The sequence below is a fragment of the Vibrio sp. SCSIO 43135 genome, assembly GCF_023716665.1.
Lineage (GTDB): Bacteria > Pseudomonadota > Gammaproteobacteria > Enterobacterales > Vibrionaceae > Vibrio > Vibrio paucivorans.
The window spans coordinates 230,686-288,356 of the sequence record NZ_CP071859.1; the positions used below are offsets into that span (position 1 = coordinate 230,686).

Annotated in this window: 49 protein-coding genes and 1 pseudogene (2 of these 50 only partly in view); 36 read left to right on the forward strand and 14 right to left on the reverse strand. The window is 45.3% G+C overall.

Annotated features, from left to right (window positions below):
- Together ppc and argE are read right to left on the reverse strand one after the other, a co-directional pair.
- Nucleotides 1-1,884, reverse strand: partial view of a phosphoenolpyruvate carboxylase gene (gene ppc / locus J4N42_RS01060; RefSeq protein ID WP_252029089.1) — the 5' portion only. Its footprint begins 750 nt before the window's first position; only the first 1,884 of its 2,634 coding nucleotides appear in the window; it begins with the start codon at nucleotides 1,882-1,884; its stop codon lies beyond the left edge, outside the window.
- A 276-nt stretch (nucleotides 1,885-2,160) separates the two neighbouring features.
- Nucleotides 2,161-3,297, reverse strand: a complete 1,137-nt coding sequence (gene argE / locus J4N42_RS01065) for an acetylornithine deacetylase (protein ID WP_252029090.1) — start codon at nucleotides 3,295-3,297, stop codon at nucleotides 2,161-2,163.
- A 167-nt stretch (nucleotides 3,298-3,464) separates the two neighbouring features.
- Between argE and argC the strand changes: the two genes are divergently transcribed.
- From argC to argH, 4 genes are all read left to right on the forward strand, one after another.
- Entirely contained in the window at nucleotides 3,465-4,469 is a 1,005-nt protein-coding gene (gene argC, locus J4N42_RS01070) for an N-acetyl-gamma-glutamyl-phosphate reductase (protein ID WP_252030763.1), read from the forward strand.
- 66 nt (nucleotides 4,470-4,535) lie between these two features.
- Nucleotides 4,536-5,327, forward strand: a complete 792-nt coding sequence (gene argB / locus J4N42_RS01075; RefSeq protein ID WP_252029091.1) for an acetylglutamate kinase — start codon at nucleotides 4,536-4,538, stop codon at nucleotides 5,325-5,327.
- 116 nt (nucleotides 5,328-5,443) lie between these two features.
- On the forward strand, nucleotides 5,444-6,664 hold the full coding sequence (locus J4N42_RS01080; protein ID WP_252029092.1) for an argininosuccinate synthase: 1,221 nt from the start codon (nucleotides 5,444-5,446) through the stop codon (nucleotides 6,662-6,664).
- Between the two features lie 229 nt (nucleotides 6,665-6,893).
- Complete coding sequence (gene argH / locus J4N42_RS01085; RefSeq protein ID WP_252029093.1) at nucleotides 6,894-8,768, forward strand: argininosuccinate lyase; 1,875 nt, start codon at nucleotides 6,894-6,896, stop codon at nucleotides 8,766-8,768.
- A gap of 179 nt (nucleotides 8,769-8,947) precedes the next feature.
- Here argH and J4N42_RS01090 read toward each other — a convergent pair whose 3' ends face one another.
- Together J4N42_RS01090 and J4N42_RS01095 are read right to left on the reverse strand one after the other, a co-directional pair.
- Entirely contained in the window at nucleotides 8,948-10,123 is a 1,176-nt protein-coding gene (locus tag J4N42_RS01090) for an alkaline phosphatase PhoX (RefSeq protein WP_252029094.1), read from the reverse strand.
- A gap of 53 nt (nucleotides 10,124-10,176) precedes the next feature.
- Entirely contained in the window at nucleotides 10,177-10,437 is a 261-nt protein-coding gene (locus J4N42_RS01095) for a DUF3624 domain-containing protein (RefSeq protein WP_252029095.1), read from the reverse strand.
- A 66-nt stretch (nucleotides 10,438-10,503) separates the two neighbouring features.
- Here J4N42_RS01095 and J4N42_RS01100 point away from each other — a divergent pair, with 66 nt between their 5' ends.
- Nucleotides 10,504-10,851, forward strand: coding sequence for a RidA family protein (locus J4N42_RS01100; RefSeq protein WP_252029096.1), 348 nt, complete (start codon nucleotides 10,504-10,506; stop codon nucleotides 10,849-10,851).
- Nucleotides 10,852-10,907: 56 nt separating this feature from the next.
- On the opposite strand, the gene J4N42_RS01105 is transcribed toward J4N42_RS01100, so the two are convergent.
- Together J4N42_RS01105 and J4N42_RS01110 are read right to left on the reverse strand one after the other, a co-directional pair.
- Complete coding sequence (locus tag J4N42_RS01105; RefSeq protein ID WP_252029097.1) at nucleotides 10,908-12,365, reverse strand: dihydrolipoyl dehydrogenase; 1,458 nt, start codon at nucleotides 12,363-12,365, stop codon at nucleotides 10,908-10,910.
- 174 nt (nucleotides 12,366-12,539) lie between these two features.
- Nucleotides 12,540-13,268: a redoxin family protein gene (locus J4N42_RS01110; RefSeq protein WP_252029098.1), complete on the reverse strand. Its 729-nt coding sequence runs from the start codon at nucleotides 13,266-13,268 to the stop codon at nucleotides 12,540-12,542.
- A 199-nt stretch (nucleotides 13,269-13,467) separates the two neighbouring features.
- Here J4N42_RS01110 and oxyR point away from each other — a divergent pair, with 199 nt between their 5' ends.
- Entirely contained in the window at nucleotides 13,468-14,361 is an 894-nt protein-coding gene (gene oxyR / locus J4N42_RS01115; protein ID WP_252029099.1) for a DNA-binding transcriptional regulator OxyR, read from the forward strand.
- Between the two features lie 61 nt (nucleotides 14,362-14,422).
- Here the strand turns inward: oxyR and J4N42_RS01120 are convergent, their stop codons facing one another.
- Nucleotides 14,423-16,954 (reverse strand): penicillin-binding protein 1A, encoded by a 2,532-nt coding sequence (locus J4N42_RS01120; RefSeq protein ID WP_252029100.1) that lies wholly within the window; start codon nucleotides 16,952-16,954, stop codon nucleotides 14,423-14,425.
- A 147-nt stretch (nucleotides 16,955-17,101) separates the two neighbouring features.
- On the opposite strand from J4N42_RS01120, the gene pilM reads away from it, so the two are divergent.
- The 12 genes and pseudogenes from pilM to trpS all read left to right on the forward strand — a co-directional run bounded on the left by pilM (nucleotide 17,102) and on the right by trpS (nucleotide 28,574).
- Nucleotides 17,102-18,103 (forward strand): type IV pilus assembly protein PilM, encoded by a 1,002-nt coding sequence (gene pilM, locus J4N42_RS01125; protein ID WP_252029101.1) that lies wholly within the window; start codon nucleotides 17,102-17,104, stop codon nucleotides 18,101-18,103.
- On the forward strand, nucleotides 18,093-18,674 hold the full coding sequence (locus J4N42_RS01130; RefSeq protein ID WP_252029102.1) for a PilN domain-containing protein: 582 nt from the start codon (nucleotides 18,093-18,095) through the stop codon (nucleotides 18,672-18,674). The genes pilM and J4N42_RS01130 overlap by 11 nt, the downstream gene beginning before the upstream one ends.
- Nucleotides 18,667-19,257 (forward strand): type IV pilus inner membrane component PilO, encoded by a 591-nt coding sequence (locus J4N42_RS01135; protein ID WP_252029103.1) that lies wholly within the window; start codon nucleotides 18,667-18,669, stop codon nucleotides 19,255-19,257. Before J4N42_RS01130 ends, J4N42_RS01135 begins: the two co-directional genes overlap by 8 nt.
- The gene (locus J4N42_RS01140) at nucleotides 19,247-19,756 is read left to right on the forward strand and encodes a pilus assembly protein PilP (protein ID WP_252029104.1); all 510 of its coding nucleotides are present in this window, start codon (nucleotides 19,247-19,249) and stop codon (nucleotides 19,754-19,756) included. Before J4N42_RS01135 ends, J4N42_RS01140 begins: the two co-directional genes overlap by 11 nt.
- A gap of 123 nt (nucleotides 19,757-19,879) precedes the next feature.
- A pseudogene (locus J4N42_RS01145) lies at nucleotides 19,880-21,502 on the forward strand (type IV pilus secretin PilQ); the annotation flags it as partial.
- A gap of 210 nt (nucleotides 21,503-21,712) precedes the next feature.
- Entirely contained in the window at nucleotides 21,713-22,231 is a 519-nt protein-coding gene (aroK, locus tag J4N42_RS01150; RefSeq protein ID WP_252029106.1) for a shikimate kinase AroK, read from the forward strand.
- A 27-nt stretch (nucleotides 22,232-22,258) separates the two neighbouring features.
- Nucleotides 22,259-23,362 carry a 3-dehydroquinate synthase gene (gene aroB / locus J4N42_RS01155; RefSeq protein ID WP_252029107.1) on the forward strand — a complete coding sequence of 368 codons (1,104 nt, stop codon included), beginning with the start codon at nucleotides 22,259-22,261 and terminating at the stop codon, nucleotides 23,360-23,362.
- A gap of 87 nt (nucleotides 23,363-23,449) precedes the next feature.
- The gene (locus tag J4N42_RS01160; RefSeq protein ID WP_252029108.1) at nucleotides 23,450-24,943 is read left to right on the forward strand and encodes an SPOR domain-containing protein; all 1,494 of its coding nucleotides are present in this window, start codon (nucleotides 23,450-23,452) and stop codon (nucleotides 24,941-24,943) included.
- 69 nt (nucleotides 24,944-25,012) lie between these two features.
- Nucleotides 25,013-25,849: a Dam family site-specific DNA-(adenine-N6)-methyltransferase gene (locus tag J4N42_RS01165; RefSeq protein WP_252029109.1), complete on the forward strand. Its 837-nt coding sequence runs from the start codon at nucleotides 25,013-25,015 to the stop codon at nucleotides 25,847-25,849.
- A 115-nt stretch (nucleotides 25,850-25,964) separates the two neighbouring features.
- The gene (gene rpe / locus J4N42_RS01170; RefSeq protein ID WP_252029110.1) at nucleotides 25,965-26,639 is read left to right on the forward strand and encodes a ribulose-phosphate 3-epimerase; all 675 of its coding nucleotides are present in this window, start codon (nucleotides 25,965-25,967) and stop codon (nucleotides 26,637-26,639) included.
- 80 nt (nucleotides 26,640-26,719) lie between these two features.
- Entirely contained in the window at nucleotides 26,720-27,406 is a 687-nt protein-coding gene (locus J4N42_RS01175) for a phosphoglycolate phosphatase (protein ID WP_252029111.1), read from the forward strand.
- Between the two features lie 130 nt (nucleotides 27,407-27,536).
- The gene (gene trpS / locus J4N42_RS01180; RefSeq protein WP_126575787.1) at nucleotides 27,537-28,574 is read left to right on the forward strand and encodes a tryptophan--tRNA ligase; all 1,038 of its coding nucleotides are present in this window, start codon (nucleotides 27,537-27,539) and stop codon (nucleotides 28,572-28,574) included.
- Between the two features lie 163 nt (nucleotides 28,575-28,737).
- Here trpS and J4N42_RS01185 read toward each other — a convergent pair whose 3' ends face one another.
- The gene (locus tag J4N42_RS01185; protein ID WP_252029112.1) at nucleotides 28,738-30,630 is read right to left on the reverse strand and encodes an acyltransferase family protein; all 1,893 of its coding nucleotides are present in this window, start codon (nucleotides 30,628-30,630) and stop codon (nucleotides 28,738-28,740) included.
- Nucleotides 30,631-31,123: 493 nt separating this feature from the next.
- On the opposite strand from J4N42_RS01185, the gene J4N42_RS01190 reads away from it, so the two are divergent.
- The 6 genes from J4N42_RS01190 to J4N42_RS01215 all read left to right on the forward strand — a co-directional run bounded on the left by J4N42_RS01190 (nucleotide 31,124) and on the right by J4N42_RS01215 (nucleotide 39,809).
- A complete protein-coding gene (locus J4N42_RS01190) occupies nucleotides 31,124-33,736 on the forward strand; it encodes an ExeM/NucH family extracellular endonuclease (RefSeq protein WP_252029113.1) in 2,613 nt (870 codons plus the stop codon).
- Between the two features lie 144 nt (nucleotides 33,737-33,880).
- Nucleotides 33,881-34,459 (forward strand): aminodeoxychorismate/anthranilate synthase component II, encoded by a 579-nt coding sequence (locus J4N42_RS01195; protein WP_252029114.1) that lies wholly within the window; start codon nucleotides 33,881-33,883, stop codon nucleotides 34,457-34,459.
- 368 nt (nucleotides 34,460-34,827) lie between these two features.
- The gene (locus tag J4N42_RS01200; RefSeq protein ID WP_252029115.1) at nucleotides 34,828-36,060 is read left to right on the forward strand and encodes an aspartate aminotransferase family protein; all 1,233 of its coding nucleotides are present in this window, start codon (nucleotides 34,828-34,830) and stop codon (nucleotides 36,058-36,060) included.
- 235 nt (nucleotides 36,061-36,295) lie between these two features.
- Nucleotides 36,296-37,315 (forward strand): arginine N-succinyltransferase, encoded by a 1,020-nt coding sequence (gene astA, locus J4N42_RS01205; protein WP_252029116.1) that lies wholly within the window; start codon nucleotides 36,296-36,298, stop codon nucleotides 37,313-37,315.
- 51 nt (nucleotides 37,316-37,366) lie between these two features.
- Nucleotides 37,367-38,824 carry a succinylglutamate-semialdehyde dehydrogenase gene (gene astD / locus J4N42_RS01210; RefSeq protein WP_252029117.1) on the forward strand — a complete coding sequence of 486 codons (1,458 nt, stop codon included), beginning with the start codon at nucleotides 37,367-37,369 and terminating at the stop codon, nucleotides 38,822-38,824.
- A gap of 193 nt (nucleotides 38,825-39,017) precedes the next feature.
- Nucleotides 39,018-39,809, forward strand: coding sequence for a DUF1338 domain-containing protein (locus J4N42_RS01215; RefSeq protein WP_252029118.1), 792 nt, complete (start codon nucleotides 39,018-39,020; stop codon nucleotides 39,807-39,809).
- A gap of 122 nt (nucleotides 39,810-39,931) precedes the next feature.
- Here the strand turns inward: J4N42_RS01215 and crp are convergent, their stop codons facing one another.
- From crp to J4N42_RS01245, 6 genes are all read right to left on the reverse strand, one after another.
- Entirely contained in the window at nucleotides 39,932-40,564 is a 633-nt protein-coding gene (gene crp / locus J4N42_RS01220; RefSeq protein WP_004410522.1) for a cAMP-activated global transcriptional regulator CRP, read from the reverse strand.
- Between the two features lie 242 nt (nucleotides 40,565-40,806).
- A complete protein-coding gene (locus J4N42_RS01225) occupies nucleotides 40,807-41,676 on the reverse strand; it encodes a phosphoribulokinase (RefSeq protein WP_252029119.1) in 870 nt (289 codons plus the stop codon).
- A 99-nt stretch (nucleotides 41,677-41,775) separates the two neighbouring features.
- Complete coding sequence (locus tag J4N42_RS01230; RefSeq protein WP_252029120.1) at nucleotides 41,776-41,988, reverse strand: YheU family protein; 213 nt, start codon at nucleotides 41,986-41,988, stop codon at nucleotides 41,776-41,778.
- Between the two features lie 75 nt (nucleotides 41,989-42,063).
- Nucleotides 42,064-43,095: a hydrolase gene (locus J4N42_RS01235; protein WP_252029121.1), complete on the reverse strand. Its 1,032-nt coding sequence runs from the start codon at nucleotides 43,093-43,095 to the stop codon at nucleotides 42,064-42,066.
- A gap of 21 nt (nucleotides 43,096-43,116) precedes the next feature.
- On the reverse strand, nucleotides 43,117-43,596 hold the full coding sequence (locus tag J4N42_RS01240; protein ID WP_252029122.1) for a TIGR02444 family protein: 480 nt from the start codon (nucleotides 43,594-43,596) through the stop codon (nucleotides 43,117-43,119).
- On the reverse strand, nucleotides 43,593-45,515 hold the full coding sequence (locus tag J4N42_RS01245; protein WP_252029123.1) for an ABC transporter ATP-binding protein: 1,923 nt from the start codon (nucleotides 45,513-45,515) through the stop codon (nucleotides 43,593-43,595). The genes J4N42_RS01240 and J4N42_RS01245 overlap by 4 nt, the downstream gene beginning before the upstream one ends.
- A gap of 145 nt (nucleotides 45,516-45,660) precedes the next feature.
- Here J4N42_RS01245 and kefG point away from each other — a divergent pair, with 145 nt between their 5' ends.
- The 12 genes from kefG to rplD form a co-directional block, all read left to right on the forward strand.
- Nucleotides 45,661-46,257, forward strand: a complete 597-nt coding sequence (gene kefG, locus J4N42_RS01250; RefSeq protein WP_252029124.1) for a glutathione-regulated potassium-efflux system ancillary protein KefG — start codon at nucleotides 45,661-45,663, stop codon at nucleotides 46,255-46,257.
- On the forward strand, nucleotides 46,247-48,046 hold the full coding sequence (gene kefB, locus J4N42_RS01255) for a glutathione-regulated potassium-efflux system protein KefB (protein ID WP_252029125.1): 1,800 nt from the start codon (nucleotides 46,247-46,249) through the stop codon (nucleotides 48,044-48,046). The genes kefG and kefB overlap by 11 nt, the downstream gene beginning before the upstream one ends.
- Before the next feature lie 51 nt (nucleotides 48,047-48,097).
- Entirely contained in the window at nucleotides 48,098-48,313 is a 216-nt protein-coding gene (locus tag J4N42_RS01260; protein ID WP_252029126.1) for a YheV family putative zinc ribbon protein, read from the forward strand.
- A gap of 86 nt (nucleotides 48,314-48,399) precedes the next feature.
- Nucleotides 48,400-48,975 (forward strand): peptidylprolyl isomerase, encoded by a 576-nt coding sequence (gene slyD / locus J4N42_RS01265; RefSeq protein WP_252029127.1) that lies wholly within the window; start codon nucleotides 48,400-48,402, stop codon nucleotides 48,973-48,975.
- Nucleotides 48,976-49,114: 139 nt separating this feature from the next.
- Nucleotides 49,115-50,056, forward strand: coding sequence for an isoaspartyl peptidase/L-asparaginase family protein (locus tag J4N42_RS01270; RefSeq protein ID WP_252029128.1), 942 nt, complete (start codon nucleotides 49,115-49,117; stop codon nucleotides 50,054-50,056).
- A 137-nt stretch (nucleotides 50,057-50,193) separates the two neighbouring features.
- The gene (locus tag J4N42_RS01275) at nucleotides 50,194-51,510 is read left to right on the forward strand and encodes an adenylosuccinate synthase (protein ID WP_252029129.1); all 1,317 of its coding nucleotides are present in this window, start codon (nucleotides 50,194-50,196) and stop codon (nucleotides 51,508-51,510) included.
- A gap of 218 nt (nucleotides 51,511-51,728) precedes the next feature.
- Entirely contained in the window at nucleotides 51,729-52,364 is a 636-nt protein-coding gene (gene motX, locus J4N42_RS01280) for a flagellar protein MotX (RefSeq protein ID WP_252029130.1), read from the forward strand.
- Between the two features lie 148 nt (nucleotides 52,365-52,512).
- Nucleotides 52,513-54,981, forward strand: a complete 2,469-nt coding sequence (rnr, locus tag J4N42_RS01285) for a ribonuclease R (RefSeq protein WP_252029131.1) — start codon at nucleotides 52,513-52,515, stop codon at nucleotides 54,979-54,981.
- Between the two features lie 12 nt (nucleotides 54,982-54,993).
- Nucleotides 54,994-55,731, forward strand: coding sequence for a 23S rRNA (guanosine(2251)-2'-O)-methyltransferase RlmB (gene rlmB, locus J4N42_RS01290; protein ID WP_252029132.1), 738 nt, complete (start codon nucleotides 54,994-54,996; stop codon nucleotides 55,729-55,731).
- A 508-nt stretch (nucleotides 55,732-56,239) separates the two neighbouring features.
- Nucleotides 56,240-56,551 carry a 30S ribosomal protein S10 gene (rpsJ, locus tag J4N42_RS01295; protein ID WP_001181007.1) on the forward strand — a complete coding sequence of 104 codons (312 nt, stop codon included), beginning with the start codon at nucleotides 56,240-56,242 and terminating at the stop codon, nucleotides 56,549-56,551.
- A 14-nt stretch (nucleotides 56,552-56,565) separates the two neighbouring features.
- On the forward strand, nucleotides 56,566-57,195 hold the full coding sequence (gene rplC / locus J4N42_RS01300; protein ID WP_252029134.1) for a 50S ribosomal protein L3: 630 nt from the start codon (nucleotides 56,566-56,568) through the stop codon (nucleotides 57,193-57,195).
- Between the two features lie 17 nt (nucleotides 57,196-57,212).
- Nucleotides 57,213-57,671, forward strand: the 5' portion of a protein-coding gene (gene rplD / locus J4N42_RS01305; RefSeq protein ID WP_038209089.1) for a 50S ribosomal protein L4. Its footprint extends 144 nt past the window's final position; only the first 459 of its 603 coding nucleotides appear in the window; its start codon is at nucleotides 57,213-57,215; the stop codon falls past the right edge of the window.

A 57,671-nucleotide genomic window follows, 5' to 3' on the forward strand; every position in this document is an offset into this window, starting at 1 on the left:
GCTGTTGACTGCCACTTCTGGTAAGCCAAGCTTGAAGCGAATCATCTCACCTTGTTCAGTAACACGTAGGCCACCTTTCAAACTCTTTGGCGGTTGAGAAAGTAGTGCAGCATGAGCTGGCGCGCCACCGCGGCCAATTGTGCCGCCACGGCCATGGAATAGAGTCAGCTCTACCCCTTCTTCCTCAGCAACTTTAACTAAGGATTCCATCGCATGGTATTGAGCCCAACCTGCAGACATTACACCGGCATCTTTTGCTGAATCAGAGTAGCCAATCATGACCATTTGATGATTCTGAATAAAGCCACGGTATAGGTCGATACCCATTAGCTGTTTGACTACTGATTCAGCGTTGTTGAGGTCATCCAATGTTTCGAACAGAGGACATACATCCATGCGGTAAGGACATCCTGATTCTTGCAGGAGTAAGTGAACTGCAAGGACATCGGAAGCTGTGCGAGCCATCGAAATCACATAGGCACCAAAGGCTTCTCGTGGTTGAGCAGCTACGATCTTACACGTATCCAGTACTTCCTTAACAGCTTCAGAAGGTTCCCAGTCGCGCGGGAGCAGTGGGCGCTTGGAAGCCAGCTCGTTAGTTAGGAAGGCAACTTTGTCTTGCTCACTCCACTGATCGTAGTCGCCGATACCTAGGTAGCGAGTCAACTCTGACAGTACATCGGAGTGTCGGGTGCTTTCTTGACGGATATCGAGGCGAACCAGATGCACGCCAAACGCTTTAATGCGGCGTAGAGTATCGAGCAACGAGCCATCGGCAATGATGCCCATGCCACACTCATGCAGCGATTGGTAGCACGCATATAGAGGTTCCCAAAGCTGTTCAATTTTTTGTAGCGGCGCTTTCACTGCCAGTTTTTGGCCATGAATCTTCGCGTCTAGAATGTCTTTGGTTTCTGTGAGTAGGGCACGTAACTCTTTCAATACCGCACGGTAAGGTTCATGCTCATCTTCACCAGCAAGCGCGCGTACCGCGTCGTTGCATTGTGTCATCGACAGTTCGCTAACGAGCTCATTGATATCGTTTAGGTAAAGATCTGCCGCTTTCCATCTCGAAAGTAGCATGACTTCGCGTGTGATGGTGTGAGTGACAAATGGGTTACCGTCGCGATCGCCACCCATCCAAGATGAGAAGTGAACAGGTCGTGCGTCAATAGGTAGCCCTTCACCAAGGTAGCCTTCTAGGCGTTGGTCGAGTTCACGTAGGAAATCTGGAACCGCTTCCCACAGTGAATTCTCAACCACAGCAAATCCCCACTTCGCTTCATCAAGTGGTGTAGGGCGCTGTTTACGGATAGTGTCGGAGTGCCAGCTTTGAGCAATCAATTGTTCTAAGCGTCGCTCTGTTTTACGGCGTTCTTTTTCTGATAAGTCACCCAGCTCTAGTTTTGAAAGGCACTTATTAATCTTCACTAGTTTGTGAATCATTGTGCGACGAGTAATTTCAGTTGGGTGCGCAGTTAGTACCAACTCAATATTAAGGTCGCGAACGGCCTGAGCGGTGTCTAGTTTGCTGATGTCTTGCTGGCTAAGTTTGGAGAACAGCGTGTTTAGCGCATCGGGTTCACAAACGTTAGCATCACAGTGGCGAGAAATTGTGTGGTATTGCTCGGCCATGTTGGTCAGGTTGAGAAATTGGTTGAATGCATGAGCAACTGGGGTGAGCTGTTCATTCGGCAGGCTTTTGATTTCTTCAATCAAGCTGTCGCGATCTTGTTGATTGCCTGCGAGGGCGGACTTGGAAAGTTTACGAATGGTTTCTACTTTCTCTAGAAGTACGTCACCATGTGCATCCTTGATGGTGTTGCCAAGCAAGTGTCCTAGCATGCTCACATTGCTTCTAAGAGCGGAGTATTTCTCGTTCATTGTCATCCTGCCTTGTAAAAAAATTACATCCAATGTTCCTTGTTAAGTACACAATCTAGCGAAAAGTGTTGTATGGAGTCAAATAAAGCCGTCTAAGATTGCATTTATTATGCAAGTGAGTGTTGATAAGCTTTTGAAGCAGTTAGTTTTATTGATATTGAAATTTTATTACAAGGAGTAAAGGGCGTTTTTAGTTCAGGAGAAAAAGTTGAAGTGGCTCGAAATAAGTGTAGAGAAAGGATGAGGCTGACAGCAAAGCATCAGCCTCACTGAATTCTAGAAGCAATATTTATGCATCGCCTTGGAAAGAATATCTATGGTTGGGTCGATAAACTCAAATGATAAGAACTCATCAGGCTGGTGTGCTTGGTCAATGGAACCTGGACCTAAAACGAGAGTCGGGCAAAGTTGCTGTAAGAACGGTGCCTCCGTACAGTAGTTCACAGTTTCGGAAGGTGTTTGACAAATTTGTTCTACGCCGCCGATAAAGGGGTGGTCATGTTGACACTCATAACCTGGTATTGGTTCATGCAGTGGAGTAATAGAGAGTCGCCCCGGCCATTTTGCTTCGACTTCTTTGAGTGCTCCGCGCAGCATATTGTCTAATCCATCTAAGCTGATCCCTGGTAATGGACGTACATCGTAATGCAGTTCACAACAACCACAGATGCGATTAGCGCTATCACCACCATGAATGTGGCCAAGGTTGAGAGTTGGACTGGGAATGGCAAACCCAGGGTGGTGATACTCTTTAATTAACTTGTCTCTGAGCTGCATTAAGGCAAATAGGACTTCGTGCATGATCTCGATAGCATTAACACCTAGCGCTGGATCGGAAGAGTGTCCTGATTTCCCGGTGACGCGTACAGCATTCGCGACATGACCTTTGTGGCCACGAATAGGGACTAGGCTGGTCGGCTCACCGATGATGCAGTAGTCAGGTTGAAACGGTGCATTTTCGGTAAAGTGACGAGCTCCCAGCATAGTGGTTTCTTCGTCACACGTCGCGAGGATATATAAAGGCTTAGTTTGTTTGCTCCAATCGACTTTCTTCACCGCTTCTATAATAAAGGCAAAGAAGCCTTTCATGTCTGCTGTGCCTAAACCATAGAATTTGTTATCTGATTCAGTCAGTGCATGCGGATCGAAATTCCAGCGGCCTTCGTCGAATGGCACAGTATCACTGTGACCTGCTAACAGTAATCCACCTTCACCCGCGCCTTTTTTCGCAATTAAGTTGTGTTTTCCCGGTTCAACCTCAGTAACGGTTACCTCGAAGCCAAGGTCTTTCAGCCAAGTCGCTAACTTTTCAATGACCTGTGCATTGCCTTCATCCCAGCTTGGATCGGTAGAACTGATGGATGAGGTTGAAATTAGGCCTCTATAGACCTCAAGAAAACTTGGTAATTGCATATTATCTTCACTTCTACTGTTGACAGAAATACCTTAAGAAGGTAAAACACATATTAAATCATAATTAATGAATAAAAAATCAAAATAAAGCGGTTTTTTAAAATTAATAGTCATTTGATTAGTGTTGTTTACTTAAGATTTGGATGCCTTAAATGTTAAAAGCTGAGATGCTAAAAACCACAATTATCGGCGCTAGCGGCTACACCGGAGCTGAGCTAGCGGTAATGATACATAAACACCCGCAACTTACGCTATCAGGTTTATATGTGTCCGCCAATAGTGTTGACGCAGGAAAAAGTATTGCTCAGCTGCACGGCAAGCTATCGGGTGTCATCGATACTCCTGTCCAGCCTTTGATTGACGTGAAAAAAGCGGCGCAAGAATGCGATGTGGTTTTCCTCGCAACAGCCCATGAAGTCAGCCATGACCTCGCTCCCGTTTTTTTAGAGCAAGGTTGCCAAGTATTCGACCTGTCAGGTGCGTTCAGAGTTAAAAGCGACAATTTCTATCAAGAATTCTATGGTTTCGCGCACCAGCACGAAGCATGGTTGGATAACTCTGCTTATGGATTGGCGGAGTGGAATGCTGAAGCGATTAAACAGCACCAGCTGATAGCGGTCCCGGGTTGCTACCCAACGGCGTCGCAGCTTGCTATTAAGCCTCTAGTTGAAAAGGGTCTGCTAGACCTAAATCAGTGGCCTGTGATCAACGCGACCAGTGGAGTCTCCGGCGCAGGGCGCAAAGCTTCGATGACCAACAGCTTTTGCGAAGTAAGCCTGCAAGCTTATGGCGTATTCAATCATCGTCATCAGCCAGAAATTGCGACTCACTTAGGGTGTGATGTGATTTTCACGCCGCATTTAGGCAACTTTAAGCGTGGTATTTTGGCGACAACCACGATGAAGTTAGCGAAAGGCGTGACGGCAGAGCAAATTGCACAAGCATTTGAAAGCGCATACCAAGATAAGCCGGCAGTGCGTCTTATGCAGGGAACTCTGCCGACCATTCAAAATGTTGAGCAAACGCCATTTTGCGATATCGGCTGGAAAGTGCAGGGCGAGCACATCATTGTTGTCTCTGCGATTGATAATTTATTGAAAGGTGCGTCAAGCCAAGCAATGCAATGTTTAAACATTCATTACGGTTTTTCAGAGCTAACCGCTTTGCTGTAATCAATGCAGAAAATATTGTGAAAAGTAACGTTGTGATAAGTAATAAGCGACAGTAGGGATTAAGGAATGACAAGTAGTAAGCAGAATCCATTAGTGATCAAATTGGGCGGTGCTGCATTATCGTGCACCGATACACTTAGCCAAGTTTTTGGTGCTATCGCAACTTATCAACAACAAGCTCAACGACGAATTGTCATCGTGCACGGTGGTGGCTACTTGGTCGATGATTTAATGGCCAAGCTTCAGTTAGAAACTGTTAAAAAAGATGGTTTACGTGTGACACCGTACGATCAAATCCCAGTCATTGCAGGTGCCTTAGCGGGTACGGCTAACAAGCTACTTCAAGGTCAAGCGATCAAAGATGGCTTAAATGCAGTAGGCCTTAGCCTTGCAGACGGTGGATTGTGCCACGTAGAAGAGCTTGACCCAGAACTTGGTGCGGTAGGTAAAGCGACACCAGGTAATTCTCAGGTACTTCAGGCAATTTTGGCTAGCGGTGCACTACCGATTATTAGTTCAATCGGTTTAACGAATGAAGGCCAACTAATGAATGTGAACGCCGACCAAGCAGCAGTTGCCGTTGCAGGTGCTTTGGATGCTGAGTTGGTTTTACTGTCAGATGTGAGTGGGGTATTGGATGGTAAGGGCCACCTAATCACTAGCCTAGATGCACAGCAAGCAGAACAGCTGATTCAAGGCAAAGTCATTACTGATGGCATGATCGTAAAAGTTTATGCAGCGTTAGAAGCCGCTAACGATCTGGGCCGACCAATTGAAGTCGCGACATGGCGCTACCCTGAAAAGCTTACCCAGCTATTTGCAGGAGAAAGCATCGGTACTCAATTTGTACCCGCTTAAATTAGTGAAAACAATAGAGTTCGTTGGCAGTATGCCAGCGAGCAAATAAAGAATAGTAATGGAAGTAACCCGAGCACTGACCGCCAAGCGCAGCGCAGGGAATTTGGAGAAAGAAAATGAGTAAAGTTCAAGTTAATAAAGTAGTTGTCGCATATTCTGGCGGTCTGGATACCTCAGTAATTATCCCGTGGCTAAAAGAAAACTACGATTGTGAAGTTGTCGCATTCGTTGCGGATGTTGGCCAAGGTGCTGAGGAGCTAGAAGGCATTGAAGAAAAGGCGAAAGCATCTGGTGCATCTGAGTGTTACATCGCTGACCTTAAAGAAGAGATGGTGGCAGAGTACATTTATCCAACTCTAAAAACAGGTGCTTACTACGAAGGCAAATACCTACTAGGTACCTCAATGGCTCGTCCAATCATTGCTAAAGCACAGGTTGAAGTAGCGCGTAAAGTTGGCGCTGATGCATTGTGTCACGGTTGTACTGGTAAAGGTAACGACCAAGTGCGTTTTGAGGGTGCATTTGCAGCTCTGGCTCCTGACCTACATGTGATTGCCCCTTGGCGTGAATGGGATCTTGTTAGCCGTGAAGAGTGTCTGGATTACCTTGCTGAGCGCAACATTCCATGTACCGCATCTCTAACTAAAATTTACTCTCGTGACGCAAATGCGTGGCATATCTCTACTGAAGGTGGCGTTCTAGAAGATACTTGGAACGCGCCAAACGATGATTGCTGGGCTTGGACGGTTGATCCTGAGCAAGCGCCAAACGAAGCCGAATACGTAACACTGAAAGTCGAGAAAGGTGCAGTTGTCGCTGTGGATGGCGAGACAATGACGCCATATAACGCTCTCGTTTACCTAAACGATAAAGGTGTGAAACACGGTGTTGGTCGTATCGATATCGTGGAAAACCGCCTAGTAGGTATGAAGTCTCGTGGTTGTTACGAAACTCCTGGTGGCACCATCATGATGGAAGCACTGCGTGCAGTAGAGCAACTTGTACTGGATAAGACAGCGTTTGAATTCCGTGAAGAGCTTGGTGTAAAAGCTTCTCACCTTGTTTACGATGGTCGTTGGTTCACTCCACTATGTAAGTCAATCCTAGCCGCTTCTGAAGAGCTGGCTCAAGACGTAAACGGCGAAGTGGTTGTGAAACTGTATAAAGGCCAAGCGACAGTGACTCAAAAGCGTTCGGACAACAGCCTGTACTGTGAAGAGTTTGCAACCTTTGGTGAAGATGAAGTTTACGATCAAAGTCATGCAGAAGGCTTTATCCGCCTGTACTCTCTATCAAGCAGAATCAGAGCGCTAAATGAAGTAAAGAAGAATAAGTAATTATTCTGAACAGTAGAAAGAAAACAAAGCCCGCTAGTCACCTAGCGGGCTTTTTGTATCAAATGCATTTAAATTTGCCTTTGTTGAATAATTATGTGAAATAAGTGAATTTTTACTTTGTTTTTATCTTGAATTGAGGTAAGTTTGAACCATACCAAAAAAGGAACTGATTTCAATCAGCTTCCATCATTGCAAAAGCAATGAATTAAGAGCAATTAGGAGAGACACAATGGCATTATGGGGCGGTAGATTTACCCAAGCAGCAGACACAAGGTTCAAAGATTTCAACGATTCACTTCGCTTTGATTACCGACTGGCTGAGCAAGACATTGTGGGCTCGATTGCCTGGTCCAAAGCACTTCAGTCTGTTGATGTACTCACCGAAGAAGAGCAGCAGAAACTAGAGCTAGCGCTTAATGAACTTAAGCTTGAAGTGATGGAAGACCCAAATCAGATTCTACGCTCTGATGCTGAAGATATTCACTCTTGGGTTGAGCAGCAACTGATTGGTAAAGTCGGAGACCTAGGTAAAAAACTTCATACTGGTCGCTCGCGTAACGATCAGGTGGCGACAGACCTTAAACTTTGGTGTCGTCAGCAAGGTCAACAACTTCTTATTGCTCTTGATCGTCTGCAATCTCAAATGGTTTCGGTTGCAAAAGAGCATCAGGGTACGGTACTTCCAGGCTATACCCACTTGCAACGTGCTCAACCAGTTACCTTTGCTCACTGGTGTCTAGCGTATGTTGAAATGTTTGAACGTGATTACTCGCGTTTGAATGACGCGATTAAGCGTTTAGATACTTGCCCACTTGGCAGTGGTGCTTTAGCTGGTACGGCTTACCCAATGGATCGTGAAAAGCTCGCTCATAACTTAGGCTTCCGCCGTGCGACACGTAACTCATTAGATTCAGTTTCCGACCGTGATCATGTGATGGAGCTAATGTCGATTGCTTCTATCTCTATGCTGCATTTATCTCGTCTAGCGGAAGATATGATTTTCTACAACTCAGGTGAATCAAACTTCATTGAGTTAGCCGATACCGTGACGTCTGGTTCATCGCTGATGCCGCAAAAGAAAAACCCAGACGCGTTAGAGCTGATCCGTGGTAAAACGGGCCGTGTTTATGGCTCTCTTGCTGGCATGATGATGACTGTAAAAGCGCTGCCATTGGCTTACAACAAAGACATGCAAGAAGACAAGGAAGGGCTATTTGATGCGCTTGATACTTGGAATGATTGTATGGAGATGGCTGCACTGTGTTTTGACGGTATCAAGGTGAACGGCGAACGTACGTTAGAAGCGGCGAAGCAAGGCTATGCGAATGCGACAGAGTTGGCTGACTACTTAGTCGCGAAAGATATTCCATTCCGCGAAGCGCACCATATTGTCGGTGTCGCTGTAGTTGGGGCCATTGCCAAAGGTTGTGCGCTAGAAGAATTGTCGATCGAAGAACTGAAAGAGTTCTCTGAAGTGATCGAGTCTGATGTGTATGACATCTTAACCATTGATTCTTGTTTGGAAAAACGCAGCGCTCTCGGTGGTGTGTCACCTAAGCAAGTTGCTTACGCAGTAGACCAAGCTGAAAAGCGTTTAGACACCAGAGACACGCTCGCGGTAAAAGTACGTTCAGCTCGACTGACCGACATCGAATCCCTAGAAGGCATGGTGACCTACTGGGCGAATATGGGTGAAAACTTACCACGCTCTCGTAATGAGTTGGTGCGTGATATTGGCTCGTTTGCAGTCTCTGAGCATCACGGTGAGGTAACGGGTTGTGCTTCACTCTACGTTTACGACTCGGGCTTGGCTGAAATTCGCTCCCTTGGAGTCGAGGCTGGCTGGCATGGTCAGGGCCATGGTACTGCTATCGTTCAGCACCTAGTCGAAAAAGCGCGTCAAATGGCCATTAAGAAAGTGTTTGTTCTAACTCGTACGCCAGAATTCTTTATGAACCATAGCTTCTTGCCGACGTCTAAGAGTTTGCTCCCAGAGAAAGTACTTAAAGATTGTGAGCAGTGTCCTCGCCAGCATGCATGTGATGAAGTCGCACTGGAAATTAATTTAATTGAGAAACTGATTGCTAAGGTAGAGGTTGCGTAAACTGCTGTAAGCTAAGGTGAATTATGGTTCTCAAAAAAAGATCGAAAAAAAGATCATTTTTCTGGGAACCATTGAGAAAAAGCTCGGTCTATTAAAGTACCACTGCTTTTTCTTAGAAGAATCTAAGAAGGCCCCAAACCAGATTTGGTTTTGGGGCTTTTTTCTTTTTCGGGGAATCTTTACGGCAGCTCGGAAAAGTTACCTGTGATCTCAAATGTAATGCCACCGTCTGGCTCACCTGATGTGCCATCCTGTGAACTGAAGTATAGTTTGTTACCGTCGGGGGAAAATGCGGGGCCAGTTATTTCACTTTGGTCGTGTCCAATTAACTGTATGATAGGATAAGGTTCTCCACTGCTAGAGAGTAAGACTAGTTGAAGGTTACCTCCATCTTCAGCTACCAATAAATTACCATTTGGTGCGATTGCTACATTATCAACACCAGTAAGTACTGGGTTCGAGTAATCAGCAGCATTATAGATAACTTCTATTTCTTGAGAATCAATATTATATGCCCATACCTTGTTGTCTCCTTTAGTTACAAAGTTGATAGTTCGGTCTTCGTAGGCAATTCCTTCTCCTCCGTTAAATGGTTCACTCGAGTTGACTTGATAACGTGTTTCTAATGAGGTTGCGCTAGGGTCGGGAACGATTTCCCATGATATCCGGTTCCCACTTTTTGAGGCTATATATAAAGTACCATTGTGCAAATCAGGCTTGTCTCTACTTTTATCGCTGGATACGTATTTGTAAAATCCACCATCTGATCTATCTTCCGTAAGATATATGTCAAGGTTATCGTCTACGGCTATGGCTTCATGAGCAAAACTGCCAAGTGCTGGAAGTACTTCCGCTGTTTCATTTCCTAAAGGGTCACATTCCCAAACATTGCCAAGTTCAATTTCTTCACAAGATAACCAAGTTCCCCATGGAGTTGCACCTCCTGCACAGTTTCGGTTTGTGTTTGACAAAATCTCATAGGCATCTATGAGGTTTCCAAAACTGTCAAACCTTAAAGCTCCAACCCCTCCAAGGTTGTCAGCCTCTTCGCTATTTGATACATAGATCCAGTCGTTGTTATACGTAGGAAAGATCGCACCACCATCAGGAGACTTATGCCATACATAGCTAGAATTATTGCTGGGCATTTCCCCTGATTTCGCCACAATTCTTGATGAGAAACCAGAGAGAAGCATTACACCATTATTATCGGGAGGGAGTAACTCGGGTAGGATGCTGAACTCCGTTTCATCACCTGAGTTATTGTCATCAGAACATCCTAAAGGTGATAAAAGCAATGCGACTTGGGGAGTAGATAATAATGACCAAGCAATTAGACGTCTTCTCGAAACCACGGTCTTTCCTAGTGATGTTTTTATGGCTTCAATAAGTATAGTTAAGGTGAGAGTTATCGGCGTAGATTCCCTCTATTTCGTTTCTTCCAAGGCAATATCACAAAGCGCATCCATAAGTGGAGAAATAACAATCCATTGAATGCGAAGCCTGCCATGATCAGTGCGATGGACTCAATACTCTGTGGATTTTCTTTAAAGCCAAACCACCAAATGATCCAGCACACCACTGATAACACTGTGAGCTGATCCATACAGCGTTTACAACGGCCAATCTTTTTCCAAAACCAATTTTTTTCACAGTAGTTGCATGTCATGGGGAAAGCATATTAGGTACTATGGAGTTATTCCTATAAAAGTACCGCATTAAAGAAGTGAGAAACATGATAGAACGCCAACAAACTAAACAGCGTATGAGCCGAATTGTAAAGCATAATGGTGTTATTTACCTATGTGGCCAAGTATGTGCTGACGCGACGAAAGGTATTACAGAGCAGACCCAAACTATGTTAGATAAAGTCGAAGAACTGCTGCTAGAAGCGGGAAGTGACAAAGAACACATGCTTTCGGCTACGATTTACCTAAAAGATATGCAGGACTTCCAAGCAATGAATGCCGTTTGGGATGCGTGGGTACCAGAAGGCCATGCTCCAGCACGTGCTTGTGTGACGGGTGACATGGCGCGTGAAGCCTTGTTGGTGGAAATTTCTGTGATTGCGGCTGAAAAGTGATTTTAGCTGAGCTCTAACCAAAAAAAACGAGCCTATTGGCTCGTTTTTTGTTTTGGTTAGCAGCCAGGACCGCAGTCTAAACAATGCTTAATCATTTCAGGGCCAAGGTGTAACTTGGCGTTGAGGTCCCGAAGTGCTGTACGAACGCCTTCCTCGATGACGGGATGGTAGAACGGCATATCTAGCATTTCTGATACTGTCATCTTATTTTGATGAGCCCAAGCCAGTAGGTGCGCGAGATGCTCAGCATTCGGTCCCATCATTTCCGCACCTAAAAAGCGCCCGGTGCCTTGCTCACCGTATACGTGTAAGATGCCTTTGTTTCTAAGCATTACACGTGAGCGTCCTTGGTTTTCAAACGACACTTCACCAGTAGCAAAGCAACCACAATTGCCCAGACGAGTGGTTAATTGTTTGTAGGTTTCTCCTACCATCGCGATTTGCGGATCAGAGAACACGGCTGAAATGACGGAACGGCGCAGACCTGCTCGGATATCTGGAAAGCGACCTGCATTGTCACCTGCAATTCGGCCTTGATCGGCAGCTTCATGCAGCAGCGGAATTTGATTGCTAGCATCACCGGCAATAAAGATGTTTTCTGCAGAGGTTTGCAGAGTGTAGTGATCCGCGTTTGGTACGCCGCGTTCATCAAGTTCTACAGTGGTGTTTTCAATAGCAAGTTTGTCGACATTAGGGCGACGTCCAGTTGCAGCCAACACATAGTCGACAACAAAAGTCTCTAAGTCCCCATCATGATTAATGAATTGAATTTCAACTTTGTCAGTGCCATCAATACGCTTCATGCTCTCGACTTTGACATCGGCATCTAAGTAGAACTCTTCTTTAAACGCTTTGTCTGCGTATTGCATTACTTCTGGATCCGTCAGAGGCCCGACTTGACCCCCAATGCCAAATAGCTTCACCTTTACACCTAGGCGATGTAGCGCTTGCCCTAGTTCTAGACCAATAACACCAGGGCCAAATACGGCTACTGATTCTGGCAAGTCATCCCAGTCAAAAACATCATCATTGATGACCAGTCGGTTGCCGAGATCGTTCCATACAGCAGGGTAAGCAGGACGAGAGCCTGTCGCGATCACAATGCGTTTGGCTGAGATTTGGGTATGGTCATCCACTTGTAGGGTGTGATCATCAATGAATTTGGCGTATCCCGAGACTTTATCTTGAGTAGGGATCTCATCCACCCCTTCTAATACAAAGCCCACAAAGCGGTCGCGTTCGCGCTTTACGCGATCCATGACTTCACGGCCATTGATGACAATTTCACCTTGAGGATGAACACCAAAACCAGGGGCTTTTTCTATTTGATGCACACTCTCCGCTGCAGCGATCAGCAATTTGGATGGCATACAACCGACACGCGCACAAGTGGTGCCATATGGACCACCTTCAACCATTACCACGCTGTTGGTATGTGCTTTAGCTGCGCGATACGCGCCTAGGCCAGCGGTACCACCACCGATGATAGCTACATCAACATTTAATTGTTTCATACTGCACACTCGCTTTGCCTCTGTCGCACCGAGGGCGCAAGAGGTTATCAATGGGTTTGTAAATTTGGATAAGTAGTGGAGTTGAACAACGACAAGCGACTAGTTATCTAAACTCGACTGAGGTTTAAAGTGCCCCCCAACGCCCGAAGGTGATGGGAGGCTGAGGGTTCGGAATTAACCTAAGTACGCTTCCAATTCTTCGCTGCCACCAATGTGTTTACCACCGATGAAAACTTGAGGAACGGTCGTGCGGCCTGAAATTGCACGTAGGCTGACAGTCGTTGCATCTTTACCCAACACCACTTCTTCATATTGAAGACCGTGGTCTATCAGATTTTGTTTCGCCTTCATGCAGAAAGGGCAGCCTGGTTTGGTAAATACAGTGATTGATTCTTGAGTTTTGTAGTCTGGTGCCACGTGTTTAAGCATGGTGTCTGCGTCTGATACTTTGAACGGGTCGCCTGGCTCGTTTGGCTCAATAAACATTTTCTCAACCACACCGTTTTTCACTAGCATGCTGTAGCGCCATGAACGCTTGCCAAAACCTAGGTCGTTTTTATCAACTAACATGCCCATGCCGTCAGTAAACTCACCATTACCATCTGGAATAAAAGTAATATTTTCAGCTTCTTGGTCACTCTTCCATGCGTTCATTACAAATGTGTCGTTAACAGATACACACAGAATCTCGTCTACGCCATGGTCTTGAAATACAGAAAACAGCTCGTTATAGCGTGGCAAGTGGCTAGATGAACACGTTGGTGTGAACGCGCCCGGAAGGCTGAACACGATCACGGTTTTGTCTTTGAACAGATCGTCAGTTGTTACATTTACCCAAGCGTCGCTTTGGCGAGTTGGAAAAGTAACTTGCGGTACGTTTTGGCCTTCTTTAGATGTAAACATAATGGTTTCCTTTATTGGATTCTAAAATTGTGTGGTTGAGTCTTATCAGTGTAGTGACTGTGCTCTGTTTCGATGTAGTTATTATTAAATAAAACCTTTGATAGCTCTAATCGTTTAATGTTATGGTTTTGATAGCTAATTCCTATCTAAACTATTTGCTGCCATTATGGTGGTGAGTAATGTCCTTATGGGGAAATTCATGAACATTCGTGACTTTGAATATCTAGTATCTTTGGCTGAGCACAAACACTTCCGCAAAGCGGCGGAAGCGTGTTTTGTCAGTCAGCCGACGTTGAGTGGCCAGATTCGAAAACTGGAAGATGAATTGGGAACCACGTTACTTGAGCGTAGTAGTCGTCGAGTATTGTTTACCGATTCTGGCTTGCAATTAGTGGAGCAAGCAAAGCGTATTTTGGGTGAAGTTAAGACTTTCAAAGATATGGCCAGCCAACAAACGGGTGCTATGTCTGGGCCGATGCACATTGGCTTTATTCCAACTGTCGGCCCTTATCTATTGCCGAGAATTGTACCTAGCCTAAAAGAGCAATTCCCCGAACTTGAGTTGTATCTGCATGAAGCGCAGACTCATCAGCTAGTGCGCCAGCTAGAAGAAGGCAAACTCGATTGCTTAGTATTGGCTTCGGTCACTGAAACAGAAATGTTTAAAGAGATCGAAGTATATAATGAGCCAATGAGTGTAGCGGTGCCTTGCGATCATGAATGGGCCAATCTTGATGAAATCGACATGCTAGAGCTGAACGGTAAAACAGTGTTGGCGCTGGGTGATGGCCACTGTTTGCGAGACCAAGCATTAGGTTTTTGTTTCGCTGCAGGGGCAAAAGATGATGAACGCTTTAAGGCAACCAGCTTAGAAACGCTGCGTAACATGGTAGCAGCAGGGGCGGGGATTACTTTGTTACCCGAGTTATCACTACCAAAAGAAAAAGTTAAAGATGGGGTGTGCTATGTTAAAGCAGCGAATCCGATTCCTTCGCGCAGTATTGTGTTGGCGTACCGACCAGGCTCTCCACTGAGAGCTCGTTTTGAGCAGCTTGCTGAGGCAATAAAAAATCAGCTTGAAAGCGCGGTATAGTTGAAACTAGCACAAATAAAAAAGGAGAGCATAAGCTCTCCTTTTTCCGTTTTGACTTGAGTTAGAACAGTTCTTCGGATTCTGAAGAGCTGTAAATATTGTCGCTAATGCGTTCAGCGACGAACTCTTTTGGTTCTGTACCTTGTAAGAAGTACTCAAACATTGAGCTGGAATCAAACTTGTTAGTGAGTAAGCCAGTTTCGCGGTCGATACGCACTCGAACAATTTCCGGTGGTAGTGCTTTTGGTTGCGCTGGTGTGTCTTGCAGCGCGACCTTCATAAAGTCTACCCATGCAGGTTGAGCGGTCTTCGCACCCGCTTCCGCACCAGAGATCTGGTTGTTGTCCAAGTTTTTATTTGGCTTAGTACGGCCTAACTTACGGTTGTGGTCATCGAAGCCTACCCAAGCTGTAGCGACAATACCTGGGCCGTAGCCGTTGTACCATGCATCTTTAGAATCATTAGTGGTACCTGTTTTACCACCAATATCGCGGCGCTTAAGTGGTTGAGCTCGCCAGCCAGTACCGTTCCAGCCAGTGCCATCGCGCCAGTTGCCGCCACCCCAAATGTTGCTGTACATCATTTCTCGAACTAAGAACGCAGTTTGCTCTGAGATGACTTGCGGTGCGTAGTGCGGAGCATTCTCGTCAACGACAACGTCTTGTTCTGCAAACTCGTTTTCAGCCGTTGTTGTCGCGGTTGATTGTTCAGGACAATCATCGCGGCAAATAATGCTAGGGTTTGCTTGGTATTCTAAATCGCCAAAAGGTGTTTCGACACGGCTGATATAGAACGGTTCGACGTAGTAACCACCGTTAGCGAACACTGAGTAGCCTTGCGCCATTTTGACAGGGGTTAAGCTACCTGCTCCTAGCGCTATGGTTTCTGAGCGAGGCAGGTCGTTAATATTGAAACCGAAGCGAGTGAGGTATTCACGCGTTTCGTCTAGGCCGACTTCACGTAGAACACGCACGGCCATCACGTTTTTAGACTGTGCTAGACCAATACGTAGGCGTGTTGGACCAACGTAAGTCGGCGGTGAGTTCTTCGGTCGCCACGCCGTACCTTGGCTCTTATCCCACTGGTTGATTGGTGCATCGTTGATTAGGGTAGCCAATGTCATGCCTTGATCAATTGCAGCAGAGTAAATGAATGGCTTGATACTAGAACCGACTTGGCGAACTGACTGCGTTGCACGGTTAAATTTGTTGTGCACGAAGTTAAAGCCACCGACTAGCGATTTTACAGCGCCGTTCTCAGGGTTCATGGCTACAAATGCAGCATTGGCGTTAGGGACTTGGCTTAAACGCCAAGTTGGTAACGCTTCTAGGTTGTCATCGCTTGCTGGTATTTGCACTGAGCGAACCCATATTTGCTCGCCCACCGCTAGGATGTCGTTTGCTTGTTTCGGCTCAGGACCTTGGCGGTCGTCCGTTAAGAACTTACGTGCCCAGCTCATCCCAGACCATTCAATGACTTGCTCGCCTTCATTTTTCACTTGTACAGTAGCCGTTTTACCATCAATGCTGGTCACAACAGCTGGCGTAATTTGGCCGTAAGTTGGTACTCGTCTTAGTGTGCTAGTGATTTCTTCTGGGCTAAGCGCTGTTTGTCCGGCTTTCCATAGCACTGTTTCTGCACCACGGTAGCCATGGCGTTCATCGTAAGCCAATAGGTTATCTATAGTGGCAGTGTTAGCCGCTTCTTGTAGCTTAGAGTCAACGGTTGTGTAGATTCGCATGCCCGAGGTATACGCATCTTCACCATAGCGAGATACCATCCAAGAGCGAGCTAGTTCAGCAACATAAGGGGCACTTAACTCAATTTCTGCGCCGTGGAAGCGGGACTCAATCTCTTCAGCTCTAGCTTGGTCATACTCTTCTTGTGTAATGTATTTTTCATCCAACATACGTAGCAACACAATGTTGCGTCGGTTAGTTGCGCGTTCCAAGGAGTAAATAGGGTTCATAGTAGACGGTGCTTTCGGCATACCCGCCAAGGTTGCGATTTGGCTCAGTGATAAATCTTGTAGATTTTTACCGAAGTAAGTTTGAGCTGCTGCGCCAAAACCATACGAACGATAGCCAAGGAAGATCTTGTTAACGTACAGCTCTAGGATTTCTTGTTTTGTGAGCAACTGTTCAATGTGGATAGCAATGAAAATCTCTTTGATTTTACGCATGATCTTCTTTTCATTCGATAAGAAGAAGTTACGCGCAAGCTGCTGAGTAATGGTACTCGCCCCTTGCTTCGCCGAGCCCGACATTGCAACGACAATCGCTGCACGGGTAATGCCAATTGGGTCTATCCCCGGGTGTTCGTAAAAACGGCTGTCTTCCGTTGCGATCAAAGCTTCGATCAAGTGCTGTGGAATTTCGTCATACGTGACGGGAATGCGACGCTTTTCTCCGAATTGGGAAATCAGCTTCCCATCTTGACTGAATACTTGCATTGGAGTTTGCAATTCTACGTCGCGCAAAGTAGCTACATCTGGTAGCTCTGGTTTGACGTGATAATAGAAGCCGAAAATAGTAGTGACTCCAAGAATCATGCAAATCAATGTGAATATAAACAAACGCTTTATGAACTTCACCGGAGAATCCCTGATTAGTTGAGGCTGCGTGATCGCAAACCCTTGTACTCTAAGCTAAAAAGTAGCTCAGATTTTAAGATGGAGCCTAATTAATCCATCCACTATACGCAAAATTGAGCTAGATATAGTCGTTGGAGCATACGCTACATGGGTAAATCATTAATAACTGGTATTGATATCGGCCACCATAGTATTAAAGCCGTGGTGCTAAAGCCAGCAAGTGAAGGGTATTCACTGGTTGGGTATAAACAGTTGCCAGTTACAGCTGACGTATTTTCTGATAATCACACCGTTAATTATCAGAAAATTGTAAAGAAACTCAAAGAACTAAGGAAGAGCCTGCCATTATTTAGTCGATATGTCTCAATATCGGTCCCCGATAGCGCGGTAATTAGCAAGGTATTACAAATAGATAGTGAACTTGAGGAGCGTGAACAGGAGTTCGCGATATTTCAGGCTTTTTCTCATCAATCTCCTTTTCCCATCGAAGAGCTGAATTTGGACTTTGTTCCATTGGATAGCTCACTCGGTCAGCCACTCTCGAGTCGTTCGTATCAAGTCTATGCGACGAAAAAAGACGTAATTGATAGCCGTACACTTGCAGCGACCAAAGCGGGATTTAAGCCTGTTTTACTGGATACTCAGGCGCATAGTTTGGTGCGCGTTTGGCAGCAAGCGAGTCAGCAGCTTGGTCAATCTGATTGGCTGCTGGTGGATATCGGCTATAGCCAAACTTCCTTATGTATTGATTTCCCAGCAAAAGTACCGTTTTGCAAGGAGATTGCGTTTGGTACTCAGTTTTTAGAGTGTGAGGAGCCTAGTGAAAGTCTTGCACCTGAGCGAACAGAGTTGTTTATCAATCAGCTTATCGAACGGCTCCAAAGGCAGGTGCAGCTGTTACTTTCTGTAAGTGGTGCTGCATCGGTAAGCGGTGTTTGGCTGACAGGGGGCGGGGCGACAACTCCTTTATTAGTGGAAGAACTCTCTCGTCGTTTGTCGGTGCAGTGCGAGATACTAAACCCTTTAGCGCTGTTTAAGTGCAAATCTTCCAAGTTCAAGCAGCAAACCATGCACGCGCAAAGCTTTACTTCTGCGGCAGGGTTAGCGTTACGTGGAGCTGAGTGGGTGGAGGCTAAGCATGCTATATAGCGTTAACTTATTACCTTGGCGTGAGCAGAAGAGGCAGCAGCATCGACAGCGCTTCTATCAACTCCTTATTCTTGCAGTATTGGTGGCTGTCGGCATTCAATATGGGTTTGGTGCATTTATTGGCGAGCAGAACGCTATTCAGCAGCAACGGTTGCATTACCTTAAAGACTATAACTCCCGGCTGGATAATCAGTTGTCGAGACTGAAACTCACTGAGCAAGAGCATCAAGCCTTACTTCAGCGCCTAAGTGTTGTGGAGTCCCTGCAGCAACAGCGTAATAAATCGACTGAGTTTATGAACGCAATCCCTGCAATGATTCCGGAAGGGGTTTACGTCGATAAAATTAAAATGAATACCCTTCATGTTGAGCTGACGGGGATTAGTGACAGCATGGCCCGACTCGCGACCATGTTGGATAACCTTGAAAAATCCCCTTTGCTTGAACAGGTCGAAATGCATTCGATTGTTCATGGTAAGCAGCGTTTTGGTAAGAAGTTCCAAACATTCAAAGTCTCTTTCTCTATAAAGCCCTCACAACTTGCGAATAACAGGGAGGGAAGTCATGGCTAATTTACAAGATCTTGATTTAGATGAAATGCCAGAGTGGCCCCTTCTTCCCCAAATGCTAGTGATCGTTTTACTTATCATCGCGCTTCAAGCTGCGGGGTATTGGTTCTATTTACAGCCTAAACAGCAGCGTCTCGAAAACCTAAAACAGCAAGAGCAAACTCAGAAAGCCACGTTGCGGATCAAAGCCAATAAAGTGGCGGCATTACCCAAGATGCAAGAGCAGCTAGATGAGCTAAAGCAACGTTATGATTTTTTACTTCAGCAGCTGCCAGAGCAAAAAGAGTTGGCGAGTATGTTGGCGTCGGTCAATAACCTTGGCTTAGATAACTCACTGACTTTTACTCGGATAGATTGGGGTGAGCGGCAAAATCAGTCATTTCTGTATCGACTGCCGCTCAATATCGAGTTGACGGGCAGTTATCATGATATTGGCAGCTTTTCAGAGGCTATTGCAAAACTGCCTCGCATCATCAATTTTGACGATATTGATTGGCAGCGAGTGAGCCAAGAAAGTAGCACGCTGCATTTTCGCGTTCGAGCTTATACCTACCAATTTAAACCGGAGGTAAGTCATGAAAAGTAAGTACTGGATCGTCTTGCTGGTCACTGTTGCTGGATGCAGAGCGAATCAAGAGCCGCTTAATCAGTTCATCGCACAAACCGAACAACAAGCACAGCGAGAAGTGGCTCAGTTGGTACCAAGCGAACCCTTTGTTGCTTCCGCCTATCAAAGAACGCAAGCTCGTGAGCCTTTTGTATTACCGAAAGAAGCATTGGTTCAAGATCAACCTGTCGTTAAGAAAGACTGCTGGCAGCCTCAAAAACGCAATAAAACAGGGCAGCTTGAGCGCTACGCTCTACGCAAATTGAGGCTGAAAGGAGTCATGGGTAGCAATGGAGCCGTGTCAGCATTAGTGCAAACCCCACAAGGCAATGTCGTCAAAGTGAAGAAAGGCCAGTACATCGGATTGAACAACGGCCGGGTGACACGAGTGGCATCTAATTACCTAATGATAAATGAGACCCTGCCAGACGGGATGGGGTGCTGGAGCAAGCGTAACGTCAAACTTGCCATGAAATGATTTTAAGTGTTTGGAATACAAGAAATGAATAAAGGACTAACAACAAGAATGGCTAAGCTGTTTAACCGTTTGATAGCGGTGTTCATTATGTTCGCCGCTTTGGTCGCATTTGGAGCGTCAAGTGAGGACGATAACGCCAATCAATTGCGCAATATTGATTTTCGGGTGAACAAAGATAAAGACGCATTAATCATTGTGGAGCTCGCTTCTCAATCTGCCGTTGTGGATGTACAGAAAGTTCAGGAAGGGTTGAGTATTGAGCTACTTAAAACGGATGTGAGTGATGCAAAACTGTTTTTGCTTGATGTGGAAGACTTCGCAACCGCAGTGCAGAGCATTGAAGTGTTTCGTAAAGAACCAAGTACGCTGTTGGTGGCATCGATACAAGGTGAGTTTGATTACGATTACAGTTTAAAAGGCAAGTATCTAGAAGTGGTCGTGAGTCAATTGGATGAATCACAACAACCTAAGCCGAAGAGTATCCTTGAGAAAGAAGGCAAGCTCATTTCCATCAACTTCCAAGACATACCAGTTCGTAACGTATTGCAGCTTATCGCTGATTATAACGATTTTAACTTGGTGGTATCGGACTCTGTGAGTGGCAATCTGACTTTGCGTCTAGACGGCGTACCGTGGCAGCAAGTACTCGATATTATTCTCCAAGTCAAAGGGCTAGATAAACGCGTCGATGGTAACGTGATTTTAGTAGCGCCAAAACAAGAGCTTGATCTACGTGAAAAGCAGCAGCTTGAGAAAGCACGATTAGAAGAAGAGTTGGGTGAACTCAGTTCTGACATTATCAAGATCAAGTTCGCCAAAGCGTCTGATATCGCCGATATGATTGGTGGAGACAGTGCTGTGAGTATGCTATCTGAGCGAGGCTCAATCAGTATCGATGAGAGAACCAACTCTTTGTTGATAAGAGAGTTAGATGAGAACATTTCGGTGATTCGCGACATCGTAGAATCGCTCGATATTCCGGTGAAACAGGTCCAGATAGAGGCTCGCATTGTTACTGTTAATGAGGGGAATCTTGATGAACTCGGAGTGCGCTGGGGATTTACGTCGACTAATGGCGATAACACCGTGGGAGGCTCTATTGAAAGCAACCTGTGGCAGCAGGGGTTGTTAGCGGGTGATGAGTTGCCTGTGGAAGACTTTCTTAACGTTAATTTAGCCGCGGCTTCGCCAAATGCTTCGTCGATTGCTTTTCAGGTAGCTAAGCTAGGTTCAGATATGTTGCTCGATCTTGAGCTCTCGGCACTTCAGCGAGAATCTAAAGCGGAAATCATTTCCAGCCCTAGGCTTATCACGACCAATAAAAAGCCCGCTTATATAGAGCAGGGAACAGAGATACCTTATTTAGAGTCTTCTTCGAGCGGCGCAACCAGCGTCGCGTTTAAAAAAGCCGTATTGAGTTTAAAGGTGACGCCGCAAATCACGCCAGATAATCGTTTAGTTCTCGATTTAAGTGTTACCCAAGATAGACCTGGTGATGTGGTAAAAACGGGCACGGGGGAGGCTGTAGCGATTAATACTCAAAGAATCGGTACACAAGTGCTGGTGAATAACGGTGAAACGGTAGTGTTAGGAGGGATCTTTCAGCACAGTGTGACCAATACCGTCGATAAGGTGCCATTATTGGGGGACTTACCGTTACTTGGTGCCTTATTTCGTCGAACGTATGAGCAAGCCGGTAAAAGCGAATTGCTGATATTTGTTACCCCTAAAGTGGTTATTCAGTAAAGCGCTTGTAGGAATGTTGGTCACAGAATTGATGAGAATATAGACGAACAAAAAATAAATTTGCATTAGTGGCACCTTATCTAGATAATTTCGGGTCTTATCACGAATTATCTGTGAGGAATCGGTGCCACAAGCGTCTATAAAGCCATGTTCTAACTGGCTCTTCTTGTGGCGATGTCATTGAATTAACGTTGTAAATTACTGCTAAACATGGCTGAGAAACGCAATATTTTCCTTGTTGGCCCTATGGGGGCTGGCAAAAGTACAATTGGTCGACACCTTGCTCAACAACTGCATATGGAGTTCCTAGACTCTGATACAGTGATCGAAGAGCGCACTGGTGCTGATATCGCATGGGTCTTTGATGTTGAAGGTGAAGATGGCTTCCGTAAGCGTGAAGAATCTGTCATCAATGATCTAACTGAGCAACAAGGTATCGTACTAGCAACTGGTGGTGGTTCTATCAAGAGCAAAGAAAACCGCAACCGTCTGTCAGCACGTGGCGTTGTTGTTTATCTTGAAACAACGATTGAGAAGCAACTTGCACGTACTAACCGTGACAAGAAGCGTCCTCTATTACAAACGGACAACCCGCGCGAAGTACTTGAGTCTTTGGCTGGCGAACGCAACTCCCTATATGAAGAAGTAGCGGATTATACTGTTCGTACAGACGACCAAAGTGCAAAAGTGGTAGCCAACCAGATCGTAAAAATGCTAGAAGAACGTTAAGTCGTTTTTTTAACTGGAGAGCAAACCATGGAACGGATTACGGTCAGCCTAGGTGAACGTAGCTACCCTATCTCAATTGGTGCCGGATTATTCAATGATTCGGCCCACCTTTCTTTCTTAGAAAACTCAAAATCATCGGTAAAGAAAAAAGTTGTCGTGATCAGTAATGTCACGGTGGCTCCTCTGTATGCCGATAAAATCCTCTCTCAACTTGAGCGGCTCAACTGTGATGCGAGCTTGCTTGAGCTCCCTGATGGCGAGCAATACAAAAGTTTAGAGACGTTTAATACCATCATGACTTACCTTCTTGAAGGCAACTACAGCCGAGATGTTGTGGTTGTGGCACTAGGTGGTGGTGTGATTGGTGATTTAGTCGGTTTTGCGGCTTCTTGCTACCAGCGTGGTGTGGATTTCGTGCAAATCCCAACGACTCTGTTGTCTCAGGTGGATTCTTCTGTTGGTGGTAAAACAGCGGTTAACCACCCTCTAGGTAAGAATATGATCGGTGCCTTCTATCAGCCCAAAGCGGTTGTGATCGACACCGAGTGTTTGTCCTCTTTACCTGAACGTGAGTTCGCAGCAGGTATTGCTGAGGTGATCAAATACGGCATTATCTATGATGAAGATTTCTTTGTTTGGTTAGAACAAAACCTCGAGAAACTCTATGCTCTTGATCAGCAAGCATTAACTTATGCGATTGCGCGTTGTTGCCAAATCAAAGCTGAAGTTGTGGCGTTGGACGAAAAAGAGTCTGGAATTCGTGCTTTATTGAACCTAGGTCATACATTTGGTCATGCCATAGAAGCTGAACTAGGGTATGGTAACTGGCTACATGGCGAAGCCGTTTCTTCTGGTACGGTTATGGCGGCAAAAGCTGCTCAACTACAAGGCTTAATTTCCGAACAGCAAGTAGAGCGAATCCTCTCTATACTGAAAAAAGCTAAGTTACCAGTGCACACTCCAGAATCGATGTCTTTCGCTGATTTTATGAAGCACATGATGCGCGACAAAAAAGTATTAGCCGGCGAGCTAAGATTGATCCTTCCTACTAGCATTGGTACAGCAGAAGTAGTGAAAGGTGTGCCGGAATCGGTTCTAGAACAAGCTATCGATTTTTGTCGCACTATTTGATCTTATCTTTGAAAAGCTTAGGTTTTTGATAAACTTAAGCCTTTCATCGATTTAATAGCGACAGGAATCTGTCTGTAGGACGGCTTAATGAGTTTAACGCATGAATCCCGTGTGTTGGAGTTAGAGTCTCAATCAGAACTGCTTGAGCGTTTACAGCTACTCACCAATTTTGGATCTAATCTCGTCACGGTTGGTGGGGAATTAGGCTCCGGAAAATCGTGGTTAGCGCAACGCTACTTAGAAGCATGGGCGTCTGAAAAAAATCAGTCTCTTCTGATGTGTCATCCTAACCAAGATGATGCTCAGCGCCGTTCTACTATTCTCAATCAAATCGTACCCAATTCTCTATTTAGTTCACAAGACCCACTCGTGGACAGTCTTACGCATATTCTTGACGATGAGCCTTGTGATGTGGTCATTGTTGTCGACGATGCTCATCTGCTTAACGAAACTTTCATTTCCGAACTGTGGATGTTGGTTCTGGAGGCGCAAAACAACCCTAAGTGGACCATCAATGTCGTGCTGTTTGCTAAGTCGAATAGTATCGAAGGGTTACTGACGCGTTTAAGTTACGGGCAAGACCATAAGCCGGTTGAGTTGGAAATAGAGAGCCTTTCAGAAGATGAAGCGGAACGCTTCTTTGAGTTTTTGGTTATTCGCTTTGTTGAAGACGATATGGAAAAGCGTGTTCGCAATGCATATAAGAAAGTGAACCCGCTACCGGGTGAAATCATGGCGTTAGGGGAACAGAAAGTGGAAAAAAGGATCATTATCCGCTCAATAGTGGGCTCACCTGCGAAAATCGCTGCTTTAGTGGCATTGATCTTGTTGATCATTGCCGGTGGCTTTATTTGGCTGCAAAGCCAACCTGGACCTGATGAAAAAGCGCAGCAGATTGCCAGTAATCTAGAGCAAACCGTGATTCCGACCTTGCCTGATGTCGAGTCGAGTGCTGAATTGGCACAAACGGACCAAGGTCGCTCGGATGAGATGGAAGCTGAAACCGAAGCGAGTTACCAAGGGGCAGAAGACGATAGCTCTTCCTTACCGCCAGATGTCGTTGGAGAGACTGCTAGTGTTGGCTCCACTGACGACGACCAGCAAAGAGTAGTGATTACTTCTGATGTTGTTGATGCTTTGCTTGTCGATAAAGCCGAGAGTGTTGATACTTCGAAAATTGATAATGCAATCGAAGCCGCGCAGCAGCAAGCGGAAGCCGTGGCTGAACCTGCTCCTGAAGTGGAAGTGGTTGAAACGCCGCCTGAAACCATTATTAGTTTCTCGTTTGCACGCGATGAGTTGAAAGCCTTTTCGCCGCGTAGTTACACTCTACAGTTGGCTGCGATGAACTCACTAGAAGAAGTTCAACAATTCATTGACCTGCATAAGTTACAAGACCAAGTCCGTGTTTATCCAACTCTGCGTAATGATGTGGAATGGTATATTGTCACGTACGACAATTATCCAACCATACAGATTGCGCGTGATGCGGTAGAGACACTGCCTAAATCACTACAAGAGCTAGGCCCGTGGGCGAAATCGTTAAGTCAGGTGCATCGAGAAATCGATCGTGACAAATAACGCTGAGCTTAGCGTGAAAATATGTTACATTCCGCAGCCTTATTATGTGGTTGATAGATAGAGCAGTAAATGAAGAAGCAACGTGCCTTTCTAAAATGGGCTGGTGGAAAATATGGCCTAGTAGAAGACATTCAACGTCATCTTCCACCTGCTCGTAAGCTGGTAGAGCCGTTTGTCGGTGCGGGTTCTATTTTTCTCAATACTGATTACGATCAGTATCTGCTGGCTGATATCAATCCTGATCTAATCAATTTGTATAATTTGCTTAAAGAGCAGCCGGAAACCTACATCGCGGAAGCGAAGCGTTGGTTTACTCCGGAATACAATCAAAAGCAGGTTTACCTCGACATCCGCCATCAGTTTAACCACACCGATGATGTAATGTATCGCTCCTTAGCCTTTCTATACATGAACCGCTTTGGCTTTAACGGTCTGTGTCGTTACAACAAAAAAGGCGGTTTTAACGTACCATTTGGCTCATATAAGAAACCGTACTTTCCGGAAGCTGAGCTAGAGTTCTTTGCAGAAAAAGCGAAGAAGGCGACGTTTGTGTGTGAAGGGTATGAAGATACGTTCAAGCGCGCGAGAAAAGGTTGTGTGGTTTATTGTGATCCTCCTTATGCACCGCTTTCAACCACCGCAAACTTTACTTCTTATGCTGGTAATGGTTTCTCATTGGACGACCAAGCTGCGCTTGCTGATGTGGCCGAAAAAACAGCCATGCAGCGTGATATACCAGTACTGATTTCGAATCACGATACCAAGCTGACTCGTCGCTTATATCATGGTGCTGACCTTAGCGTAGTGAAAGTAAAGCGCACTATTAGTCGCAATGGCGCTGGGCGAAATAAAGTTGATGAACTTTTGGCCTTGTTCCACGCTGAAAAGAATCAATCAGTTAGCTAATCTCTCTCAAACATTTCTTTTCATTGGCTAGGATCTCCTTGCGAGCTTAGGTAGAATTGCGCTCGATATTAATTCGCTGCGCAATTGTGCTCTACACACTCTTAAGAGGTCAGGTATGAAAGATTTTCTAATCGCTCCATCTATTTTGTCTGCAGATTTTGCTCGTCTTGGTGAAGACGTTGAAAGAGTGCTGGCTGATGGCGCGGATGTGGTTCACTTCGATGTCATGGACAACCACTACGTACCAAACCTGACTTTTGGCGCACCTATTTGTAAAGCGCTACGTGACTACGGCATTACGGCTCCTATTGATGTGCACTTGATGGTGAAGCCAGTCGATCGCATTATCCCGGATTTTGCCAAGGCAGGTGCGTCGATGATTACATTCCACGTAGAAGCGTCAGAGCACGTAGATCGCACACTTCAACTGATTAAAGAACATGGTTGCCAAGCGGGTGTTGTACTGAACCCTGCGACCCCACTTTCTTGTCTCGATTACATCATGGACAAAGTAGATATGATTCTTCTTATGTCGGTCAACCCAGGCTTCGGCGGTCAATCTTTCATCCCGAATACTCTGGATAAGTTACGTGCGGTACGCAAAATGATTGATGAGTCTGGTCGAGATATTCGTTTGGAGATCGATGGCGGCGTTAAAGTTGACAACATCCGTGAAATTGCAGAAGCGGGTGCCGATATGTTTGTAGCGGGCTCTGCCATTTTTAACCAGCCAAACTACAAAGAAGTGATTGACGAAATGCGTGCTGAACTTGCAAAAGTAAATGCATAACGGCCACACGCAGCTTAAGTAAAAGTTAAAACGTTAGGGGCGAATCTCGCCCCTTTTTCAATTAGGAATTTGGAATCATTATGTCGTTAGAAACAATCAAACTTATCGCGTTTGACTTAGATGGTACTTTGCTAGATAGCGTGCCGGATTTGGCTGTTGCGGCAGACCAAGCCGTTCAAGAATTGGGCTTCCCATCGGTAACGGAAGAACAAGTGCGAGATTATGTTGGTAATGGTGCTGATATCTTAATTGGTCGAGCGCTGAGCCAGAGCTTAACTGTGTCACCTGATCTGAGTGATGAACTCAGAGCAAAAGCGCGTGTTTTGTTCGATGACTTTTATCAGCAAGGTGGGCACAAGCTAAGCCATCTTTACCCATCGGTAAAGGAGACACTTTCAGAGCTACACAAAGCAGGCTTCATTATGGCGCTAGTAACCAACAAGCCATCTAAGTTTGTACCAGAAGTGTTGGAGCAGCACGGTATTGCGCAATACTTCGTAGACGTGATTGGTGGCGATACGTTCCCTGAGAAGAAGCCAAATCCAATGGCGCTTGAGTGGTTGCTTGAAAAGCACCAAATCGAAGCGAGTCAAATGCTAATGGTTGGTGACTCCAAGAACGACATTCTTGCCGCAAAAAATGCAGGCTGCCATTCGTTTGGTTTAACCTATGGTTATAACCATGGTGAGCCAATTTCTGTGTCTCAGCCAGATTATGTCGCAGATACCATCGCAGATTTAGCAGAAGTCTTAGCTGTTTCAGCTTAATAGCGATAAAAGATCTTTCAAAATACTCGTTAATGAGTACACTGAGTAAACCGTGTGATGAGGTAGTGACTACCTGCGTTTACACGGTTTTTTCATTTATTCGTAATAAGAAGTCAAAGGAATCATTCCCATGAGCAAACCCATCGTATTGAGTGGTGTTCAACCATCAGGTGAACTAAGTATCGGTAACTACTTGGGTGCTCTACGTCAATGGCAACAGATGCAAGATGACTACGATTGCCAATACTGTGTGGTAGACCTTCACGCGATTACGGTTCGTCAAGATCCGAAAGCACTGCATGAAGCGACTCTAGACGCACTCGCAATCTGTCTTGCTGTTGGTGTTGATCCGCAAAAGAGCACGTTATTTGTTCAGTCACATGTACCAGAGCATGCTCAACTTGGTTGGCTTCTTAACTGTTACACTCAAATGGGCGAGTTGGGTCGTATGACTCAGTTTAAAGATAAGTCTGCGCGTTACTCGAAAGACTCATCTAGCCAGTTTGGTGATGTTAATGTTGGTCTATTTGATTACCCAGTACTGATGGCTGCAGACATCCTGTTATACGGTGCGCATCAAGTTCCTGTAGGTAGTGACCAGAAGCAACACCTTGAGTTAGCGCGTGATATCGCTAATCGCTTCAACAACATCTACTCGCCAGAGCAACCAATCTTCCAAGTGCCAGAACCGTACATTCCTACTGTGAATGCTCGTGTTATGAGCCTGCAAGATGCAACGAAGAAGATGTCTAAGTCTGATGATAACCGTAAGAACGTTATTACTCTGCTTGAAGAGCCAAAGTCAATCATCAAGAAGATTAACAAAGCTCAGACAGATGCTGAGACACCGCCGCGTATTGCACACGATTGGGACAATAAAGCAGGTATTTCTAACTTGATGGGTTTGTACTCAGCAGCAACGGGCATGAGCTTTGAAGAGATTGAAGCGAAGTACCAAGGCGTTGAAATGTACGGCCCATTTAAGAAAGATGTTGGTGAAGCACTAGTTGCGATGCTTGAGCCGATTCAATCTGAATACCACCGTATCCGTGCCGATCGCGCATACATGGATCAAGTGATGAAGCAGGGTGCTGAAAAAGCCTCAGCTCGCGCAGCAGAGACGCTGAAGAAAGCATACGAAGCTGTAGGTTTTGTGGCTCGCCCATAAGACAAATCAATAGCGCGAAAAGCCGTCACATCTGTGGCGGCTTTTTTGTTTGGGAATTGGGAAGGGTTAGTATATTTAGGTACGATTCATTAAAAACACTATGTGTTATTTATACCATAAATACTTCAGCTTAGTCTTATTGCCAGAGTAGAATGCCAGCTACTTAATTGGAGGTATTTATCAACTCTACTAACTTAGACGCCCCAAGAACTGAAGGGTGATTATCATCAAAGTAAAGAGGAACTCCATCTTTCACTGCATAACAGTTTTCCTTATCACAAAAAGCGTCTTCTGGCTTAATAAAGTGGACATTCTCTGGAAACTTTGCGTTATTAAAGTGATTAATAATATGCTTGTTTCTATTTTTGTACCAGTTTAGGTTAGTGCCGATTACATCATTTAAGTCGCCCCCGTTGCGAAGCTTATCTCCCACCAATTGAGTTATAGATCTGGGTAATTCAGGGATAGGGTAAAAAATGTAAACATTATCCTTTTTCGATGCAAGCAAAAGAATTAGCTCGTCTAATTTATTTATAATTATGCTGCTGTCGATAGAAACATCGTTCATGATATCTTTAGGGTAATGTGTTGCATCCCCCCCAAAAATACTAGTAGTGAAACGATGGTTAAAGACAATATTCTGTAATCTATCGTTATTCATTATGTACTCTATCGTTTCATTATACCACTTGGAGCATTTGCTGAAATCATCGGGCTCTTTATATGATGGCCTACATCCAGAAAAACTGAAGTGCTTTAACCCAACCTTACGCGGCCTTAATTTTTCGGCTAACGCATATGCAATTTCAACTGTGTGACTATCTCCGAAAGTAGCCCAAGACACATTTTCCTCAAAATATTCGCACGATTTCGAAGGGGATCGATACTCCCCTATATGACATTTCTTTCTGAGTGGGCTTGGTGTCGAGTTGCTAACTAAGTCTTGGTACTCATGAGGAGTTCTTTGAATAAATCCGTCATTGCTGGAAATAATTACGCTTAGTAGCGCAACTGAAAAAACCAGAAGAATTGGCTTGCAATTAAAATACTCTATCACCCTGACAAAGTCATGCTTAAGTTTAGCTCTTTCTATATACTTACTGCTTAGAAAACCTAATAAGACAGATAGTGATATTCCTAGGTAGATGAAATGTTCACTTAAAGAAAAGTAATATATTGCAACTACAAAAGGCCAGTGCCAAAGATAAATAGAATAGGACCACTTTCCTAAATGTCTAAATATAATATTTCCAGTTAGTAAACTATCATTTCTCTTGGCCTGTATTAGTAAAAATACACCTAACACTGGAATTATAGATAAATGACCTGGCCATAAATCATCTTTCGAAATAAACATAAAGGACGATATAATTAATGATAAACCACTCCACTCAAGCGCCTTCTTACCATTCTCTGAAGTATTTAATGGATAAAGGTATGCAACCCCTCCAATCATCATCTCCCACGCTCTAGTAGATAGTAAATAGTATGAAGCGTCAGGCCACGTGTGAGTAGAAAATACACAGAATGCATATCCTATCACTGCTCCTACTAGGATGGACGACTTTATTGCCTTTAAAGACATAAACCTCTTCATGGCAACAAGGATAAGAGGATAAATTATATAAAATTGCCATTCAGCAGATAATGACCATGTGTGTAAAAGCCACTTCTCGTGTGAAGCTGTATCAAAGTAGCCTGACTCTTTCCAGTATGTGATATTGGAGAAGAAACCTATGCTACTACCTGTATGCTTTCCTAATGCTTTGTAATCTAATGGAGTAAGATAAAACCAACCAAACAAGAGCAAAACTAAACAAAGAGTCGCCAATGCAGGTATGATCCGGTTTGCTCGCGCAATATAAAACTTCGAGAGAGAAAAATTGTCTTTCTCTAGCCCCCGAAATATTATTCCAGTCATTAAAAAACCAGAAATTACAAAAAACACGTCTACCCCTGCAAATCCACCGGGCATCCAGTCTGGATTAAAGTGAAATAACACTACTGCTATAACTGCTATAGCTCTCAATCCATTTATATCTTGTCTAAATTGCACAAGGTTGTACCAATTGAATGAAATATCTGCGCGTATTCTATGCCAATAGGTTGTTAAGGCAAAGGTGTCGATATTAAACAATGAATTGGTATGTAAGGTAACGTTTTGGTCTTATATCTATCGCTAATCCCTGCACTCGAAGCTGCGCTGATTTCACTAGGCCTGAGCTATCCATAGTCGCCAAATCTGTCCGAATTTTTGTGGTATCAACTGACTAAATCGAAAGTTTATGTTGGCATATCCTGTGTCACCTTATTGTTTATTAACCAACTTTTCCTACTATTTACTGGGATTGTTGAAAATATGCGGTGGGTTCAGCTATTCGTGATATTAATGCGATTTCGATCTCGATACTGACTGTGAATGTTTTTCTATTGCAACTAAAAGTCCAACATTGTTCGTGCAAAATTCATTTATAAATTCAACTAACGTGATATGGAACACTTTCTTTGATGTCGACTGAACATTGAAGAAGGATTTTTAGAGGTGGACAATGGAAACCAAACATACCCCTAGCTTGCTTGCTCTCGCGATTGGCGCAACGCTGTCAGTACCTGCTACTGCTGATGTCGTACTTTCTCAATATGTGGAAGGTAGCAGTTACAACAAAGCCATCGAGATTGCCAATACTGGTGATTCAGCCGTAAGTCTCGACGACTTTGTGTTGGCAAAATCCAGCAATGGCGGTGGATCGTGGGACACAACTTTACCGCTAACTGGTCGAGTGATTGCCGCAAATGATGTACTGGTGCTTTCTCATTCCAGTGCGAACAGTGATATTCAAGCGGTGACAGATGAAAATAACTCGTCGGTCGTTAACTTCAATGGTGATGACCCTGTCGCACTGCTGAATTCGGATGGTAGTGTTCATGACATGCTAGGTGAGATGGGAGATGTTGATTGGGGTAAAGACGCCACGTTAGTTCGCAGTGATTTTACGCCATCAGCGACATATCAAGCATCACAGTGGGCGGTATTGGCGAAAGATAATATCGAAGGGCTTGGTTCACTTGAAGCGGGTGAGTTACCTGAAGCATTTGCTTGTACTCAGGACGGCTCAGAGCCAGTATTCACTTCTATCCAAGATATTCAAGGTGAAGGGGATACGTCACCTTTCATCGACGGCTACCCATATATCACCGATGAAGAGTACTTTGTCAAAGGTGTTGTAAGTGCCGTGACAACAGGTATTACAAAAGGCTTTTACCTACAAGCGCTAGAAGACGACTATAACGACAACACCTCAGAAGGCTTATTTGTTTATACTAATTTGTCCCAGTCCGATCTCCAGCCTGGCGATGTCGTGTGTGTTAAGGGTAAGGTACAAGAGTTTTACAACCTTACTCAGTTGAAGGCGGAGAATAACAATTGGGTGAAGCAGGGTGAACAAGCTGCGCCTCAAGCGACTGAAATAAACATTCTAGAGAGCGACGAGGACTTCGAGCAAACGTTAGAGCGCTATGAAGGCATGCTGGTTAAGACCACCGAAGCTTTGGACATGCGTGTTACTCGTACATTTGGCTACGACTACGCAGGTCGCCGCAATAATATGGTATTGGCGCAAGGCCGAATCAACATGCAACCTAACCAAATGTTTGCTGCAGGTTCGGATGAAGCATTGCAACAGTCAGAAGAGAATGCGCAGCGTCGCGTATTTGTCGAATCGGATCAAAAAGCCGCTGATGGCCAAGTTCCATTTTACCCTGAGTTTGGCCGCACTGATGTGGACCAGGATGGTTCAACGGAAGATTACATTCGTATCGATGATACCGTTGTTGGCCTAGAAGGTGTGTTGAGTTACAGCTATAACGAGTATCGCTTAATCGCGACGAACCTTCTTACTCAAGACAACTTTGTTCGCAACGATCCTCGTACTGATAGCCCGGATATGGAAGAGGGGGATCTACGCATCGCAACCTTCAATGTCCTTAACTACTTCAACTCGCCGTTTGGTGGTGATGCTAACCAGCACGGTGATAATCGAGGCGCAGACAGTTACGAAGAGTTTGAAGTCCAGCAAGAGAAGATCCTGAATGCGATCATTCGTCTTGATGCTGATATTGTTGGTTTGATGGAAATTGAAAACAACGGCTTTGGTGAAGGTGCGGCGATTCGCCAGCTGGTTGAACAGCTCAACTTACGTATCCCTAAGAAGAAAGATCGCTATGAATTTGTTGCGGTAGACTCAAATGGTGATGGCGTTACTGATGAAAATGATTCTGTCGGCACTGATGCGATTACAACTGGGGTTATCTATCGTAAGAAAGTCGTAAAACTGAAAGATACTCTAGTTATACCAATGCCAAGCCAGCAAGCACCAGAAGTGCTGGATGATTCGGGTAAAGTGATTGAAGACGGTAAAAACTATCAGCGTGATACGCTAGCTCCGACTTTCAAAGTGAAAGCGATGAAGGGAATGAAAGGCGAAGACGATAGAATCACAGTTGCTGTTAACCACTTTAAGTCGAAAGGCTCGAAATGTTGGGAAGACGCAGCACCGGTCGAAGACGGTGGACAAGGTGGTGTTGATGCTGATAAACAAGGTTCGTGTGAGCACTTCCGCGTCGCTGCAGCGGTAGCATTGGGTGATGCGCTCAAAGAGGTTAAAGGGCACAAAGTCATTCTAGGAGACATGAACTCTTACGGGATGGAAGATCCAATGTTGGTTCTGACTGACTACAGCGCAGATCTATACGGAAAAGAAATCAAAGCCGCACGTAATACATACATCGATGGTGAAGTACAGTTTGGTGACCAAGGTGGTGTGATTACCGAAAGTTACGGTTACATCAATGCCGTAGCAATGAAGCACCCAACCAGTTGGAGTTATTCATACAATGATGAAGTTGGGGCACTGGATCACTTGCTGATCAGCAAAAGCTTAAAACACAAAGTAGTGGATGCGACGGATTGGCATATCAATGGTGGTGAGTCGACACTGTTTGACTATAACGATGAGTACAAAGGCGACCTACCTAAGTACCAAGACCACTACCGCTCTTCGGACCATGACCCTGCGGTATTGGAACTGAATATGGCGGGTTCCTTTAGTTTTGGTGCTGTGATGTCTTTGTTTGGCTTAGCGTTATGGCGTCGCAGACAATAAGTCACATTAAGCTGTAAACCCTATAGGCCAGCTGATGCTGGCCTTATTTTTACTATTTGCAGACTTAACACTTGCCTTTCCGCCTTGGTATTGCACAATACCGCCCTTAAAATGTTTTCACTTTAGAGCCGTACCTTAAAGTTCATGCTACTTATCATCGATAATTACGATTCGTTTACTTACAACCTGTACCAATACTTCTGTGAGTTAGGTGCTGAGGTGAAAGTGGTTCGTAATGATGAAATTGATATAGCCGGAATTGAAGCATTGAATCCAACCCATCTAGTGATTTCTCCGGGTCCTTGTACTCCGAATGAAGCTGGTATCTCACTGAGTGCCATTGAACATTTTGCGGGTAAATTACCTATCCTAGGTGTGTGCTTAGGCCATCAAGCTATTGCACAGGTCTTTGGTGGAGAAGTAGTTCGTGCTCGCCAAGTGATGCACGGTAAAACCTCCCCAATTCGACATAACAGCCGAAGTGTATTTACTGGTCTGAATAATCCGTTGACTGTTACGCGTTACCACTCCCTAGTTGTGGAAGCAGATAGCTTACCGGAGTGCTTTGAATTGACCGCTTGGACGGAGTTTGAAGATGGTAGCATGGATGAAATCATGGGCTATCAGCATAAATCATTACCACTGGATGCCGTCCAGTTTCATCCTGAATCAATCAAGACTGAGCAGGGTCACCAGCTCCTCGCGAACTTTCTTCGTCGATAAATCCTGCTTAGGATCACCTTTCTTAACATTTCTTTCATGAATTTACACTCGGGTAGTCTGTGCAAAACTATTCGCAATACGATTCGCTTTCCCTGTTAAAGCCTTTACTGGCTTATGATTAACCTCAGCTTATGCTAGCTATAAGAATAAATTGCTTCATAAAAGTGGTTGCTTGATGCATAAATAGTCATGTGAAATGACTATTGGAATGCCACTGAGGCTGCAAAAAGAATTATTCACTATTGAAATAGTTAATTAAATGTAAATACAATGCTGCAGCAGTAAAAATGCAAAATATTATATGCCTTCAGAATATTGATGGTTAATACGCTTATCTGCTCGCATGCGGTATCAAGAGGGAATGTGCAATGACAGTGGAAAACTCAGGTTGTGAAAATCAACAGGTAGAGCGCGGTTTATTCAATGAGGTAATGGTTCCTTGTTATAACCCAATGGAAATGATCCCAGTGAAAGGCGAAGGTGCCAAAGTATGGGATCAACAAGGTAACGAATACATCGACTTTGCTGGTGGTATTGCAGTGAGCTGTTTAGGTCACTGTCACCCAGCAATGGTAAACGCATTAACAGAGCAAGGTAGCAAGCTTTGGCATCTGAGTAATGTAATGACCAATGAACCAGCACTTCGTTTAGCAAAAAAACTAACAGAAGTTAGCTTTGCCGAAAAAGTCTTCTTTGCAAACTCGGGCGCAGAGGCGAATGAAGCCGCATTGAAATTGGCTCGTCGCTGGGCAGCGGATGTTCATGGTGCAGAGAAGTCAGAAATTATCGCGTTTAAGCAAGGTTTCCACGGTCGTACTTTCTTCACTGTTACAGTTGGTGGTCAGGAAGCGTATTCAGATGGTTTTGGTCCTAAGCCGGGTGATGTCACTCACTTGCCATACAACGACGTTGAAGCATTGAAAGCACATATCTCAGATCGCACCTGTGCAATCATGATGGAACCACTTCAGGGAGAAGGCGGCATTATTTCCCCGACTGACGAGTTTGTGCAAACAGTTCGTGAGTTGTGTGATAAGCACAATGCTCTACTTATCTTTGACGAAGTGCAAACGGGTAATGGCCGTACGGGTAATTTCTACGCATATCAAGGTCTAGGGGTTACACCAGACATCCTAAGCACTGCTAAATCACTCGGTGGTGGTTTCCCAATTGGCGCGATGCTAACGACGACTGAGCTTGCTCAGCATCTAAAAGTCGGTACTCATGGTTCTACATATGGCGGTAACCCGCTGGCATGTGCAGTAGCAGAAGCTGTAGTCGATGTCGTGAGCCAGCCAGAAACGCTGGAAGGCGTAAAAGAGCGTGAAACGCTATTCCGCGATGGATTGGCTAAGCTTAATGATAAATACCAAATCTTTAGTGAAGTGCGTGGTAAAGGTTTATTACTTGGTGCTGCACTTAACGAGCAGTGGCAAGGTCGTGCTCGCGATGTGCTTGTAGCAGCAGGTCAGCAAGGTCTGATGGTACTGGTTGCAGGTGCAAACGTGGTTCGTTTCACACCATCGCTGGTTATCACTAAAGAAGAAATTGAACAAGGATTGGCTAAGCTAGATAAGGCTCTAGCAACGCTAACACAATAATTAAAAACATCTTATAAGGTCAGGCAATCGGGCTTGACCTTATACCAATATCACTAGCCATATGTTCACGGCTTTCGTGTGTAAAATAATGCGTTACGCATTTAGCACTGAGTATACGCGAGCTAGCAAGTCTAACTTCACCATACTTTTCAATATGGCTTTTGTACTGCTGAACTCCTTAAGGTGAGGGGCTCAGTTGTCGGTGATTTGGTATTAGCATCAGGAGGGAGTATCGATGCTGGTTGTTCGTCCAATTGCAATGTCGGATTACGATGCTTTGCACACATGTGCGGTAGAGTCGGGTCACGGATTCACATCTCTTCCAGTTAACGAAGAACTGTTAACTAACCGAATTAAACACTCAGAATACAGCTTTGGAAAGCCAGACGTTACCGAACCGGGTGATGAAGGTTATCTGATGGTGGGCTTTGATAGTGAAACCGGCGAAGTAGCAGGTTGTACTGGTATTGAAGCCTCTATTGGCTGGGATGTTCCGTTTTATTCTTATCACATCAGCACCGTGGTGCACTCATCACCAAAGTTAGGCGTGAACAATGTGGTTAAACTGCTAACGTTTGGTAATAACTACACCGGTTGCAGTGAAATTTGTACGTTGTTCTTACGTCCAAGTTTCCGTGGTGGTTTGAATGGCCGCTTGATGTCTAAGTGTCGATTCTTGATGATGGCAGAACATCCACATCGATTCTCTGACACCATTTTTGCTGAAATGCGCGGAGTGTCTGACGCAGAAGGTAACTCACCGTTCTGGCAATGGCTACAAGAACACTTCTTCTCGATTGATTTTACGATGGCAGATTATCTAACAGGTATTGGTAAGAAAGGCTTCATCGCTGACTTGATGCCTAAACTGCCAATCTACATCAACTTACTGAGTAAAGAAGCTCAGGAAGTTATTGGTAAGGTACACGACAATACTCGCCCTGCTCTCAAGCTGTTGGAGCGCGAAGGTTTCACTTGCCGCAATTACGTGGATATCTTTGATGCGGGCCCTACGGTGGAATGTGACCGTCGTAATATTGAGTCGGTACGCCACTCGTTCCGTGCCAAGGTACAAATCGCTGAGCACACCAGCTCTCAAGATTATCTAATCTCGAATACCTCGTTTGAAAACTTCCGTGCGGGCGCAGCGAAAGCTGCTTACGACCAAGCGACGGAAACAGTGATCATCTCTGCTAGCGTTGCGAAAGCGCTTGAAGTGGAAGAGGGCGGCTATGTCCGCATGTTGGCTCAGTAATAGCCTGTCTTGAAACTGAACTTAGACAGTCGAATTTAGAAGGATAGAAACATGACACAGTGGATTGCAGGTGAATGGGTAGCGGGCCAAGGCGAGGCAATGAACTCAATCAGTCCGTTTAACAACGAAGTGATCTGGCAAGGCGACAGCGCAACACCCGCTCAAGTGGAATCAGCGGTAAAAGCAGCGCGTGAGGCATTTGTTAGCTGGAAAAAGCTCAGCTTCGAAGAGCGTGAAAAAATCGTTTTGGCGTTTGCTGAAAAAGTGAAAGAGAACAGCGAAGAAATCGCGCAGATCATTGCCAAAGAAACGGGCAAACCAATCTGGGAAACTCGCACTGAAGCGGCGGCAATGGCAGGTAAAATTGCCATCTCTATTCGCGCCTATCATGACCGCACTGGCGAAGCGCAACGTGAAGCGGCAGGTAACCAAATCGTACTCCGTCATCGACCGTTAGGTGTGATGGCGGTATTTGGCCCTTATAACTTCCCAGGCCACCTACCAAACGGTCATATCGTCCCAGCTCTGCTAGCGGGGAATACGGTGGTCTTCAAACCTTCAGAGCAAACGCCTTGGACGGGCGAATTTGCCATGAAGCTGTGGCAAGAGGTCGGTCTGCCTGCTGGTGTGATTAACCTTGTGCAAGGCGCGAAAGAAACCGGCATTGCTCTGGCGGATGCGAAAGGCATTGATGGCGTACTGTTCACGGGTAGTGCGAACACTGGTCATATCCTACATCGTCAATTTGCGGGTCAACCGGGTAAAATGCTGGCTCTCGAGATGGGCGGTAACAACCCAATGGTGATTTCTGACCAATATGGCGACCTAGATGCAACGGTATACACCATTATCCAATCTGCGTTTATTAGTGCAGGCCAGCGTTGTACTTGTGCGCGTCGTTTGTATGTACCTCAAGGTGAGAAAGGTGACCAGCTGATCGTTAAGCTAGTTGAAGCAACCAAGAACATTCGCGTCGACCAACCATTTGCAGACCCAGCACCGTTTATGGGGCCGCAAATCTCACAAGCAGCAGCGAAGTTCATTTTGGACGCTCAAGCAAACCTACAATCGCTCGGTGGAGAAAGCCTAGTTGAAGCCCAAGCTGGCGTGGCTGCGTTTGTCTCACCGGGTATCATTGATGTGACAAACATTGCTGATTTGCCTGATGAAGAATACTTTGGCCCACTACTGCAAGTAGTGCGTTACCAAGGGCTAGAGAAGGCGGTTGAGTTGGCAAATGACACTCGCTTTGGCCTGTCTGCTGGTTTGGTATCAACCGACGACGCAGAGTGGGATTACTTTGTTGACCATATTCGTGCAGGCATCGTAAACCGCAATCGTCAGTTAACAGGGGCAAGTGGTGATGCACCGTTTGGTGGCCCTGGCGCATCGGGTAACTTGCGTCCAAGTGCTTACTACGCGGCGGATTACTGTGCGTATCCAATGGCATCTATGGAAGGGCAAGAGACTTTACTGCCAGCGACACTTAGCCCAGGCCTAGCGCTGTAACGATGTTAAGAGTTAAGTCGCCATGGTATTAAGCCAATGCGGCGACTGAACCACTTAAAAATAATAGAAGCCTAAAGAGCTTTAGTGGCTATCTGATTGTGGTGTGTCGTTTTCCTGCAATAGATAGCCATTTTTATACGTAGATTTCCAATAACCACAACCACTTAAGCAACACGCTCTACAAGGAGGCGACATGACGCCAACGGTATTATTTGATTCGCTATGGACAGACTACATTGCAAGGTTATGTCCTTCTGCTGAAAAGGTTCACAAACTGCTAAAAGAAGACGAAGCGTTGATCAATGATCATATTGCTTTGCGTACATTTAATGTCGCACCGCTAGGTATCGAAACGCTGGCGCAGCCGTTTTTAGACGTTGGCTATAAAGCTTGTGGCGATTATGTATTTGAAAGTAAAAAGTTGGTGGCGAAGCATTATGAGCACCCAGATCCGAGCCAACCTAAAGTATTCATTAGTGAGCTCAAAGTGGAAGAGTGTTCAAAGCAGCTACAGAGCATTGTAGCCAAGCTCGTAGAGCAATTGGATCATAGTAAGCTAAAAGGTCATGAATTCTTGTCTGGTGGGCGATTATGGGAGCTAAGCTATGCTGACTTCCAAACATTGGCCAAAGAAAGTGAGTACGCTTCTTGGCTTGCTGCGCATGGATACGGTGCTAACCACTTTACTGTGAGTGTCAATCAGCTAAATGCGTTTGATGAAGTAAAAGGAGTGAATGACCACCTGCGTGAAGCAGGCTTTACTATCAATGAGTCGGGTGGCGAAGTGAAGGGCTCTCCAGAGGTATTATTAGAGCAATCATCGACGATGGCAGACAAAGTGCCAGTGAACTTTACTGAAGGCGCAGAGGTGATTCCTGGTGGCTTCTATGAATTCGCTAAACGCTACCCTATGGCTAATGGTGAACTCTACCCAGGGTTTGTGGCTGCTTCCGCCGATAAAATCTTTGAGAGCACTAACGGCTAAGCGAGCGATAAAGCAGATGCTTCGTTTGTGGCATCTGCTTGGTTTCACAAGGTTAGAGAAACAAAAAAGCCACCAATGTTTCCATTGGTGGCTTTTAAAATTTTTGGCTTAATCAGTGAAGATTAACGAGTACCGTAAACAACGATAGTCTTACCGTGAGCAGAAATCAGGTTTTGCTCTTCAAGCATCTTCAAGATACGACCTACTGTTTCACGAGAACAACCAACGATTTGGCCGATTTCTTGACGAGTGATCTTGATTTGCATGCCGTCTGGGTGAGTCATTGCATCTGGTTGTTTCGCTAGGTTCAGAAGAGTCTGAGCGATACGGCCAGTCACGTCCAAGAACGCTAGGTCACCTACTTTTTGGCTAGTCACTTGTAGGCGGCTTGCCATTTGCGCAGAAAGGCGCATTAGGATATCTGGGTTAACTTGGATAAGTTGACGGAATTTCTTAAATGAGATTTCTGCAACTTCACAAGGAGATTTAGCACGAACCCAAGCGGTACGCTCTTGGTCTTCTTCGAATAGACCAAGTTCACCGATAAAGTCGCCTTGGTTTAGGTAAGAAAGGATCATTTCCTTACCTTCTTCGTCTTTGATAAGAACCGCTACTGAACCTTTAACGATGTAGTACAAAGTTTCAGCTTTCTCGCCCGCATGAATCAGCGTGCTTTTTGAAGGGTACTTATGAATATGACAATGTGAAAGAAACCACTCTAGTGTTGGATCGGTTTGAGGTTTACCTAGAACCATAATATCTCACTTCCTCTGCAGGGTACGCTTGCCGCTTTCCATATTTTAGCTAAGCCTTAAATTGACTTACTAGGATAAGAGCACTTTACAAATGCTGCAAGCTAACTTGTGTTTCGGTTAAGAATAGTACCCTTTTCCGGGTACGATTTCTTGATTTTAATCGGGTCATAGCACGGATATTTTAAGCAAAAGTGTGCACATGATCACGGTATGAAAAGTAAACGACTTTTCTGTAGGGTTATCTAGCCAATTTTTCCAGTTTCGATGAGTTGCTGTAGGATTGGCCTTGCAATCAGTTCCATAGCAAAACTCATCTTACCGCCCGGCACAACAAGCGTGTTGTGGCGCGACATAAACGAACCATCAATCATCGCAAGCAAGTATGGGAAGTCGACATTCTTGATGCCACGTAGGCGAATCACGACAAAACTTTCGTCCAAACTCGGGATGCCTTTCGCATTCAATGGGTTAGACGTATCGACCGTGGGAACACGCTGGAAATTAATGTGGGTACGAGAAAATTGTGGCGTGATGTAGTTTAGGTAGTCGTCCATTGAGCGGACAATGGAGTCCATCACGGCTTCACGGGAATGGCCACGATCGCGAGTATCTCGAACGAATTTCTGAATCCATTCAAGGTTAACGATAGGTACCATGCCAATCAGTAGATCGACGTGCTGTGCCACGTTGACTTCGCCATCAACGACACCGCCATGGAGACCTTCATAAAATAGGACGTCGGAGTCTTCTGGCAAATCTTGCCAAGGTGTAAACGTACCTGGCATTTGATTGTAAGGCACGGCTTCGTCAAAGGTGTGCAGATAACGGCGGACTTGGCCAACCCCTTCGTTACCATACTTACGGAAAAATTCTTCTAGGGTTGGGAAATCGTTGGCTTGCGGGCCAAAGTAACTGATGTGTTTTCCTTGCTCACGCGCTTTACGAATCTCCACATCCATTTCTGGACGTGTGAAGCGGTGGAAGCTATCGCCTTCAACCCATGCAGGTTTTACGTTCATCATATTGAACATTTTGCGGAAGGCTTCGGAAGTGGTGGTGGTTCCTGCTCCTGAAGAACCAGTCACCGCAATAATCGGGTGTTTTGCAGACATGACAAACCTTGTCTTAAAAGTAACTTACTTGTTAGCAAAGCCCACTATAGCACGGCAAAGAAAAACGTCTACTTTGGCGCACTACGTGCGTTATCAGCTTTATAGATGCTTTTTAAGTTGAATATCAACTGTCTCATGCAACTCAGAAAAAACGATGACTGCTTCACCGTTTTGCAGCTGCAATTTAACGTGGTCAACTTTATCTTGTAGCGAAAATTCCATTTCGCCGTAGTCCGTGCCTTCGCGGAGCACAAACTCTTTGATTAAGTTTTCTAGTGTGTCTGGCTGGATGTCTTGCCAAGGGATGATCATAAATACCTCTTCACTTTATGATGCGATTGACTCTTACTTCCACGCGACTTTTCTGATTTGCGCGCTTTTCCTAGTTTATACGTATAGCTGAGCTGCGTCAGAGTTTTCTGCCGCTTCGTTGTCGATAGGATATTTAGCACTAGTGAAACTTTCGTAATAAGCAGGGAGAGCTTCTTCCAACCAAAAGCGTGGCTTCAACACGCTACCCGTAACGAAGCCGACATGCCCCCCTTGCGCGAATAGGCGGTAATCGATGTTGTCGGGTAGAACGAACTTCGGAATCACTTGATCCGTCATGAAAGGGTCGTCTTTGGCATGGATGATCTGAAGAGGGAGCTTAATGTCTTTGAGCTTGTGAATTCCAGAACACTGCTGATAGTAATCTTGTGCGTCTTTAAAGCCGTGTAGCGGAGCGGTGATCAGGTCATCAAATTCATAAAGCTTTGTCACTCGCTTAATACTGTTGTACGACAGCCCCAGTTCACCTTTCAATAAGTGGTGTTTCTGTAGGGCGCTCTTCTTTAGTGAAGAGAGTAAGTAGCGTCGGTACACACGAGAGAACCCCACCTCAATTCGTTCTGAACAGGCGCCTAAATCTAATGGGGCTGACACTATGCTAGCGGCATCGAGCAGTGGCTGCTGATTGTATTTTGCCAAGTAGTTGGCAAGCATGTTACCGCCGAGAGAGATACCCACCGCGATTTTACGTTGATTGGGAAACTGATTATCTAAATGCTCCAAAAACAGTCGAGCGTCTTCTACTTCTCCAGAGTGGTAAGCGCGGGCTTGTTGGTTGGGCTTTCCGCTGCAGCCGCGAAAGTGCATCATCACAGATAGCCAGCCATCTTGAGCGAAGGCATCCATTAACCCATTAGCATAGGGGCTGTAAAAGCAGCCTTCTAAACCATGGAAAAGTACAAAGACAGGTTTGTTACGTGCAGACTCATTGCTCCAGTCTTCGCTCCAAGCGAGATCTAAGAAATCGTTGTCCGGCGTATCCAATGTTTGCCAAATAGGTGAAAACAGCGCCTGCTTGCGGATAAAACGCGGGGCAAGTGTTTGTAGGTGAGGGTTGGTTAGCCCTGTCGCGGCAATAAATTGAGTCATAGGCAGTCTTTGTGGATTAGCTTATTGATTCACTTGTGTCGGAGCTGGCTCTGAAAATGCTTGGAACAGATGTTCTCCACCTAATTGTCTGCAGTAGCGAAGTGTGAGTGGTTCACTCTGGTTGTTGGTAAGCTGCAGTGAGTTCATGCAATCGACTAAATCCGATTGCTGTTGCTTTTCCAACTGTAGCTCAAATTGCAGGGATTCTCGATATAAGGTATCAGGAAGGTGAACCTTAGCTTTACGTCTAAGCTCACGGAAACTATGCAGGAGTGCTTCTGAGCGCCCTAAACACTCTTCGACTTTATGCCAGTCTTCATCACGAAAAGAGACCTGCTGTTCATCAAGCCACTTGAGTAGCAGCAGTAGGTTTACATTGCCGTGGAACTGGTTTTGTAGCTGCAAGCACGCCTCTTTCACTTCACGCACGCTGTAGTACTGCAAGCTAAACTGCCATAAGCGCTCCAGTGTTAACGAAATGCGGACGTGCTCTATAGTCATTGTTGGTTGAATTCCTTTTCCATCTGCTCAAGGACTTCTTGTTGTGCCATCCAGTCCATTTCGACGTCTTCTAGTTCGGATTTACTGCTGGCTTGAAGTGCGAGTACCTGATTAAGTTTAGCTTTATTTTCTGCTTCATACAGTGAAGTGTCTGATAATTGTGTTTCAGCGTCTTCAAGTGCCTGCGAAAGTTTGTCCATTTTCGTTTCAAGCTGAGTGAGCATCTTACGAATTGGTGCGGTTTGTTTGCGGAAGTCCGCTTCTCTGCGCTTTTGATCTTTTTTCGCTGCTGCACTGTTAGTGGTGTCTTTGGCTGGTTGCTGTGCTTGCGCTTCTTTACGTTCTGCTTTTTGTTGCTCTGTTAGCCACTTATAGTAATCATTGAGGTCGCCATCAAATGGTGCGACTTGGCGATCATGGACCAGGTACAAGTCGTCAGTTGTGGCGCGAAGTAGATAGCGGTCGTGCGATACGATCACCATCGCCCCCTCGAAGGTTTGTAGCGCGAGAGTCAGAGCTTGGCGCATGTCCAAATCTAAGTGGTTGGTTGGTTCATCGAGCAGTAACAGATTTGGTTTTTGCCAAACGATCAGCGCTAATACCAAGCGAGCTTTTTCACCACCTGAAAACGGAGCGACTTTTTCTAGTGCTTTATCACCTTGGAAGCCAAAGCTACCTAGGTAGTTACGTAGTTCCAGCTCGTTTTTATCAGGCGCGATCTGCATCATGTGTTGCAGTGGCGTTTCTTCTGGGTGAAGCGTTTCTAACTGATGCTGAGCAAAGTAGCCAATTTTGACGCCCTGCGAGTAAGTTAAATCACCGCCTTGTGGTGTCAGTTCTCCAGAAAGCAGTTTAATTAAAGTCGATTTACCTGCGCCGTTGCGTCCAAGTAGGCCGATACGGCTACCCGGAACGAGGTTAAGGCGAATCTTCTCAAGGATCAGAGTATCGTTGTAGCCAGCAGAAACTTCATCCATCATCATGATTGGGTTGGGTAGTGCGGCAGGCTCTCTGAACTCGAAGCTGAATGGATTATCGAACTGCGCGGGTAACACCTTCTCCATTTTCTCAAGTGCTTTTATGCGGCTTTGTGCTTGGCGCGCTTTAGAGGCTTTGTAGCGAAAGCGATCAATATAGCTTTGCATATGTGCCATTTGCTTCTGCTGCTTTTGGAACATGGCTTGTTGTAGGACGAGTTTCTGCGCACGCTGATCTTCAAATGATGAGTAGTTACCGGTGTACTCATTCATGGTTTGGTTTTCGATATGGACAATGCGTCCTACAATTGGATCAAGGAAGTCTCTATCGTGTGAGATAAGGATCAGCGTTCCTGGGTAATTTTGTAGCCAGCGCTCGAGCCACATAACCGCGTCGAGATCTAAGTGGTTAGTCGGTTCATCGAGTAGCAGTAGATCTGAACGACACAGTAGAGCTTGCGCAAGGTTTAGGCGCATACGCCAACCACCAGAAAACTGTGTTAGGTTCCAGCTCATTTGCTGTTGGCTAAAGCCTAGACCATCGAGGAGTTCAGCAGCGCGTGATTTGATGGTGTAACCACCAATGGTTTCGATTTTTCCGTGGATCTCAGCAACGAGAGTACCGTTATCGGCCTGCTCAGCGTCTGCAAGTTGCCTCTCTAAATCGCGGTATTCTCGGTCACCATCGATCACGTACTCAAGCGCTGGGCGTTCTAGCGCTGGTGTTTCCTGAGCAACCCAAGCGAGCTCCCAATGAGCGGGTTGGCTAAAAGAGCCAGCATCGATGGACAGTTCATCTTTCATCAAGGCAAATAGCGTTGACTTACCGCAGCCGTTTTTGCCGACTAGGCCGACTTTATCGCCGGGATGAATAGTTGCGGATGCTTGCTCTAAAAGAGGTTTACCGCCACGAAGGAGTTGGATGTCAGAAAAGATAATCATAGAAGTTCAATTTGCGCTGTCGTTTTTAACGCGAAGAATAGTAGGGGGAATACCGATAAATGTCGATCATTATACAATTTGAGTTATCATGCTAAAAACGATAACAAATTGATAACGCATTTTTGCTAGGAAGTCTGCCCAAGGAATGACGGAACATAAAGACGCTATATTACAGTCTTCAACCCCACAGCCTCCAAAAGTTCTGGTGATTTATGCTCACCCGGAACCCGATAACTCGATTGCTAACCAAGTGATGATTAAGAAAATCTCGTCACTAGAGCATGTAAAAATTCACGACCTCTATTCAGAGTATCCCGATTTCTTTATTGATGTGAATTATGAGCACCATTTGTTGCTTGAGTACGATGTCATTGTATTTCAGCATCCTCTCTATATGTATTCATGCCCCGCGTTATTAAAAGAATGGTTTGACCGCGTGCTCGGCAAAGGCTTTGCGTTTGGTAATGAGAGCGCTCTGCAAGGCAAAATCTGGCGCAGCGTTATTACCACTGGTGGTAATAAGGACGCGTTTGGTGCGAGTGGTTATAACAAATATCCGCTAGAGCAAATCCTTCAGCCATTCGAGCTAACGGCAGCATTGTGTCGAATGGAGTGGATAGAGCCGCTTGTACTTTACTGGTCTCGGAATGTCAGTGATATGGACCGCTATCAGCACGCTGAATCTTATCGTCAGTGGTTGATGAACCCAACCAAAGAGCTAAGGAGAGAGTATGGCACTTGAAAATGACTTTCTCCAAAGCAGCGTAATTTTCCTCGCTGCTGCGGTTACCGCGGTTCCTATTGCGCAGCGATTAGGCTTAGGCTCGGTTCTAGGATACCTGCTAGCTGGCGTAGCAATTGGACCTTGGGGGCTTGGTTTAATCAGCGATGTAGAAGCAATCCTACATTTCGCCGAATTCGGTGTAGTGTTGTTATTGTTTTTGATCGGATTAGAACTCAACCCAAAAAAGCTGTGGCAGATACGTGGTCCAATATTAGGTCTGGGGGGCGCGCAGGTTGTCATTACCACTGCTGTGCTGGCTTCAATTGCCTATATTGCAGGCGTTAGCTGGCAGACGAGCTTAGTCATAGGTATGGGCTTAGCTCTTTCTTCGACAGCAATTGCCCTTAAAGTGATTGAGGAGCAAGGGCTGGCGGGAACGGAAACTGGTCAATCTGGATTCTCGGTACTGCTTTTCCAAGATATTGCTGTTATCCCTATGCTGGCGCTGTTGCCGATTTTAGCGGGTAACACGGCTGGTAACTGGCTTGATGCCATGTGGATGCTAGGTGGTATTGCTGGCTTGTTGGTCGGTGGTCATTTCTTACTGAGGCCACTGTTCAAGTATGTTGTGCTTAGTGGTGTCAGGGAGTTATTCACGGTTGCAGCTCTGCTATTAGTGATTGGTATTGCTCTGATCATGAAACAGCTAGGTCTTTCGATGGCTCTTGGCACTTTCCTTGCGGGTGTGCTTTTGGCTGAGAGTGAATATCGTCATGAACTGGAGATAGCGATTGAACCGTTTAAAGGTTTATTACTTGGGCTGTTCTTTATCTCTGTAGGCATGGCAGTAAACCTAGGTCTATTGGCCTTTGAGCCGATTAAGGTCATTTTGGCCGTGATTGGCTTGGTGGCGATTAAAGGTTGGATACTTTACCTATTAGCGCGTTTTTCTGGCACTAGAGCTAAAGCTCGCAGCAAAATGGCGGCCATCCTCAGCCAAGGTGGTGAGTTTGCATTCGTTATCTTTACTGCTGCAAGTGCAGAAGGCTTATTAACGACCGAACAATCTTCTTTCCTATTGGTGGTCGTTAGCCTGTCTATGGTGACCACACCATTATTGTTAATGGCGCAAAAGCATTGGTATGCCAAAGATTTAAACAGCGAGCAAAGTACAGTAACGTCTGATGTGGTCAATAAAGAGCCTAGAGTTATCATTGCCGGCTTTGGTCGTTTTGGTCAGATTATTGGGCGTTTGATGTACGCCAATAAAATTAAAATTACGGTACTAGAAAGTGATGCAAGCCAGATCAAATTGCTTAGAAAGTACGGCTACAAAGTGTTTTATGGCGATGCGACTCAACTCGACTTGCTACGAGCAGCAGGTGCATCCAGTGCTGAAGCAATTGTTATCTGTACCGATGCTCCTGATGAAATTATGAAGATCGTTGAGCTATGTAAACATCACTTCCCTAAGTTGAAAATTCTTGCTCGTGCACGAAGCCGGGTAGAAGCGTATCAGTTACTCAATCATGGGGTAGAAAACTACTCCCGAGAGACCTTCTTAGGGGCGCTTGATTTAGGTAGGCAAGCGCTCACAGAGTTAGGAATGCACCCTTACCAAGCAAAACGCGCTGAAGCCCACTTTAGAAAGCTCGACAATGCCATGCTTAAAGAGTTATTACCTCAGCATGCAGACGATAAACAATTAGCGTTAAGAGCCAAAGAGGCGAGAAAAGAGCTTGAAGAGATTTTTGGTAGGGAAATGGATAAAGACCGCCAGTCAAGAAACTACTGGGAACAGCAGTAGTCCCCTTTCTTACCGCAGAGTTGTGCTTACATATAGGTAGTAGGAGTAAATATGAAAGCGAAAAAAAGATTTATTGCCGGAGCAAGTTGCCCGCAATGTAAAACGCAAGACACTTTGCGTTGGTGGATAGAAAACAATATAGAATTAGTGGAATGTGTTGAGTGTGATTACGCTGAGCAGCGTACGCCAAATCCGCTTGCTAAAGACTCTGTCAACAAAACACAACAAGCCGAGCCAGAAATGATCGGGATTTTTAAACCGGAATAATTGAGTTTCTTTAATTGATCCCCATAATACCAGTGTAAAGATGTTGCTTGAACCAATCTTCAAGCCTTAACCGCCTCGGAGCAATTATGAAAATTGAAAAGAACGTAGTCGTTAGCCTAGCGTACCAAGTAAAAGTTGAAGACGGCGTTGTCGTTGATCAGTCAACTGCAGAAGCACCGCTAGATTACCTACACGGTCACAACAACCTAATCACTGGCCTAGAGAAGCATCTAGAAGGCAAAGTGGCAGGTGACAAGTTCTCTGCAACTGTTGCTCCTGAAGAAGCGTATGGCGAGCACAACGATGCACTTGTTCAACGTGTTCCAGCGAATGTTTTCCAAGGCGTGGAAGAAATCGAAGTAGGTATGCGTTTCCTAGCGGACACTGACCAGGGCCCAATCCCAGTTGAAGTGACTGAAGTCGATGGCGATGAAGTTGTAGTTGATGGTAACCACATGCTTGCTGGCCAAACACTGACTTTTGACGTTGAAGTTATCGCAACTCGTGAAGCGACAGCTGACGAAATCGAACACGGCCATATTCACCAAGCTGGTGGTTGTTGTGGCGGTCACGGTGAAGAAAAAGAAGGCGGCTGCTGCGGTGGCGAAGAAAAAGCTGACGACCATGAATGTTGTGGTAGCGGAAGCTGCAGCTCTCACTAATCTTGAACACTTTTGTTTTTAAGTAGCTCGTTACTCAGAAAACTTGCTGCCTTAAATAAATGTAATAAAGCGCTTATCGTTGATTCGATGGGCGCTTTTTGTTTATCTTGAATAAAATCTTTGTTGCGAAGGAAACATTATGTCTCAGCCATTTTCCATTGCCATTCACGGTGGTGCCGGCACGATTTTGAAACAGCAAATGAGTGCAGAGTTAAAGGCATCGATACTCCATGACTTAGAAGCGTCAGTGCGTGCGGGTCACCAAGTTCTAATTAGTGGTGGAGATGCGCTAGATGCTGTTGTGGCTGCAGTGAAGGTCCTTGAGGACTCTCCCAACTTTAATGCTGGTAAGGGCTCTGTGATGACGAATAAAGAAATCATAGAGATGGATGCTTCGGTGATGCATGGTAAAGAAGGAGCGGCTGGGGCAATTGCCGCGGTGAGGCATATTAAAAATCCAATTGAGTTGGCTCGTGATGTAATGAAGAAAAGTAATCATGTACTGCTTATTGGTGAGGGCGCCGAAGAGTTTGCTTTCGAGAATGGCTATAGCTACACCGAGCAAGACTACTTTTACACCGACCGTCGTTATGAGCAACTTCAATCTATGAAAGAGAAGGGTCTGTTCGCCTTATCTGAATCGAAATACCCCGACGACAACAAGTACGGCACGGTTGGCGCAGTGGCGCTCGATCAGCAAGGTAATTTGGCAGCAGCGACGAGCACTGGTGGAGTGACCAATAAACAATATGGTCGTGTCGGTGACTCTTCTATTATTGGTGCGGGAACAGTTGCTGAAAATGGTAATGTGGCCGTGTCGACTACGGGAATGGGGGAGTTCTTCATTCGTAAAATGGTTGCTGGTGATGTTGCAGCACGTATGCGTTATTTGAAAGAAGATGTGCATATTGCTAGCGAGACAGTGATTCAAGGTGAGCTTAAATCGATGGGTGGAGAAGGTGGCCTTATCGCGATTGACTGTGCTGGAGATATACACTTTGCAATGAACAGCTCCGGTATGTATCGCGCCAGTATCGATGTCGATGGCCAAATCAGTGTAAAAATCTATGCGGATGAGTAAACAGCGTTAGTTCGACTTCTTTTCTATTTTTGATCAATAAGTTAAGTCTGTATTGATAAGCCATGATTAAAAAATGACTGCAAGAAATGTGATTCAGTGCTAGAATCCATTTTTAACTAGCAATCAGACTTGGAAAGATGGGAAATAACGTAGTCGTTCTAGGCACCCAATGGGGTGACGAAGGTAAAGGTAAAATCGTAGACCTTTTAACTGAAGATGCAAAATACGTGGTTCGCTACCAAGGCGGTCACAACGCAGGTCACACTCTTGTCATTGACGGTGAAAAAACCGTTCTCCACTTAATTCCATCAGGTATCCTTCGCGATAACGTAAAATGTGTTATCGGTAATGGCGTAGTATTATCACCTGATGCGCTACTAAAAGAGATGAAGCCTCTTGAAGAGCGTGGCATTCCTGTAAAAGAGCGTCTTTTCATTTCTGAAGCTTGTCCTCTAATTCTTCCATACCACATTGCTATCGACCAAGCGCGTGAAATCGCTCGTGGTAAGAAAGCAATTGGTACGACTGGTCGTGGTATCGGTCCAGCTTACGAAGACAAAGTGGCTCGTCGTGGTCTTCGTGTTGGCGATCTTTTCGATAAAGAAATGTTCGCTGAAAAACTGAAAGAAGTAATGGAATTCCACAACTTCCAACTAGAGCACTTCTACAAAGCTGAAACAGTAAGCTACGAAGAAGTACTTGAGCAGTGCATGGGTTACGCTGACCTACTGACGTCAATGGTTATTGATGTGACTGACGAACTAGACGCAGCTCGCAAGCGCGGCGATAAGATCATGTTCGAAGGTGCTCAAGGTACGCTACTAGATATCGACCACGGTACTTACCCATACGTAACTTCTTCTAACACGACTGCTGGTGGTGTTGCTGCAGGTTCTGGTTTTGGCCCTCGCCACATTGGCTACATCCTTGGTATTACTAAGGCATACTGTACTCGTGTTGGTTCTGGTCCATTCCCAACAGAACTTTACGACGGTCTAGATAAGCAAGACCCAGTTGGTAAACACCTAGGTGATGTTGGCCACGAGTTTGGTGCAACAACGGGTCGTCTACGTCGTACTGGTTGGTTTGATGCAGTTGCTATGCGTCGTGCAGTACAAATCAACTCGATCTCTGGTTTCTGTCTAACTAAGCTAGATGTTCTTGACGGTCTAGAAGAGCTAAAAATCTGTACTGGTTACAAGATGAAAGATGGCTCAATTCTAGAAGTTTCTCCGATGGCTGCTGAAGCTTTCGAAGAAGCAACGCCAATTTACGAAACTATGCCAGGTTGGTCTGAGACAACGTTCGGTGCTAAATCAATCGATGCGCTTCCACAAGCTGCTCTTGATTACATCAAACGTATTGAAGAACTTACTGGTGTACCAATTGATATCGTATCAACAGGTCCAGATCGTAACGAAACAATCATTAAAGTTCACCCATTTAGCTCTTAATGGTTGATTTTTAAAATTTTCTTAAAGCCGGCTATAACAGCCGGCTTTTTTATATCTGTTTCACGGTTGTTTTTTGTACGCCGTATGGCAAACTGTTGCCAGATAGTGGCAAATTTTGTCTAAAGAGTTTGCGGATGTTGCCGATAAAGAAATCAAGCTAAGCTTTAATAGTGCAAAATGCGCTATTGCGGCGATCGGAACACATTAAGAGTGCAGATATGAAGCTACGTACGGTAGCAGCTTCGTTAATACTGGCGCTAAGCTCATCATTAAGTCATGCCAATGTGGCAGAAGTGGGTGAGCCTGTCCCCATTTATACTGAAGCTGAACTAATTAAACTGATACAACAGAACAAACATCTAGAGCGAGTCAAAGCCGATAACTGCCAGTTGGTAGAGGATATCGTGGCTCGAGCAACGCGGATAAGCTTGCCATCCTATGAATTTTTGTATGGCGATATGTTGGCTTGGGGCGTCTGTGTTGAGCAAGATGTTGAGTTGGGCCTCTACTACATGGAGAATGCTGCGCACCAAGGGTTAGCAACGGCTCTTGAGCAGCTCGGCCGTTATTACTCCCGCGGGACATTAGTTCAGCAAGATAAAGAGCGAGCTATTCCATATCTGCGTGAAGCTGCTGCAATGGGCAACTTAAATGCGCGTATTCACTTAGCTGAACTACTGCTTCGAGATTATGGTAGCCCACTTGACTATGAAGATGCCTACCGCTGGTTGTACAACTCAGTGACAGCAGATCAGAGAACTCATAAACGGATATCTATCTTACGCCAAGGTCTTGAACGGCGAATGCCAGGTAATGTGATTGCCCGGGCTAAACGGCGGGACACGCCTTGGTAAAAATACCGGAATTTTTTAGAAACGCTCTCAGCACTAATTTGATTAGTTGGAGAGCGTTTTTTGTTTCTTTTTCAAAGCTTAACTGTAGCTAATGTATAGAACCGGATATACTAGTTACAAACCCTCCCTCGCTTAAGCAGGCCTGCCTATGTCAGACACAATCAATAACGACCCTTATGCGGATCGCGAATCAAAGAATTACGAAAATCCGATCCCTAGCCGAGAGTTCATTACTGAATTCCTTACCCAAGCTAATGTGCCAATGAATCGCAATGATCTGTTTGAAGCACTGCAACTTTCGGGAGAGGAACAGTATGAAGGTTTACGCCGTCGTTTAAGAGCGATGGAACGTGACGGTCAGTTGGTATTTACTCGCCGTCAATGCTACGCCTTACCAGACAAGCTGGAAATGATCAAAGGCTATGTTATTGGACATAAAGATGGTCATGGTTGGGTAAGGCCAGAAGGAAGTGTGGGGAAAGATGATGATGTCTTACTCCCTCATCATCAAATGCGCACCATCATTCATGGTGACTATGTGCTTGTACAACCAGCAGGTACAGATAAGCGTGGTCGTAAGGAAGGGCGGTTAGTTCGAGTCTTAGAAGAACGAAAAACTCAGATAGTGGGTCGTTTCTTCTTAGAATATGGTTATTCGTACGTGGTGGCTGACGATTCACGCATTAGCCAAGATATCCTAATCCCTAATGAGCATAAGGGCAGTGCCCGTATGGGGAATGTCGTTGTGATTGAAATTACCGACCGCGGTAGCCGATCTAGAGGTATGACGGGTAAAGTGATTGAAGTGCTGGGTGAAAACATGGCACCTGGAATGGAAACGCAAATTGCCATTCGTACTCACCAAATTCCTAATGTGTGGCCTGATGAAGTTGACAAGCAGATAGCTAACCTTGGCGAAGAAGTGCCTGAAGAAGCGAAGAAAGGTCGAGTCGATTTACGTGAGCTACCTTTAGTCACCATTGATGGGGAAGATGCACGTGATTTTGACGACGCTGTTTACTGTGAAGCCAAGAAAAGTGGTGGTTGGCGTCTTTGGGTTGCGATAGCTGATGTGAGCTACTACGTTCGACCAGATACGGCACTGGATAAAGAGGCGATTAATCGAGGTAACTCGGTCTACTTTCCGTCTCAAGTGGTGCCGATGCTACCTGAAGTATTATCGAATGGACTGTGTTCACTTAACCCTCAAGTTGATCGCTTGTGTATGGTGTGTGAAATGACCATCTCGGCAACAGGTAAGCTATCAGGCTATAAGCATTATGAGGCTGTGATGAACTCTCATGCTCGTCTGACTTATAACAAAGTCGGCGCTATCTTAGAGGGAGATGAAGAGCTAAGGCAACGTTATGACGGTTTAATCCCTCATCTAGAAGAATTACATAAGATGTATAAGGTGCTTAAGAAAGCACGTGATAATCGCGGCGCGATTGAATTTGAAACTGTGGAAACCAAGTTCATTTTTAATGCTGATCGTAAGATTGATAGCATAGAGCCTGTGATTCGTAATGATGCGCATAAGATTATTGAAGAATGTATGATCTTAGCCAACATAGCATCAGCGTCCTTAGTCGAGAAAGCTAAAGAACCTTCGTTATTCCGTATCCATGAATCACCGGGTGAACTTCGCCTACAAGGTTTCCGAGACTTCCTTGGCGAGTTAGGTTTGAACTTAGCGGGTGGGCTTGAGCCATCACCAACGGATTATGCGAACTTAATGAAACAAATTGGTGAGCGACAAGACAAAGAACTGATTCAAACCATGCTGCTGAGATCGATGAAGCAAGCGGTATATAACGCGGACAACTGCGGCCACTTTGGATTGGCACTTAAACGTTATGCTCACTTTACTTCACCTATTCGCCGTTACCCAGATTTACTGTTGCACCGAGCAATCAAGTACCTGATAGCGAAAGAGAGCGGTACAGTGAAAGATCGTTGGACACCAACAGGGGGCTTCCATTACTCGTTTGATGACATGGACGTATTTGGTGAGCAATGTTCTATGACTGAACGTAGAGCTGATGATGCGACTCGAGAGGTTTCTGATTGGCTCAAGTGTGAATACATGCAAGACCACGTTGGCGAAGAGCTTGACGGTGTGATTGCTAATGTCACGGGTTTTGGTTTCTTTGTGCGACTAACTGAGCTGCATATTGATGGCTTGGTGCATATTTCTTCCCTAGCTAATGACTATTATCAGTTTGATCCGATAGGTCAAAGGCTTATCGGTGAAAGCTTCGGAGCTATCTACCGCCTAGGGGATGCAGTTAAAGTAAAAGTCTTATCAGTGAACTTAGATGATCGCCAAATTGACTTTGAATTAGTTGAAACAAGTCGTAAGCTACGCGGCAAAGGAAAAACAGCTAAGAAACGTGCAGCGGAAGCTCAGAAGAAAGCGAAGAGCAAGAAACGTGCGTCAGTAAAAGCGCGTAAGCCTGGCGTGGCGGCAAGACCTTTGGTTGAGCCAACCAAACGCCCAGATGGAAGCAACGAAGGGAGTGCTGAAAAAGGCCCTCGTAAGAAATCTAAGGCAGAAAAAGCACGTAAGAAAAAGTCGCGTACTAAAAATAGTAAGGCTCGCGGCAAGAAATCATAATCGGATTAGAACATGAGTAACGAATTTATCTACGGAATTCACGCAGTGAAAGCCGTATTGGAAAAAGATCCAGCGCGTTTTATTGAAGCGTTCGTATTGAAAGGTCGTCAAGATGACCGACTTTTACCTCTGCTGAATGAACTGCAAGTGTGTGGTGTCTCTATTCAGCAAATGGGGCGTAAAGCGTTAGATGATAAAGCTCGAGGGGCAAACCACCAAGGTATCATTGCCAAAGTTAAGCCTGCAAAGCAGCTTAATGAAAATGACCTTGATGGCATTTTAGCTCAACACGAGCAGCCGCTCTTATTGGTACTTGATGGCGTTACCGACCCGCACAATTTAGGCGCGTGCTTACGTAATGCTGATGCAGCGGGTGTCGCTGCAGTAATTGTGCCTAAGGATAAATCAGCTCCTCTTACGGCAACGGTGAGCAAAGTAGCCTGTGGTGCAGCTGAAACAGTACCTTTGGTCCGTGTGACCAACCTAGCGCGCACAATGAGAGCGTTGCAAGAGCAGGGGATCTGGTTTGTTGGAACGGCTGGTGAAGCCACCCACGATATTTACCAAGCAAAGCTAACTGGTCCACTGGCTATCGTTATGGGAGCTGAAGGAGACGGAATGCGTCGACTCACTCGCGAAACTTGTGATGATTTAATCAAGATCCCAATGGCTGGTAGCGTGTCGAGTTTAAACGTATCGGTTGCCTCTGGTGTTTGCCTTTTTGAAGCAGTACGCCAACGTTTAGCTTAATCAGTTCCTTCAATCAAAAGCGCAGATTGTTCACGCAGTCTGCGTTTTATTGTTTTCAGTCGACCACAGGTTAGAAACCTAAATCCTGCCTTATTCTGAAGTGCCACTTTGAAATCCCAATAGAGCAAGACTAAACAATAACCAAGTTTTCCTGCCCCGTTTATTTTTCAAACAACCCTTGCATGTAAAACTGTGATCTGTATAATGCAGCGCACTGGTTAAGCCAGTTGTGAACCAATGAGCATCGAGGAGCTGATAATTCTTAGGATTTATCAGGTAATGTAAACTCAGCTTATGTTCGCGGTTAATACAATTAGCTACTTATTCTCATGAATAACTGCACCGAAGGTGACTTTGGCTTCAGGGGTAGTTTAATCGAAAATTAACTGACAATGCGTCCTAATCTTGGATGCTACGGTTTCACATAAATCAATCGGCATTCTCTCGTCTTGACGAGTTTGAGTGGCGATATTGTTTGTGTAATTTTTAATTATTGGAGCTCTGTCTCATGCAGAACCAACGTATTCGTATCCGCCTAAAAGCTTTCGATTACAAACTAATCGACGCTTCTACTGCGGAAATCGTTGAAACAGCAAAGCGTACCGGCGCACAGGTTCGTGGTCCAATTCCACTACCTACTCGTAAAGAGCGTTTCACTGTTCTTATCTCTCCACACGTCAACAAAGATGCACGTGACCAGTACGAAATTCGTACTCACAAGCGTTTGATCGACATCGTTGAGCCAACAGACAAAACTGTTGACGCTCTAATGCGTCTAGATCTTGCTGCTGGCGTTGATGTACAAATCAGCCTAGGTTAAGGGAGATTAGAAGAATGATTGGTCTAGTCGGACGTAAAGTGGGTATGACCCGCGTATTTACTGAAGAAGGCGTTTCTATCCCAGTAACTGTTGTTGAGGTTGAAGCGAACCGTGTATCTCAAGTTAAAACTCTTGAGAACGATGGCTACGCAGCAATCCAGGTAACTGCTGGTGCTAAGAAAGCTAACCGTGTATCTAAGCCAGAAGCTGGTCACTTTGCGAAAGCAGGTGTAGAAGCTGGTCGCGGTCTTTGGGAATTCCGTTTAGAAAACGGCGAAGAGTTTGAAGTTGGCGCTGAGCTAAACGTAGAACTTTTCAACGAAGTTAAAAAAGTAGACGTTACTGGTACATCTAAAGGTAAAGGCTTCCAAGGCGCTGTTAAGCGTTGGAACTTCTCTACTCAAGATATGACTCACGGTAACTCTTTGTCTCACCGTGCACCGGGTTCAATTGGCCAATGTCAAACTCCAGGTCGCGTGTTTAAAGGCAAGAAAATGGCAGGTCACATGGGTGCTGAGCGTGTAACGACTCAAAACCTAGAGATCGTACGTGTTGACGCTGAGCGCAATCTGCTTCTTATTAAAGGTGCAGTCCCAGGCGCAACTGGCGGTAACGTGATCGTTAAACCAGCTGTTAAAGCATAACGTCTCAGGAGTAAGTAATGGAATTAATGGTTAAAGGTGCTGATGCACTAACTGTTTCCGAAACTACTTTCGGACGTGAGTTTAACGAAGCTCTTGTACACCAAGTAGTTGTTGCGTACGCAGCAGGTGCTCGTCAAGGTACTCGTGCTCAAAAGACACGTTCAGAAGTTTCTGGCGGTGGCGCTAAGCCATGGCGTCAAAAAGGTACTGGCCGTGCGCGTGCTGGTACAATCCGTAGCCCAATCTGGCGTACAGGTGGTGTTACTTTTGCTGCGAAACCACAAGATCACAGCCAAAAAGTTAACAAGAAAATGTACCGTGGTGCTATGAAGAGCATTCTTTCTGAGCTAGTTCGTCAAGAGCGTCTAATCGTTGTTGATAACTTCTCTGTAGAAGCTCCAAAAACTAAAGAGCTAGTAGCTAAGCTTAAAGAGCTTGAGCTAACTGACGCTCTAATCGTGACTAGCGAAGTAGAT

Coding starts and splice junctions, on each gene's coding strand:
- J4N42_RS01080 (WP_252029092.1), top strand. CDS start 5,444: ATGAGTAAAGTTCAAGTTAATAAAGTAGTTGTCGCATATTCTGGCGGT.
- rpe (WP_252029110.1), top strand. CDS start 25,965: ATGAAAGATTTTCTAATCGCTCCATCTATTTTGTCTGCAGATTTTGCT.
- J4N42_RS01235 (WP_252029121.1), bottom strand. CDS start 43,095: ATGACTCAATTTATTGCCGCGACAGGGCTAACCAACCCTCACCTACAA.
- rnr (WP_252029131.1), top strand. CDS start 52,513: ATGTCAGACACAATCAATAACGACCCTTATGCGGATCGCGAATCAAAG.
- J4N42_RS01175 (WP_252029111.1), top strand. CDS start 26,720: ATGTCGTTAGAAACAATCAAACTTATCGCGTTTGACTTAGATGGTACT.
- J4N42_RS01140 (WP_252029104.1), top strand. CDS start 19,247: ATGAAAAGTAAGTACTGGATCGTCTTGCTGGTCACTGTTGCTGGATGC.
- J4N42_RS01100 (WP_252029096.1), top strand. CDS start 10,504: ATGATAGAACGCCAACAAACTAAACAGCGTATGAGCCGAATTGTAAAG.
- rlmB (WP_252029132.1), top strand. CDS start 54,994: ATGAGTAACGAATTTATCTACGGAATTCACGCAGTGAAAGCCGTATTG.
- aroB (WP_252029107.1), top strand. CDS start 22,259: ATGGAACGGATTACGGTCAGCCTAGGTGAACGTAGCTACCCTATCTCA.
- astA (WP_252029116.1), top strand. CDS start 36,296: ATGCTGGTTGTTCGTCCAATTGCAATGTCGGATTACGATGCTTTGCAC.
- astD (WP_252029117.1), top strand. CDS start 37,367: ATGACACAGTGGATTGCAGGTGAATGGGTAGCGGGCCAAGGCGAGGCA.
- J4N42_RS01195 (WP_252029114.1), top strand. CDS start 33,881: ATGCTACTTATCATCGATAATTACGATTCGTTTACTTACAACCTGTAC.
- rpsJ (WP_001181007.1), top strand. CDS start 56,240: ATGCAGAACCAACGTATTCGTATCCGCCTAAAAGCTTTCGATTACAAA.
- aroK (WP_252029106.1), top strand. CDS start 21,713: ATGGCTGAGAAACGCAATATTTTCCTTGTTGGCCCTATGGGGGCTGGC.
- trpS (WP_126575787.1), top strand. CDS start 27,537: ATGAGCAAACCCATCGTATTGAGTGGTGTTCAACCATCAGGTGAACTA.
- J4N42_RS01275 (WP_252029129.1), top strand. CDS start 50,194: ATGGGAAATAACGTAGTCGTTCTAGGCACCCAATGGGGTGACGAAGGT.
- crp (WP_004410522.1), bottom strand. CDS start 40,564: ATGGTTCTAGGTAAACCTCAAACCGATCCAACACTAGAGTGGTTTCTT.
- J4N42_RS01165 (WP_252029109.1), top strand. CDS start 25,013: ATGAAGAAGCAACGTGCCTTTCTAAAATGGGCTGGTGGAAAATATGGC.
- slyD (WP_252029127.1), top strand. CDS start 48,400: ATGAAAATTGAAAAGAACGTAGTCGTTAGCCTAGCGTACCAAGTAAAA.
- J4N42_RS01200 (WP_252029115.1), top strand. CDS start 34,828: ATGACAGTGGAAAACTCAGGTTGTGAAAATCAACAGGTAGAGCGCGGT.
- J4N42_RS01240 (WP_252029122.1), bottom strand. CDS start 43,596: ATGACTATAGAGCACGTCCGCATTTCGTTAACACTGGAGCGCTTATGG.
- oxyR (WP_252029099.1), top strand. CDS start 13,468: ATGAACATTCGTGACTTTGAATATCTAGTATCTTTGGCTGAGCACAAA.
- J4N42_RS01130 (WP_252029102.1), top strand. CDS start 18,093: ATGCTATATAGCGTTAACTTATTACCTTGGCGTGAGCAGAAGAGGCAG.
- kefB (WP_252029125.1), top strand. CDS start 46,247: ATGGCACTTGAAAATGACTTTCTCCAAAGCAGCGTAATTTTCCTCGCT.
- J4N42_RS01105 (WP_252029097.1), bottom strand. CDS start 12,365: ATGAAACAATTAAATGTTGATGTAGCTATCATCGGTGGTGGTACCGCT.
- J4N42_RS01260 (WP_252029126.1), top strand. CDS start 48,098: ATGAAAGCGAAAAAAAGATTTATTGCCGGAGCAAGTTGCCCGCAATGT.
- J4N42_RS01095 (WP_252029095.1), bottom strand. CDS start 10,437: ATGACATGCAACTACTGTGAAAAAAATTGGTTTTGGAAAAAGATTGGC.
- J4N42_RS01245 (WP_252029123.1), bottom strand. CDS start 45,515: ATGATTATCTTTTCTGACATCCAACTCCTTCGTGGCGGTAAACCTCTT.
- motX (WP_252029130.1), top strand. CDS start 51,729: ATGAAGCTACGTACGGTAGCAGCTTCGTTAATACTGGCGCTAAGCTCA.
- J4N42_RS01215 (WP_252029118.1), top strand. CDS start 39,018: ATGACGCCAACGGTATTATTTGATTCGCTATGGACAGACTACATTGCA.
- rplC (WP_252029134.1), top strand. CDS start 56,566: ATGATTGGTCTAGTCGGACGTAAAGTGGGTATGACCCGCGTATTTACT.
- J4N42_RS01190 (WP_252029113.1), top strand. CDS start 31,124: ATGGAAACCAAACATACCCCTAGCTTGCTTGCTCTCGCGATTGGCGCA.
- J4N42_RS01225 (WP_252029119.1), bottom strand. CDS start 41,676: ATGTCTGCAAAACACCCGATTATTGCGGTGACTGGTTCTTCAGGAGCA.
- J4N42_RS01270 (WP_252029128.1), top strand. CDS start 49,115: ATGTCTCAGCCATTTTCCATTGCCATTCACGGTGGTGCCGGCACGATT.
- J4N42_RS01135 (WP_252029103.1), top strand. CDS start 18,667: ATGGCTAATTTACAAGATCTTGATTTAGATGAAATGCCAGAGTGGCCC.
- argC (WP_252030763.1), top strand. CDS start 3,465: ATGCTAAAAACCACAATTATCGGCGCTAGCGGCTACACCGGAGCTGAG.
- J4N42_RS01160 (WP_252029108.1), top strand. CDS start 23,450: ATGAGTTTAACGCATGAATCCCGTGTGTTGGAGTTAGAGTCTCAATCA.
- argH (WP_252029093.1), top strand. CDS start 6,894: ATGGCATTATGGGGCGGTAGATTTACCCAAGCAGCAGACACAAGGTTC.
- kefG (WP_252029124.1), top strand. CDS start 45,661: ATGACGGAACATAAAGACGCTATATTACAGTCTTCAACCCCACAGCCT.
- pilM (WP_252029101.1), top strand. CDS start 17,102: ATGGGTAAATCATTAATAACTGGTATTGATATCGGCCACCATAGTATT.
- J4N42_RS01230 (WP_252029120.1), bottom strand. CDS start 41,988: ATGATCATCCCTTGGCAAGACATCCAGCCAGACACACTAGAAAACTTA.
- argB (WP_252029091.1), top strand. CDS start 4,536: ATGACAAGTAGTAAGCAGAATCCATTAGTGATCAAATTGGGCGGTGCT.
- argE (WP_252029090.1), bottom strand. CDS start 3,297: ATGCAATTACCAAGTTTTCTTGAGGTCTATAGAGGCCTAATTTCAACC.
- J4N42_RS01110 (WP_252029098.1), bottom strand. CDS start 13,268: ATGTTTACATCTAAAGAAGGCCAAAACGTACCGCAAGTTACTTTTCCA.